Raw genomic sequence first — 57,671 nt, 5'->3', positions numbered from 1 at the left:
GGCGGCAGCCGACGCCGTCGCGCCCGTGACCGAGGCGGCGGCTGACTCCGCGCCCGGTGGACCTGTCCCGCTCACCGACCAGCAGCGCCAACTGTGGCTGCTGCACCGGCTGGCCCCCGACTCGCCCGCCTACAACCTGGCCGCCTGCGTGCGCCTCGACGGGCCGGTGGACACCGCCGCACTCGAAGCCACCCTCCGTGACCTCGCCGCACGTCACGAGATCCTCACCGCCCGGTGCGACTTGCACCAGGGCCGACCGGTATGGTGGCCCGCACCCCACATCCCTGTACCGCTGTCCCTGCTGGACGCTCCCAAGACGAGCGGCGAAGCGCAGGACGCCGTTGAGGCACTGGCCCGGACGGAGGCGGCCCGCCCGTTCGACCTGTCCACCGGGCCGCTGATGCGGGTGCACGTGGTGCGTCTTGGCGATGGCGGTGACGTACTGCTTCTGTGCGCCCACCACATCGCGGTGGACGGCTGGTCCGCAGGCGTGTTGCTACGCGACCTCACCGCGCTGTATGCGCACCACACCGGCATCGCGGCCGCCCCGCCCCCCATGTCTGCCGGCTTCTCCCGGTACGCCACCGTTGCCACCGCACCCTCGGGTGAGGCGGCGCGTGCGGAGCAACTCGCGTACTGGGGCACCCGGCTTGAGGACTACTCGGGAGTGCTGCATCTGCCCATCGAGCAGGAGCAGAGCCAGGATGGCTCGCTGCCCGCTTCGCTCCCGCAGGAGCTGACCGCCCGACTCCGGCAGACGGCTGCACACCTGCGCGTTACCCCCTTCGCCCTGCTGCTCACCGCGTTCGGGGCGCTGCTGGGACGCTGCACCGGGGCGGACGACGTGGTCGTCGGGGTGCCGGTGGCCAACCGGGACCGGCCAGAACTCGACGCGGTGGTCGGCTCGTTGGCCAACCTCCTTCCTGTGCGTCTGGATCTGTCCGGCTCCTGCACCTTCGCCGAACTGGCCGTCCGCACCGCCTGCGCGTTCGCTCGCGATCTCGACCACCCCCTCGTCCCGCTGGACCAGTTGGTGTCCCGTCTCGGGCTCGACCGCTCCTCGGCCCGGACACCGCTGGTCCAGGCGACGCTGACTCTGCAGGACGCGCCGCCCGCCGAACTCGCGCTGGGCGATGCCCGGGGCCGACTGGAACCATTGAACACGGGAGCGATCAAGTACGAGGTGGCGCTCTCCCTCGACGAGTACGCCGACCGGCTGGACGGACATCTCGAGTTCGCTGGCAGCCGGTTCAGCCCGACATCCGCCGGCCGCTTCGTGACCCACCTGCTGGCCCTGCTGACGGCCGGACTCGACGACCCGCACCGCTCCCTGGACACGGTGGACCTGACGGACGACATGCAGCCGGATCCCCGGCCGGTGCGGCCGCGTGGCGCCGCACGCCGCGACTACGCACTGCCGGTGCACGAGGTGTTCCGGCGGCGTGCCGGGCGCGATCGCGACGCGGTGGCGGTGCGCCACAAAGGCATTGCGGTGGACTACGGGAACCTCGACGACTGGAGTGACCGCATCGCGGGCCGGGCCGCCGAACTGGGCGCGCAGCCGGGACGGTTCGTAGCCCTCCTGTTGCCCACAGGACCGATACAGCCCGCCGCAGCGCTGGGGGTGGCGAAGACCGGAGCGGCCTTCTGCGCGCTCGCTCCCGGCGATCCCGGCCCTCGGCTGTCCGAACTGCTCACGGATGCCGATCCCGTCTGTGTCCTCGCCACGCAGGACGCTCTGACCGCCCATCCGGACCTGTGGGACCCGACCGACCGCAGCTTCGGCGGTGTACCGGTTCAGGCCCTGGCGGAGACCGTCCCTGACACGTCATCCTTGGCTCCTGTTCCGCGGGCTGCAGTCACGGGTGACGACCCGCTGTGCCTGGTGTACACCTCGGGCTCCACAGGTGTTCCCAAGGGCATCGTGCTGCCGCACGCCACCTTCACTCAACTGGCCGACTGGGAACGGGAGTACTACGAAATCGGCCCGGGCGGCCGGGTGGCGCAGTGGGCCCCCTTCACCTATGACGCTGCCTACTCCGACATGTTCGCCGCACTGTGTGCCGGAGCGACGCTGTGCATCGTGCCCGAGGACCGGCGCCGCGACCCGCTCGCGGTCGCTGAATGGCTGCGGGCGGAGCGCATCACCAGGCTCGGGACGGTACCGGCCTTCTTTCAGTTGATCACCGAGGCGCTGGAGAGCACCGGCGCGTATCTGCCGGATCTCGAACATGTGCAACTGGCCGGCGAGGCCGTACCCCCAAGGCTCGTGGAGACGTGGGCGCACCGCCCCGACCGGCCCCGACTGCACAACCTGTACGGTCCGACCGAATGTGTGATCGCCACCTACCGGGAGTTGGCTCCCGAGGAGGTGTTCCCGGCCTCCGTACCCATCGGAGTGGCCATCCCGGGCCGGCAGGCACTGGTTCTGGACCACCGTGGCAGGCCGTGCCCGGTCGGCGTCCCCGGGGAAATCCATCTGCGCAGCGACTTCCTGGCCGGCGCCTACCACCGGCGGCCCGAGGAGAGCGCCCGCGCCTACATTCCCGACCCGTGGGAGTCCGGCGGCACGCTGTACCGCACCGGTGACCTCGGCCGTTGGTCGGCGTCGGGCGAACTCGCCTTTGTCGGGCGGATCGGCAGCCAGGTCAAGGTGCGGGGCAGCCGCGTCGAGCTGGAAGGCATCGAGGCCGTCCTCGAAAGCCACCCCCTGGTACGTGAGGCGGCCGCGACCGTGCACCAGGTCGGCGGCACGCAGCGACTGGTCGGGTACGCCGTCGCCGACCCGGGAGTGCGCGCGGACCAACTGCGCGCCCACCTCGCCGCTCGACTGCCGGCGCCGGCGGTCCCGGATACCGTGATGCTTTTGGAGGCGCTGCCCCGAACCCGCAGCAACAAGCGGGACCGCGGCAGGCTGCCCCTGCCCGAAGCACCAGCGGCCGCGGAGGGCGCGCCCCTCGCCGGTGTCGAGCAACTCGTCGCCGACGCCTGGCGGGAGGTGCTGGGCGGCGGCCCGGTGGGACGGCACACCAACTTCTTCGAGGCGGGCGGCGATTCGCTGCGGGCGGCACGCCTGCAACTGGAGCTCAACCGCCGACTGGGCCGACGGATCCCGCTTGTGGACCTGTTCGCCCGGCCGACCATCGCGCAGTTCACCGAGGGCCTGACAAAGGCCGGGGTCGCTTCGCCGGGGACGGACGCCGACGAGCCGCGCGGCGCACGCCGGCGGGCCGCGGTGCGCGCCCGCGCACGGGCCCGTGGCCCGGCCGACGACAAGGGCGCACCGACACGAGCACCGAGAGGGAGTTCCTGACGTGGACATCGACGGCGTGCTGGCGGAGCTGCGGCAGACCCTTGGTTCGCAGGGCCTGGAACGGGTCGAGGAGTGCCTGCGCATCCTCGTAGGGCAGAGCATCCCCGAGTATCTGCACGACGACCAGGAGCCTACCCGGCTGTTCTTTCCGGAAATCAGCGCACTGCCCTGGCACGACACCGGCAACCTGGCCTGGGCAGCCGAGATGGAGGCGGCATACCCAAGCATCCGAGCCGAGTTCCTCGCCCTCCGCGAAGCACATGCGGCCTTCGCCCCCTTCGAGGACTTCTACACCAAGGAACTCGGCTGGCAAGGCTGGGACACCTACCAGCTGTACCGAAACGGGACCTGGCGGGACGAGGCGCGGAGGCGGTGCCCCGCAACCCGCCGGGCCCTGGACGCCACCCCGCACGGTCCCCGGGACGCCATGTTCACCGTGCTCAATCCCGGAGTCCACATCACCCCGCACACCGGCGGGGTCAACCTCCTGCTCACCGCGCACCTGCCGCTCGTCGTCCCGCCCGGCTGCGGCATCAAGGTCGGCGAGGAGGAACGCGGCTGGGAGGAGGGCAAGGTCATCCTCTTCGACGACAGCTTCATCCACGAGGCCTGGAACCGCGGCACCCGGCAGCGGGCCGTCCTGCTCTGGGACATCTGGCACCCGGACCTGACCCCGGTCGAGATCCGGGCGCTGGAAATCCTCATGCCCCGCTTCCAGCGCTACCTGATGGCCGTCTGACACCCCCCACGACATCCACGGAGCCGACATTGAACGCATACGCCCAGGCCCCGGAGAGCCCGGAGGACACCGACGGCCGGGTCGCAATCATCGGGATGGCCGGGCGCTTTCCCGGCGCCGATTCGCCGGACGCGCTGTGGGAGCTGCTGGCCTCGGGCCGCGAGGTGCTGAGCCGCTTCACACCGCAGGAACTGCGCGCCGACGGAGTGCCGGACGCGGATGCGGCACAGCCCGGCTATGTTCCGGTCAAGGGCATCCTTGACGACATTGCAGGTTTCGACTCCCCGCTGTTCGGCTACAGCGGCCTCGAGGCCTCCGTCATCGATCCCCAGCAGCGGATCTTCCTGGAGTGCGCCTGGACCGCCCTGGAGGACGCCGGCTGTGATCCGGACCAGTACCCGGGAACGGCGGCGGTGTTCGCGGGCTCCATGCTCAGTACCTACCTGATCCACAACCTGCTGCCGCGTACCGACGTGAAGGCCTCGCTCGGCATACCCATGATCTTCCAGGGGAACGCCCCCGACGGCCTCGCGCCGAGGGTCGCCTACAAGTTCAATCTGCGCGGTCCGGCGGTCAACGTGCACACCGCCTGCTCCACCTCGCTGGTCGCCGTCCACCAGGCCGTGCAGAGCCTGCTCTCGCAGGAGTGCGACCTGGCGCTCGCCGGTGGTGTCTCGGTGACCGTGCCCCATCGCTCCGGCTACCTGCCTGCCGCGAGTGGCATCGAGTCGCCCGACGGGCACTGCCGCCCGTTCTCGGCCGCCGCCAACGGCACGGTCTTCAGCAACGGGGCCGGCGTGGTCGTCCTCAAGCGGCTGGCCGACGCGCTCGCCGACGGCGACCGGGTACACGCCGTGATCCTCGGCTCCGCCGTCAACAACGACGGCGCCCAGCGGGCCGGCTACACGGCACCGGGAGTCGCCGGGCAGACCGCGGTCATCCGCGAGGCGCTGTCAATGGCCGGGGTGAGCCCGCGGACCATCGGGTACGTAGAGGCACACGGCACCGGCACGCCGATCGGCGACCCGATCGAGGTAGCCGCGCTCACCGCGGCCTACCGGGCGGCCGCGCCCGACGAGAGCGACCGGGCCTGGTGTGCGCTCGGTTCGGCCAAGGCCAACCTCGGTCACCTGGACGCGGCGGCCGGAGTGACGGGTCTGATCAAGACCGTTCTGACGCTCGTGCACCAGCAGATCCCGGCATCCCCGCACACCGGGCCGCACCACCCCGATCTGGCACTGGCCGACAGTCCCTTCTTCATCCCCGGTGAGCCGACTGCCTGGCCGTCGGCCCACGGGCCCAGGCGGGCCGCCGTCAGCTCGTTCGGCATCGGCGGCACCAACGCCCATGTGATCCTCGAAGAGGCCCCGGCGCCCACCCCGCGCCCGCCCTCCGTGGCTGTGGACCTCCCGTTGGCACTGCCGCTGTCGGCCCGCACGGAAACCGCGCTGGACGCCCTGACGGACCGCCTCGCCGACCACCTGGCAGCCGACCCGCAGCAGCGCATCGACGACATTGCCCGCACCCTGCGCTCGGGACGTCGGCAGCTGCGCCGCCGACGGGTTGTCGTCGCATCCGACACCGCCACGGCGGCCAGGGCACTACGCGGAGCGGACCGGCGGGCCTGCGTGGTGGGGACCAGCACGCGCGACGACGCCCCGGTCGGGTTCCTGCTCCCTGGGCAGGGCGCGCAGTTCCCCGCCATGGCCGTCGGACTGCACCGTGCACATCGCGTCTTCCGGGCCGCCCTCGACGAGTGCGCTCGCCTGCTCAAGCCACAACTGGGCATCGATCTGGTCGAGTTGCTGCGCACAGGGAGCGAGGGTGAACTGCGCCGCACCTCCGTCACCCAGCCCGCCGTCATGTCCGTCAGCTGGGCTCTGAGCCGGCTGTGGGACCACTGGGGAGTCCGGCCCGAAGCGCTGCTCGGGCACAGCCTGGGGGAGTACACCGCGGCGCTGCTCTCCGGCGTTCTGGAGCTCCCCGACGCCCTGGCCCTGGTCTCGGCGCGCGGCAGACTGCTCGAACGGACCGAGCCCGGCGGCATGATCGGTGTATCGCTGCCCGAGGCCGACGCGCTGGAGGTCGCTGCGCGGTTCGGGCTCGACCTCGCGGCCGTCAACGGGCCGCGGGCGGTCGTGCTGTCCGGCCCCGCGCGGGCCGTGGACCGGGCGATGGACGCACTGGCCGAACAGAGCGCGTACCCGGTACGCCTGGGCGTCGACCGCGCATTCCACAGCGCCCTGTGCGCGTCGGCCGCGGAGCGGCTCGCCGAGGAGTTCGCCACCCTCACCCTCAAAGCGCCCCGCATCCCCTTCGTCTCGAACGTGACGGGTGACTGGATCTCCGCGGAGCAGGCCGTCGACCCGGATTACTGGACGCGGCAGATGTGCTCCCCGGTCCGCTTCCACGACGGGCTCCGCACCCTCGCCTCGCTGGACGACGGCCTCGTTACGGTCGAGACCGGGCCCGGGAGCGTGCTCACCGATCTGGTCCGGGCTGCCCGGAACACCGATGCCGCACCGCACCACGTGGCCCGCCCGCCGTTGCCGCAGCGCGGACGGAGGTCGGACGCGGACGAGCCCAGCGGGGCGGTCCTGTCACTGGCAGACCTGTGGACCCGCGGCGTCGCCGTCGACTGGGAGCCGCTCGGCGACGACGCACGGGTCACCACCCTGCCCGGATACCCCTTCGAGCGTAAGCCCCACTGGATCGAACCCTGCCCGCCCGGTGGGCCGCTCGCCAAGGAGCCTCCTGCCGTTGGGGAAACGGAGCCCGTTGACGCCATACATGCCAGGACCGTGTGGCACCCGCTGCCTGCACCCGACGAGGCCCCCCTCGGCGGCCGACGGTGGACCTGGCTCGTCCTGCTCGACCGCGAAGGCCGGGCCCAGCCCCTGGTGGATCTGCTCACCAGCCGCGGACAGATCGTCACCGTCGTACAGCCTGGCACGGTGTATCGCAGGGTCCGCCGGGGCGTCTACGAGATCGACCCGGACGACCAGGCCCAGTACAACAAGCTTCTGGCGGACCTGCGATCGCTGGTACGGACGCCCACCGCGGCCCTCTACGCCTGGGGCCTGGACACCGTCGGCCCGGACGAGACCGACGGCTACTTCGGGCTTGTCCGGCTCGCCCGCGCCCTGTCAGCCGAACGTGTGGTCAACGAGGTCCGGATCGGCATCCTCACCTCGGGCGCGCTGCAAGCCGACCCCGCGGACCGGCCCGACCCCCGGGCAGCCCTGCTCAGCGGCCCGGCGCAGGTGCTGCCCGAGGAATACGGCAACCTGCTCTGCACCCAACTCGACCTGCCGCGTGGTCACTTCCCCGACGCATCTGACGCGGCGCTCCTCGTCGCCGGCGCACTCGCCGCTCCGGGTGGGCTGGTCGCCCTGCGCGCCGGCCGACTGCTCGGCCGCGCGGTCGAACGCGTGGACCGCCCGGTTCCCGGCTCTGCGCCCGGCCGCCTGCGCCACGGCGGCACCTACCTGATCACCGGCGGTCTCGGCGGCATCGGCCTGGCGCTCGCCCGCCACCTGGCACGCGTCTGCGCTGCCCGTCTTGTCCTGCTCAGCCGCAGAGCGCCCGAGGAGCACGGTGCGGAGGCGGCCGATGCCCTGCGGGAACTGCGGGCGTCCGGCGCCGAGGTCCTCACCGTGCAGGCGGACGTCACCGACCGGGCGGCGCTGGCTCGCGCGCTGGACCTGGCCCGTGAACGGTTCGGACCCATCGACGGTGTCGTGCACGCCGCCGGTGTCCCCGGTGGCGGCTCCGTCGACCTGCGCACGGACGAGCAGATGCGGGCCGTCATCGCACCGAAGACCACCGGCGTGCGCAACCTCCTGGCCGAACTGCAGCCCGCCGAGGCAGGGCTTCTCGTCCTCTGCTCCTCGCTGGCCACTCTCGTACCCACCTACGGCCAGGCCGACTACGCGGCCGCCAACTCCTATCTCGTCGCGGTCGCCGAGTCCCAGAACACCACGGGACCGCGCCATGCCGTCGCCGTGGACTGGGACATGTGGGGTCAGGCCGGCATGGCGAGCCGGGCCCAGGTGCCGGCGGACCTCCGGGACTTCCAGCAGACCATGCTCGCCGGCGCCCTCACTACCGAGCAGGGGACCCGGGCCTTCTCGGCCCTTCTCCAGGGGCCTGGCGGCAGGGCCGTCGTGGCTCGTGCCGGGACCACCGTCGCCGCCGACGGCACCGTTGCCTTCGCTCCCGCGCAGGCACCGCACCTCACGGCCCGGCAGCCGAGGCCCGAACTGTCCACCGCCTACACAGCCCCGCGGACCCGCACCGAGCAGTGGCTCGCGGAGGTCTACGCCGAACTGCTCGGCGTGGAACAGGTGGGCGTCCACGACGACTTCCTCGAACTGGGCGGCCATTCGCTGCTCGCCGCGCGGATCGTGGCCAGACTCCGGGCAGAGTTCGAGGTCGAGGTGCCGGCTCGGGTGTTCTTCGAGGGCGGCCGTGTCTCGGACCTCGCCGCGGAAGTCGAAGAGCTGATCCTCACCGAAGTGGAGGGACAGTGACAGCCTCTCCCCACAAGCCGCGGGACACCGGCGGCCAGGAGCGGAACGACCGGCTGGCCCGGCTCAGCCCGAAACAGCGCGCCCTCTTCGAAGCACGCCTGAGCGGCCGCGGTGGCGCCCAGCACGAGCAGCCGACCGACGGACCGGTGCCCCGCAGCGACAGGGACGCGCCCGCACCGCTGTCGGCGGCCCAGGAGCGGCTGTGGTTCCTGGAGCAGCTCAATCCTGGCCAGGCCATGTTCAACGAGTACGTAGCCCTGCGGCTGAACGGGGCGCTCGACGTGCCGGCGCTGGACGCCGCCCTGACTGCTCTCACGGTGCGCCATGAAGCCCTGCGTACCGTGGTCGTGCACAGCGGTGGCTCTCCGCAGCAGCGGGTCCTCGAACCCGTCGGCTCCGTGCTGCGGATCGTGGAGCTGGACGCCGGCAGGGGCGACGCACCGGACGCCGAACAGGAAATCGCCCGGCAGGAGGCGGGCCGGCCCTTCGACCTGGAACAGGGCCCGCTCTTCCGAGCCCTGCTGATCCGCTCGGGACCGCAGCGCGCGCTGCTCGTGGTGGTGAACCACCACATGGTGGGCGACGCCTGGTCGAGAAGTGTCCTCGTGGATGATCTGTGCGCCGCCTACCGTGCCCGCCTGGACCACGACCTCGAGCCCCGGCCGCTTCCCCTCCAGTACGCGGACTGGGGGGTGTGGCAGCGCTCCCGGACCACCAAGGAGGCGATGGCTGAGCCTCTGGCCTATTGGCGACGGCGGCTGGACGGTGCCCCGGGCCTGCTGGACCTGGCCACGGACCGCCCGCGCCCGCCCCTGCCCTCGTATCGCGGCGGGCAGGTGCGCTTCGTCCTGGACACGGAACTCACCGAAGCGGTCGATGCCACGGCCCGCGCGCTGCGCGCCACGCCCTTCATGGTGACCCTGGCCGCCTGGCAGGCCGTCATGATGCGCCACTCCGGGCAGGAGGACGTCGTCGTCGGGGTGCCGACAGCGGGCCGCGACAGGCCCGAACTGGAAAACCTCGTCGGCATGTTCGTCAACAGCGTGGTGGTGCGTACGGACCTGTCCGGCAACCCTTCCTTCGCCGGTCTCGTCGGACGGGTACGCGAATCCGCCCTCGGGGCACTCGCCCACGCCCAGGTGCCCTTCGAACAGGTCGTGCGTGAGCTGCAACCAGAGCGCGACCTCAGCCATGGCCCGCTCTACCAGGTGCAGTTCGGTTACCGGAACGTACCGGCGCGCCAGTTCTCCCTGCCCGGCCTGACCGTGGAACAGGTCGAGCTCCACAACGGCACCTGCCGAACCGATCTCAGTCTGGAATGCGGACGGGACGGCGCGAACACCGCCGGAATCTGCGAGTACAGCAGTGACCTGTTCGACGAGGCCTCCGTCCGCGGTCTCGTCGACGCCCTGCTGCGCGTGCTGCGCCACGGGACGGCCGACCATGATCTCCGGCTGAGCGAACTGCTTGCACTCACCGACGAGGAACGCGCGCAACTCGACGCCATGGGCCAGGGTCCGCAGCTGCCCACCGACGCGACCGACGTCGTCGACGCATTCGCCGCGACGGTACGCGCCCGTCCGGACGCCGAAGCCCTCGTCACCGTGGACGGCACCGCCCGCCTCACGCTCACCTACCGTCAGCTGGACCAGCTCGTGGACCGGCTCCTTGGGCGGCTGCGTGCCGCCGGGGTGCACCCCGGAGACCGGGTAGGGCTGTACCTGCGGCGAGGACCCGAACTGCCCGCCGCCATGCTCGCCGTACTCCGCGCCGGGGCGGCCTACCTGCCGCTGGACCCCGATTATCCCCTCGCACGCACCCAGTACGTGCTCGACGACGCCGCCCCGACCACCGTCCTGGTGCACGCCGCCACCCGCGGCGTACTCGCCGACGACGTACCGCAGCTGGACGTGGACGTGGCCGAGGCGCCCACCGGGGCAGCCGAGAGCCGGCCCTCGGCGGCGCCCGATCCGGAAAGCGCTGCATACGTCATCCACACCTCGGGCTCCACCGGCACCCCCAAGGGCGTGGTGGTCAGGCGCCGCAACCTGAGCGCCTTCCTGGCAGCGATGGACCAGGCAGTCGGTGACAGCGACGAGCGCCCGACGTGGCTCGCGGTGACCAGCGCGTCCTTCGACATCTCCGTACTTGAGCTGATGTGGACCCTCAGCAGGGGACACCGTGTGGTGCTGAGCCCGGACCCCGGACCCCGGACCCCGCCCATACCTGCCAAGGCACCTGAGTTCAGTCTCTTCTACTTCGCGAGCGACACGGAGGAGACCGCACCCGGGCCCGACCGGTACCGGCTGTTGATGGACGGGGCACGGTTCGCCGACACTCACGAGTTCAGCGCCGTGTGGCTGCCCGAGCGGCACTTCCACGCCTTCGGCGGCTCCTACCCGGCCCCCTCGGTACTCGCCGCGGCGGTCGCCCAGGTCACCGAACGGGTCGGGATCCGGGCCGGCAGTGTCGTGATGCCCCTGCACCACCCGGTGCGTGTGGCCGAGGAATGGGCCGTGGTCGACAACCTGTCCGGCGGACGAGTCGGACTGTCGTTCGCCTCCGGCTGGCACATCGACGACTTCGTCCTGGCCAAGAACGCGTACGACCAACGGCAGGCCCTCACGCTCGAAGGCATGGACCAAGTGCGCCGGCTGTGGCGCGGCGAACGCGTCGCCTTCCCGGCGCCCCGCGGCGGCACCCTGGACACCGCGGTACTGCCCACCCCCGTGCAGGCGGAACTGCCGTACTGGCTCACTTCCTCAGGAAACCCGGAGACCTGCCGCCGGGCCGGCGAGTCGGGCGCGCGCCTGCTGACGCATCTGCTCGGACAGGACGTGGACACGCTCGCCGAGCGGATCAGTGAGTACAAAGGGGTCTGGCGGCAGGCCGGTCACCCGGGCGAACCCCACGTCACGGTGATGCTGCACACCTACATCGGGGCCGATGCCGCCGACGTGCACGCGGTCGCCTGGCAGCCATTTCGCGCCTATCTGCGCTCCTCGATCGGGCTGATCGAGAATCTGGCCCGCAGCCTGGGCATGGACCTCTCCGCCGCCGACTTCACCCCGCAGGACGAGGAGGCCCTTCTCGACCACGCCTGCGCCCGCTATCTCAACGACGGCGCGCTCATCGGAACCCCCGAGCAGTGCCTGCCCCTGGTCCAGCGGCTCGGTGCCATCGGCGTGGACGAAATCGCCTGCCTGCTCGACTTCGGCGTCCCCACCCAAGCCGCCCTCGAGGCGCTGCCCCGGCTGAACGAACTGCGTCGCCGGGCCGCCCGCCATCCGGCCACCGCCCCCGCCGCGGTCACCCCCCACCACGCCTTCGACACCTCGCTCACCAGCCTGATCCAGGAATTCGGCGTCACCCACCTCCAGTGCACCCCCTCACGGGCCAGGGCCCTGCTCGACGAACCGACGCCCGAGGCACTGCGCCCGCTGCGCCGGATCCTGCTCGGCGGTGAGCCCCTGGACGTCGAACTCGTGCGGCGGCTGGCCCGGCACACCGACGCGGAACTGCGGAACATGTACGGGCCCACTGAGACAACCGTCTGGTCCACCAGCGACATCGTCGACCCCGGCAGCCCGGCCGTCACCATCGGACGTCCCATAGCCGGAACGACGGTCAGCGTGCTCGACCCGCACGGACGACGGACACCGATCGGCGTATCCGGGGAGCTGTACATCGGCGGTGCCGGAGTGAGCGCCGGATACCTGGACAGGCCGGACCTCACTGATGAGCGTTTCGTACCCGATGCCCGGGACCCGGACGCCAGAATGTACCGGACCGGTGACATCGTCCGCATCCGTAGGGACGGACGACTCGAGTACCTGTCGCGCAACGACCAGCAGGTGAAGATCCGCGGCTTCCGCGTCGAGACGGGAGAAGTGGAGGCGGCACTGGCCGGCGTACCCGGCGTCCGCCAGGCGGCGGTCACCGTGTGGGAGCCCGAGCCAGGCGACCGGCGGCTGGTGGCCCACCTCGTACCCCGGCCCGGTGCTGCGCTCGACGTGGCCGCCGTGCGCAGTCAGGTTTCCGCCCGGCTGCCCGGCTACATGGTCCCTTCGGCCCTGACCGTGGTCGAGGCGCTGCCGCTGACGGCCAACGGAAAGCTCGACCGGGCGGTACTGCCCGCACCGACCGCCCTGGCACCGAAGCGACGCCGGGCTCCCGGGACCGCTCGCGAGCACATCCTGCAGGGGCTGTTCGCCGAGATCCTCGGCCTGCAGGACGTCGGGATCGACGACGACTTCTTCTTGCTGGGCGGCCACTCGCTGCTGGCTGTCCGGCTCGTCAACCGCATCCGCGCTGTCGTCGACGCGCAGGTCGAAGTACGCGCTCTGTTCGAGGCCCCCACCGTGGCCGGACTGGCCGCGCGCCTGGGCGAGCCGACCGGCCGGCCGCGTCCGAGGCTGCGGCCGGTGGTCCCCCGCCCCGAACGGCTGCCGCTGTCGCCGGGGCAGTGGCGCCTGTGGTTCCTGGACCGGCTCGAAGGCACCAGCGCCCTCTGGAACGACCCGATGGTCACCCGGCTCCAGGGCGAACTCGACGTGGCAGCACTGCGTTTCGCCCTGAACGATCTCGTGGAGCGGCACGAGAGCCTGCGCACGGTGTTCGCGGAGCACGATGGCGAACCGGTCCAGCGCGTGCTCGCCCCGGAGGAAGCCGGCGCGGACGTAGGCCTCACTCGCTGCGCACCCGACGAGGTGGCACAGGTCGTGGCGGCAGAGAGCACCCGCCCCTTCCGGCTCGACCAGGACATCCCCATCCGCCTGCACCTGATCGAGTACGGGCCCGGCGAGTACACGCTGGTGATGGTGCTGCACCACATTGCCATGGACGGTACCTCCATGCGCCCGCTCCACCGCGACCTGGCCAGGGCCTACGCCGCCCGCCGCGAAGGACGCGCACCTGGCTGGGGACCGCTGCCGGTGCAGTACGCGGACTACACGCTGTGGCAGCGTGAACTGCTGGGCGATGAGGGGGACGACGACAGCGAGGCCGCACGTCAACTCGCCTACTGGCGAAGGACATTGGCCGGAATCCCCGACGAGCTCAACCTGCCCGCCGACCGGCCCCGCCCGGACCGGGCCTCGCACCGCGGGGAGGCACTCGAACTGTCCATCAGCGCCGCCACGCACCAGGGCATGCGCGAACTGGCCCGGCGGCACAACGCGACCACATTCATGATCTTCCAGGCCGCGCTCGCCACCACCCTCACACGGCTCGGCGCAGGCCCGGACATCCCGCTGGGCACGATCACCGCGGGGCGCGGCGACGAGGCGCTGGGCGACCTGGTCGGATTCTTTGCCAACACGCTGGTCCTGCGCACCGACACGTCGGGCGACCCGACGTTCTCCGACCTCCTCGCCAGGGTTCGGGAAACCGACCTGGCCGCGTACGACCATGCCGACCTGCCCTTCGACCGCCTGGTGGAAGCGCTCCAGCCGGAACGGACGCTCTCCCGCAATCCGCTGTTCCAAGTCGTCCTGTCCTGGGCCGGGGACACCGGCGGCGACCTCGGCCTGCCCGGACTGCGCTGCACTCCCACCCCCGCCGGCTCCCAGGTCGCCAAGGTGGACCTCGGCTTCCAGATCGACGACCGGACAGCCGACGACGAGGATCCGGGCGGCCTGAGCCTGCTGGTGCGCTATGCCCTCGACCTGTTCGAGCAGGACACGGCACGGGCACTGGGGGAACGTGTGATCCGCCTGCTCGAGCAGGCCGTGGCCGACGCGGACCGGCGGATCAGCGAGTTCGACCTGCTGCTGCCCGAGGAGCGCCGACAGGTGCTCGGGGGGTGGAACAAGACGCCCGCCACTTCGCGCCACGAGGGCACCCTGCTGTCCGCCTTCGCGCAGCAGGTCGCCGCGCGCCCCGACGCCATCGCCGTCGCGTCGGCCGGCACGACACTGACGTACCGACAACTGGACGTTCGGGCGGAGCGGCTGGTCCGCGCGCTCGCCGACACCGGAGTCGGTCCCGGCTCGGTGGTACCCGTCCTCATGGAACGCTCGGCGGACGTCGTGACCGCCTTCCTGGGCGTCCTCAAGGCAGGTGCCGCCTACCTGCCGCTGCACACCGCACATCCCACGGCCCATCTGCGGACCACCCTGACCGACGGCACGTCCGAGGCCCTGCTCGTCGACCGCGCGCTGGCCGGCCACGAACTGGTCGCCGAACAGGAGCGGGCAGGGCGGCACATCCTGCGGGTGGACAGCGAGGCCGACGGTGTTCCGGAGCGTTCCGAAGCTCCGGTCTCCCGACCCGCCGTGGGACCCGCGGACCTCGCGTACGTCATGCACACCTCCGGATCAACGGGAGCGCCCAAGGGCATTGAGATCACCCACCAGGGGGTGGTGGAGCTCGCCCTCGACCCGTGCTGGGAGGTGACCTGTACGGACCGGATCCTCTTCCAGGCGCCGCACGCGTTCGACGGCTCCACGTACGAGATCTGGGCGCCCTTGCTGACGGGCGGCCGGGTCGTGGTCGCCCCGCCCGGCGTGCTGAACGCCGCCCGCCTGCAGGAGCTGATCGAACAACAGGGGATCACTCGGCTCAGCGTCACCGCCGGACTCTTCCGGGTGATCGCGGAGGACGCGCCCGAGGCGTTCCGGGGTCTGGCGGAGGTGACCACCGGCGGGGACGTGATCTCTCCCGCGGCCGTCTCCCGTGTACTGGACGCGTGCCCGGACATCGTCGTGCGTACCACCTACGGCCCCACCGAGATGACCCTGTGCGTCACTCAGCAACCTTGGCGTGCGGGGAAGCGGCCGGGAGCCACGGTGCCCCTGGGCCGTCCGCTGGACAACACCCGGCTGTACGTCCTCGACGAGTGGGACCAGCCAGTCCCCCCGGGCGTGACGGGTGAACTCTGCCTCGCTGGCGCCGGCCAGGCGCGTGGCTACCGCGGCCGGCCCGATCTGACGGCCGAGCGCTTCGTACCCGACCCCTTCGTGGAACCGGGGGAGCGCATGTACCGGACCGGCGACCTCGTGCGCTGGACCCGCAAGGGCGATCTGATCTTCCTCGGCAGGGCGGACCACCAGGTCAAGATCCGCGGGTTCAGGGTCGAGACGGGTGAAGTGGAGGCGGCCCTCGCCGATACCCCAGGCGTGCGCGAGGCCACCGTCGTGGTCGACGAGGACCGGCAGGGAGCAAAGCGCCTGATCGGCTACTTCGTCCCCCACGGCGACAGCACGCCGGACATCGCCGCGATCGCCCGCTCCCTGGCATCCCGGCTGCCCGAGTACATGGTGCCCTCTGCGCTGGTCGTGCTCGAGGCCCTTCCGCTGACGGCCAACGGCAAACTCGACCGGGCCGCGCTGCCCGCCCCGCCCCTCAGGACGCAGCTCCCCGAGGCCCCCCAGCCCGGACCGCTCCCGGGGAATGCCGAACCCGCGCCCGGTCGGCTGGTCGGTCGCATCCGTTCCGCAATCGAGTCGACACCGGGGTGGCCCGGCAGGCGCCGGAAATAGAGGAGGACAAGGTGAAGATTCGCGGTTTCCGCATCGATACCGCCGCGGTCGAGGCCGCGCTGACACGGGCTCCCGGCGTACGGCAGGCCTTCGTGGACGCTCGCGTGGCCGGCCGGGGAGACACCCGGCTGGTCGGCTACCTGGTGCCGTTCCCCGGCGCGAGGGTCGACCCCGCTGCGGTCAGGACACACGTCCGCGACCGGTTGCCCGAGTACATGGTGCCGTCCGCGCTGGTGGTGCTCGAGGCCTTTCCGCTCGTGCCCAACGGCAAGCTGTGCCGTCACAGGATGCCCACGCCCGACTTTGTCCCGGCTGCCGTCACCCCGGCCCGCACACCGGGCGAGCAGACCTTGTGCACCCTGTTCGCCGAAGTCCTCGGCCGCCCCGAAGTGGGCATCGACGACGACTTCTTCGACTTGGGCGGCAACGAGAAGCAGGCGGCCGAGCTCGCACGGCGGGTCACGGCCGACCTTGACACCGACATGCGCCCGGCCCAGCTGTCCCGCGCCCCCACCGTGGCCGCACTGGGCCAACTCCTGGGCGTCGGCCGGCCTGTGCGGCCACCGCTGGGCCCCAGCCGGTGGCGGAGCAAGGTGAAGATCAACGGCCGTGCGTTCGCGCCGTGCGAGGTCGCGGCCAGCGTGATGTCCACGCCCGGCGTGCGGCAGGCAGCGGTGGCCATCCGAGAGGACCGGCCCGGCGAGCGCACACTGGTCGGCTACCTCGTCCCCGACGACGACACTGCGCCCGACCTCGCCGCGGTCCGCGCGTACCTGAACGGTCAACTGCCCGACTACATGGTGCCGTCGGAGTTCGTCTTCCTGGACAGCATCCCGCTGACCGACAAGGGCACTCTTGACCGCGCAGCACTCCCGGCGCCTGACTACGGACTGTCCACCGCCGGCATCTCCCAGGCTGCCCGCACACCCGGCGAGGAGCTCCTGTGCGGGTTGTTCGCCGAGGTGCTGGACGTGGCCGAGGTAGGGGTCGACGAGGATTTCTTCGAGCTGGGCGGCAACTCACTGCTGGCGATCCGGCTGACAAACCGCATGCGAGCCTCCTTCGGGGTCACCATAGAAGTCAAGGTCGTCTTCGAGGACCGCACGGTGGCAGCGCTGGCCCGTCGCATGAGCAGCGAAAAGCGCACGCAGGACACACCGGCACAGCCCGGGGGACGGCCTTGAACGCACCCGACACGGCGGAGATGAACCTGCTGGACCTGCACGGCTCGCTGGACTCTCCCATCAGCGAATCCATGAACTTCCTGAACGAAGTGGCCCATCGCTACCCCGACGCCATCTCCTTCGCGGCGGGCCGCCCCTACGAGGGTTTCTTCGACCTCGATGCAGTCCACCGCTACCTCGACACCTTCCGCAAGTACCTGCTCGCCGGGCCCGGTGCCGACGAGGCCCAGGTTCGGCGCACCCTTCTGCAGTACGGGCGGACCAAAGGGATCATCCACGAACTGATCGCCCGTAACCTGCAGGTGGACGAGGGCATCACCGTGGACCCCGAAGCCGTCGTGGTGACCGTCGGCTGCCAGGAAGCGCTGTACCTGACACTGCGCGCCCTGCGCCGCACGGACCGGGACGCCCTGCTGGTCGTACCGCCCACCTACGTGGGCGCGTACGGGGCGGCGCAGTTGACCGACATGCAGCTGCTGCCGGTCGGGTCGACCGCGGACGGCGTCGACTTCGACGACCTGGAAGCCACAGTGGCCCGCGCCCGAGCACAGGGACTGAGGCCACGCGCCTGCTATCTGACGCCCGACTTCGCCAACCCCACAGGCGTCAGTCTCACTGTGGAATCCCGCCTGGCCCTGCTGCGGCTGGCCGAGCGCCACGACTTCCTGCTCCTGGAGGACAACCCGTACGGGATCTTCCACGGGAACGCGGAGCAACTGCCGACCCTCAAGGCGCTGGACCGCTCTCGCCGCGTCGTCTTGCTGGGGTCCTACGCCAAGTCCGGAATCCCGGGAGCCCGGGTCGGATTCGCCGTTGCGGACCAGAGGGTGGACGGGCCGTCCGGCCGTACGACGTTGCTCGCAAACGAACTCGCGAAGATCAAGAGCGTCCTCACGGTCAACACCTCCCCGCTGGCCCAGGCGATGATCGGCGGCAAACTGCTGGAACACGGGTGCAGTATGCGCGCCGCCAACACCCGGGAGATCGAGGTGTACCGGAACAACCTGCGCGACATGCTGGACGGGCTCGCGGCCCGCTTCCCGCGCGAGCCTGCCTCTCCGGTGTCCTGGAACACACCCGAAGGAGGCTTCTTCCTGCGTCTGACCCTGCCCTTCACGGCGGATGACCGGCTGCTGGAACACTGCGCCCGCACCTACCGGGTGCTCTTCACACCGATGCACCACTTCTACGGGGACGGGCGGCCGCGCCGGCAGATTCGGCTGTCCTTCAGCCATCTGCGACCCGAGGAAATCGAGGAGGGCCTGGACCGGCTGGCGGCCTTCGTTGCCGCGCAGAGAGGGCGGACAGCACATTGATACCCACCGCACACGGTCCGGCGATCCCGGAATCCCCCCTGCGGCCACGCGTCGTCGGGGTCGGCACCGCCGTCCCCGCGACGTCGTACACTCAGTCCGAACTGCTCGACGCCTTCAGGATCGATGACCCGCGCATCCGGTCGGTCTTCCTCAACAGCGCCATCGACCGCAGGTACCTGACCCTGCCGCCCGAGGACCACGACGGCCTGCGCGTCCCGGAGCTGCAGGGCCAGCTGCTCGCCAAACACCGGCGGCAGGCCGTGGACATGGCCGTACGAGCCGTGTCCGACTGCCTCAAGGAGGCAGGTGCCGTACCGGGTGACATCCGCCATCTGTGCTGCGTGACGTCCACCGGCTTCCTCACACCGGGCCTGAGCGCGCTGGTGCTGGCGGAACTGGGAATGGACCTGCACTGCTCGCGGCTCGACATCGTCGGCATGGGGTGCAACGCCGGCCTCAACGCGCTCAACTCGCTCTCCGGCTGGGCGCAGGCCAATCCCAGTCAGCTCGCGGTGATGGTCTGCGCCGAGGCGTGCTCCGCCGCCTATATCTTCGACGGTACGATGCGCACCTCGGTGGTGAACAGCCTCTTCGGTGACGGCGCGGCGGCGATTGCTGCCGTCTCGGGTGAGGCCCCCAGGACGCGGCCCGGGCCGCGCATCCTGAAGTTCGCCAGTGTCATCATCCCCGAGGCCATGGACGCGATGCGCTTCGACTGGGACGACGCACAGAACAGGTTCTCCTTCTTCCTCGACCCTGAAGTGCCCTACGTGGTGGGCGCGCATGCGGAGCGTGTCGTCACCCGGCTGCTGGAGGGTACGGGGCTGCGCCGCAGCGGGATAGCGCACTGGCTTATCCACTCCGGCGGCAAGAAGGTGATCGACGCGGTCATGGTCAATCTCGGCCTGACCCGCCATGACGTCCGCCACACCACCGCTGTGCTGCGCGACTACGGCAACCTGTCCAGCGGTTCCTTTCTCTTCTCCTATCAGCGCTTGCTCGACGAGGGCGTGGTCCGCCCGGGCGATCACGGCGTCCTGATGACGATGGGCCCGGGCTCGACCATCGAGACCGCCCTGGTGCGCTGGTAGCGGCGTACTCGTGACGAACAACGGAGAGATCATGACGACAACGGGTCTCGAGACGGCCATGGACGTCGATACGCAACCGCTGCTGCGGGTGGACGGTGCACTGCCGCCCTCGGCCGAGGCGGCCGCCGCACTGCACGCACTGTGCGACCGGGCCGAGGACACCACCACGCCGGCCGCCGTCATCCTGCATGTCACCGGCGCCCCCGGCCAGCCGTGGCCGCCCCGCATCGACGTACAGGCGGTCAACAAGTGGGAGCGGGCCGTGCGCCGTCTGGAGCGCCTGAACACGGCCACCGTGGCGGTCGCCGAGGGGGACTGCGGCGGACTGGCCTTGGATGTTCTGCTCGCCACGGACTTCCGCCTGGCGACGGCTGACCTACGGCTCCTGATGAGCGATCACAGCGGGAACAGCTGGCCCGGGATGGCGCTGTACCGGCTCGTGCAACAGATCGGTGTCGCAAAAGCGCGCCGGTCCGTCCTGTTCGGGGCGGCGATCCTCGGTCGTGAAGCCGCGGAACTGCGCCTCGTTGACGAAATCGTTCACGATGTGCCGGGCGGGACACAGCGTGCCCACGAGGTGGTCGGCTCCCGCGAGGGAAGCGAGCTCGCCATCCGACGGCGGCTGCTCCACGAGGCGTCAACTGTGGCCTTCGAAGACGCGCTGGGCCGTCACCTCGCCGCCTGCGACCGGTTGCTGCGTCGCACACACACGGAGGAGACGCTGTGAACACAGCAGCCGTCGAACATCTGACACGGGCCGCGGGGCAGCCGGTCGCGGACGATCTGCACCGGGCGAGCCGGACCCTCGCCGAGGCCGCGGCGCGGGCGGACGAACTGCTGGCCAAGCTCCCCGACCCGGAGCGGCGCACCCCGCCCGAGCACGCACTCGCGGGCGACGGCAAAAATGCGGTACGCGCCCTGCGCAGCCGGTTCATGGCAGTTCACGCCGACGCCGTCTACGACCGGCTCACCCAGGGACGCACAGTGGAGCACCGACTGCCAGAACTGGCCGACGCCGCGGCAGCGGAGTTCCCTGGCCTGGTCCCCACCCCGGATCAGAGTCGCATCGAACGGGCCAGAGCGCAGGCCGCCAAGGAGGGCCGGGAGATCGATCAGGGCATCTTCTTCGGCGCCCTGCTGCGCTCCCCGCTCGCCGGCCCGCATCTGGTCGATGCCATGCTACGGCCGACCCGTCGGGCCCTGGACCTGCTGCCGGCATTCGAACGAGCGGGTGAGCTCCACCTGGGGTCCGTCCTTCTTGAACGGCGCGATGACATCGCCCATCTGACGATGTGCCGGGACGACTGCCTCAACGCCGAGGACGATGCCCAGGTCGAGGACATGGAGACAGCGGTGGACCTCGCTCTCCTGGACCCCGGCGTGCGCGTGGGGGTGCTGCGGGGCGGCCCCATGAGCCACCCCCGCTATCTCAACCGGCGGGTCTTCAGCGCCGGGATCAATCTGAAGAGTCTTCAGGCCGGCCGGATCTCCCTGGTCGACTTTCTGCTGCGACGGGAACTCGGCTACATCAACAAGCTGGTCAGGGGAGTGCGGGTGGAGCACGACCGAACCTGGCTGACCCGCACCGTGGAAAAACCCTGGGTTGCCGCGGTCGACACCTTCGCCATCGGCGGGGGAGCGCAGCTCCTGCTCGCCTTCGACCGGGTGGTGGCGGGGGAGGACGCCTATGTCAGCCTGCCGGCGGCCCAGGAGGGCATCGTTCCCGGCGTGGCCAACTTCCGGCTGGGACGCTTCGCGGGTGCACGCACCTCACGGCAGCTCATTCTGTGGGGACGCAGAATCTGGGCCAACGAGCCAGACGCGCGGCTGTTCATCGACGAAGTGGCCGATCCACGCGAGCTGGACGCGCTGGTCGACGCGAGCGCGCACCGGCTCACCGGCCAGGCGGTCGTCACCAACCGGCGGATGCTGAATCATGCCGAGGAGCCGCCCGATGCCTTTCGCGCCTACATGGCGGAGTTCGCCGTGCAACAGGCGGTTCGGCTCTACAGCGAGGACGTGCTGGGCAAGGTCGGGCGCTTCAAGGCGGTCAGGAACTGATGGGATCAGTCCAGCAGTCGGCGGCGCATGGCCCTGACGGCCAGCCGCCACGCGACGGCGCAGAAACCCACCAGGAACGCGGCGTGCCCCGTATCGCCGGTGTGCAGCGCACCGAAGGAACAGTGCCGTACGAGTTCGGTGCAGTGGTACATGGGGTTGGCCAGGGCGGCGATGCGGGCCCAGCCGGGCAGTCCAGCCAGTGGAAAGAACACGCCCGCCGCCATGACGAGGGGCGTGAGGACGCCCGAGGCGATGAGCCGCAGCCAGTCGGCCGCCGGGACGAGACAGGACACCCACATCCCGCACAGTGCAAAGCCGAGCCCCGCCAGCAACGCGACCGGCGGCACGAGCAGCAGTTCCGGTCGCAGGGGCAGGCCCACCGCGAGGGCCACGAGCAGCGGAGCGGACCCGTACACACCGGATTTGGCGGCGATCCACGAGGCTTCGGCGCTGACCAGTTCCCACACGTCCACCGGCCGGCTCAGCACCGCGTCATATATCTTCTGGTGCCGGCGCCGGTTGTACGTCTCGAACATGCCGGTGAACACCGAGGAGAAGAGGACCGCGGTGGCGATCATGCCGGTGCTCAGGAACTGGGGGTAGGGCTGGCCGCTCGCGGAGCCGATCAGCCGGCGGAACCCGAGCCCGAAACCGGCTATGTAGATCAGCGGCTCTACCAGCGAGCCGAAGGTGACGGCCGGCCAGTAACGGCGGAAGAGCAGCAGCTCGCGCAGCCACACCGCCCGCATGACCGGCCAGAGCACGGTGTCCGTCTCGACGTCGTGCGCCCCGGTGTCGTTCTCGGGCAGTGCGGAAGATCCGGGAATGGCCCTGGTCACGGTGGGTCCTTTCAGCAGCGGTGGGAAGCTGTATCAGCCGAACAACTCGCCGGTCAGGGCCACGAAGACGTCTTCCAGAGTGGTGGGACGCACAACGTCGGGCGAGCCCAGCTCCTCGCGCACCCTCCACGGCATCGTCTCCGCCCGCAGCACGGAGACGGACAGTCCGGTACGGCGGCTGGGCAGCCCGGCCCGCTCCGCGGCCTCGATGACTTGGGCGTGCCGACGCGCATCGCCCCGGTACTCGGCGGCCTGGGCGCCGGCATGGCGGTGCAGCAGTGCCGAGGGCGTGCCGCGGGTGATCAGGCTGCCGGCGAACATGACGGCCACTTCGTCAGCGAGCCGTTCGGCCTCTTCGATGTAGTGGGTGGACATCACCACGGTCGTGCCGGCCGCGCGCAGCTCGCCGATGACGTCCCAGAGCGTCTGCCGGATCTGCGGGTCGAGACCGATGGTGGGTTCGTCCAGCAGAAGCAGCCGCGGGGAGCTCACGATGCCTCGCGCCAGCAACAGCCGTCTGCGCATACCGCCGGAGAGCCGGTCCACACGAGTGCTCGCTCGGTCTTTGAGGCACACTGCCGCCAACGCCCCCTCCACGGCCTGCCGGTATCGCAGGCGGGGCAACCCCGTCAGCCTGACGAACACCTCCAGATTCTCGCGCACGGTCAACTCTGCGTCGAGATCGTCGTGTTGGGGGACGACCGCGGTCAGTGCCCGTACCCGGCGGGAAGCCTCCGGCAGCCGGTGCCGGAAGATCTCTACGGTGCCGTGATCAGCTCGCGTCTGGCCGGTGAGCAGCCGCATCGTGGTGGACTTGCCCGCTCCGTTCGGACCGAGCAGCCCCAGGAACATGCCGGAGGGAACCGTGAGATCCAGCCCGTCGACCGCGGTGAGGGAGCCGTAACGCTTCACAACTCCCTCGGTGCGGACAGCGATTTCGGTCATATGTGTGGCTCCCTCGGTCGACACGGAGTGTGCTGGGGTGCGGCGAGTCCAGCTGTCGGCGGCGTCCAGCCGAGCGTGCGCCTCGGCTGCGATCTCCGCGAGGACGTCGGCGGGCCGGTCGTGCGGGAAGAAGTGCGAGCCGGCCAGAATGCGGTGCCTGAAGTGGGCGGACGTCATCGGGGCGCCGCGTCGGTCGGACGAGTCAGAGGCCGAACGGTGGGCGAGCCGGGTGGCCGACTACCGCAGGCGATTACCGCGAGGGGCATCGGGCGGCCCGCCTGCCTGAGCCGGAGAGCCGTCACCCGCTTCCGCGCTGGACCGCCCTCGGGTTGTGCCGCCCGGTCCCACGGCGTCCAGGGCGACGGGCCGGAAGGGCTCTCGCCGTTCTTCTCGGCCTCGGGCAAGGAATTATCCCCCTCTCCATTTCGTGGCACTGTCCGAAGGTAAACCGCGTTCGGGGTCGAAGTCCAGGGCGCGAGAAGGAGTTCTGAGAAACCTGGCCGATACTGCGCGAGTTGCTGCGAAGAGGAGTTGAACTGTGCCACGGTTGAACGGCGATCAATATGTGTGCCCTATGTGTGAAAACGACGACCGCGCCGACTCTTCCGCAGAGAAGACCGGGGGCTGTGCGTGCTGGTACACGATGATGAAGGCGAAGGAAATCCGTATATGTCGACGCTCGCGCTCGATTCGGTTCACCCGGTGAGATTCCGTGCCTATGGCCCGCGTCAGATTGACGAAATAGCAGCCCAATACGGGCTGCCGGAAGAGTTCCGAGAGTCGCTGCGCCGATTGTCTCTGGTGCTGCCGTTCCGGGTCAATGAATACGTACTGTCGCAGCTCGTTGACTGGCAGAATGTCCCTGAAGACCCCATCTTCCAGATGGTCTTTCCGCAGCGCGGGATGCTCACAGCCGACGATGAGCGATTCCTGGCCGGGCTCCTTGAGGAAGGCGCCTCGACGGCCCGGATCGCCGACGCCGTCCGTGACATACGCGCTCGGCTCAACCCGCACCCCTCGGGGCAGAGAGAGCTCAACGTCCCCCGGTTCGATGGCGCGCCTTTGGCCGGACTCCAGCACAAGTACCGCGAGACCGTCCTGTACTTCCCCGCGAACGGGCAGAGCTGCCACGCATACTGCACCTACTGCTTCCGCTGGGCCCAGTTCGTCGGTGACACCGACCTACGGTTCGCCGCGCGCGGCCCCGATCAGCTGATCACCTATCTGCGGCGCCATCCGGACGTCAGCGACGTACTGGTCACCGGCGGGGACCCGATGGTGATGTCTACGACCCGGCTGCGCCACCACGTGATGCCGGTGCTCGGCGTGGACTCCGTCCGCACGGTGCGGGTGGGCACCAAGTCACTCGCTTACTGGCCGCAGCGCTTCACCACCGACAAGGACGCCGACGACGTGCTCCGTCTCTTCGAGGAGATCGTCGCCTCCGGACGCACCCTCGCCGTGATGGCGCACTTCAGCCACCCCCGCGAACTCGAAACCGACCTCGTACGCAGGGCCCTGGCCCGCGTCCGGGCCACCGGAGCCCTCGTGTACGGCCAGGCGCCGCTGATCGCGCGGGTCAACGACGACCCCCGCACCTGGACCGGGCTGTGGCGCGCTGAACTGTCGGCAGGTGTCGTCCCCTACTACCTCTTCGTGGAGCGCGACACCGGCCCTCACGACTACTTCAAGGTCCCGCTCACCCGAGCGGTCGACATCTTCAGTACGGCCTATCGCGAACTGCCCGGCCTTGCCCGCACGGTGCGCGGGCCGGTCATGTCCGCCACCGCAGGGAAAGTCGTGGTGGACGGGATAGAGCACACCGACCACGGGAAGTATTTCCAGCTTCGGCTGCTTCAGGCCCGCCACCCCTCCCTCGTCGGCCGCCCCTTCCGCGCCCACCACTCGGACTCCGCTGCCTGGCTCGATGAGCTCAAACTCGATGCCGACACCCCTGCCGACATCGCGACTGCGGTGCGGCCAGCGGCGACAGACCGCCGCTGGCCGCCGTGATCCAGACGGCATGTCCCGCCGAACGCATGAGAAAGAAGCGCTCGGCCACCACATAGGCGTCGACCATCCGTGCACGTCGGGAAGAGATCCAACCGTATCGACCACGCGCACGATCCAGTCGGAGGAGCTCGCGGTGACGCCTCATCACCCCTTCCATCAGGCAAGTCAGGAGAAACGATGCGCAATCGCCTGAGGCGGCTCGTCGTCGTGGCCGCGGCTCTGTTCACCGCCACGGCGTCGTTACCGCCGGCGGTGGCCGACACCTCGGCCCGCCAGGAACGCGCTGCGCAGGACGGTCTGTCCGCCGTCATCCGCTACACCGAATACGGCATTCCGCACATCGTCGCGAAGGACTACGCGAACCTGGGCTTCGGTACCGGCTGGGCGCAAGCCGCCGACCACGTATGCACGATCGCCAACGGCGTTGTGACCCTGCGTGGCGAACGTTCCCAGTGGTTCGGCCCCGACGGGACCCCCGACTCCTCGCTGTCCGCAGCGTCCAGCAACCTCGCCAGCGACCTGTACTTCCGTGGCGTGGGGAAGGCAGGCACTGTGGAGAGACTGCTCGCCGAGCCGGCGCCACGCGGCCCGAGCCGCCAGGTCAAGGATCTGATGCGGGGCTGGGCAGCCGGCTACAACGCCTGGTTGCGGCAGAACCGGATCACCGACCCGGCTTGCAAGGACGCCCCCTGGGTGCGGCCGGTCACCACCCTCGACGTAGCCGCCCGCACCTACGCCCTCACGGTCCTCGCCGGCCAGGGACGGGTCGTGAACGACATCACCTCCGCGCAGCCGCCACCCGAAACCGCTACCACGAGCACTACGCCCGACGCACAGACCGCCGCCCGCGCGGCGAGGGAGCTCTTCACCTCCCCCGACATGGGCTCCAACGCGGTCGCGTTCCGCGGCGACACCACGGCAAACGGCCGCGGTCTGCTGCTGGGCAACCCGCACTACCCGTGGCAGGGCGGGCGCCGCTTCTGGCAGTCGCAGCAGACGATCCCCGGCGAACTCAACGTCGCCGGTGTCTCGCTGCTAGGGTCACCCACCATCTCCATCGGCTACAACGCCCACGTGGCGTGGAGCCACACCGTCGCGACCGGCACACCGCTCAACCTCTACCGGCTGACACTGGACCCCACCGACCCGACCACCTTTCTGGTGGATGGCAGACCGGAACGGATGACGAGGCGGACCGTTACCGTCGCCGTCAAGGATGGCGCGCCGGTGACCCGCACCCAGTGGTGGACGCGCTACGGACCAGTCATCGGCTCCCTCGGCAGCCAGCTGCCACTGCCCTGGACGACCACGACGGCATACGCACTGAGCGACCCCAACGCGGAGAACTTCCGCTTCGCCGACACCTCACTCGGTTTCGGCAAAGCCCGCAACACGGCGGGCATCCTGAAGTCCCTGGAACAACATCAGGGCCTGCCCTGGGTGAACACCATCGCCGCCGACTCCTCGGGACACTCCCTTTTCACTCAGTCGCAGGTGCTCCCCCGAATCACCGACGAGTTGGCCGCCCGCTGTTCGACGCCACTCGGCAAGACCACCTATCCGGCCTCAGGGCTTGCGATCCTGGACGGTTCGCGCGGCGACTGCGCACTCGGCAGCGACCCCGACGCCATCCAGCCGGGCGTCTTCGGGCCGGCGAGGATGCCCACACTGAAGGACGCGCCGTACGTGGAGAACTCCAACGACAGCGCCTGGCTCGCCAACACGGCGCAGCCTCTGCGCGGGTACCAGCGAATCTTCGGCGACATCGACACCCCGCGCCTCATGCGCACCCGCGGCGCGATCGAGGACGTCTCGGGGATGGCTCGGAACGGCGGACTGACCATACGGGACCTGCAACAGCAGCAGTTTGCCAACCGTGTGCCGGCTGGGGACCTCGCCTCGGCCGACGTGGCCCACGCCTGCGCGGCGCTTCCAGGCGGCACCGCCACCACGAGCAACGGCACTGCTGTTGACGTCAGCCAGGCCTGCGCCGTCCTCCATGCGTGGGACCACACCATGAACACCGACAGCCGAGGCGCCCTGCTCTTCGACCGCTTCTGGCAAAGGCTGAGTGCACTTCCCGCCGCCACTCTGTGGAAGGTGCCGTTCTCAGCAGCGGACCCGGTGCGTACGCCCAACACACTTAACACGGAAAATCCCGCTTTCGCCATCGCGCTTGCTGACACCGTGGCGGAACTACGGGCGACGGGGATCGCTCTGGACGCAAAGCTCGGCGACAACCAGTTCGTGGTACGCAACGGCGAGCGCCTCCCGGTACCCGGCGGCACCGAGACCCTCGGCGTGTGGAACAAGATCGAGCGGACGTGGAGCCCGGCGAGCGGCGGCTACTGGGAGGTCACGTACGGGTCCTCGTACATTCAGGCCGTCGGCTGGAACGGCACTGGCTGCCCAGAGGCACGTACGCTCCTCACGTACTCCCAGTCCTCGAACCCGAACTCCTCGCACTACGCCGACCAGACCCGGCTCTTCTCGAGCGAGAAGTGGGTGACCTCGCGGTTTTGCGAGAAGGAGATATCGTCTTCACCCGCTTTGAAGGTGGCACGGGTTAGGTCGTCGCAATGAGATTGCAGGTCTGAGCGATCTTCCTGAGACAGCAGGGGCGGCCGTTCTTCACGCTTCGAGGTGTCGAGCAACGTCGCGTGAAAGAACGGCCGCTGGTCGGGAGTTTCGCCCCCGAAGTCGTACGAACTGAAGCCATCATCGCCACCCGCCCTTGACCAGCCGCCTGGTGCTGCTCCGAACACGAGTGGCAGCGCCAGCGCACCCACTACACCGCCGGCCGCATCGGCCCGGACAGGCCGACCGACTGGCGCGTCCTGCCGCTGCGCAGCCCCGGCGGCGACCCCACCCGTACCGACCCCGGCGGCCCGGCCCCGCCGCCTCCCGCCGCACTGCGACCCCAAGGACGCCCTGGAGCGGGGCATGGTGCGCCTGCACATCCCGATCGTCACCCACCCCGGCGCGGTCCTCGTCCTCGACGGAACCGAACACCGGTGGCAGCCCGGCACCTTCTGGTACGGCGACTTCTCCCGCGAGCACGTGGTGCGCAACACCGGGCCCGTCCGGCGCGTCCACGCGGTCATCGACACGCTGCTCACCCGCGAGCTCGCCGGACTCTTCCCCGAACCGTGGCAGGAGGAGCTCGCCGACGCCGACGTGCTGTTCAACCGGCAGCCCACCACCGCACAGCGGCCGCCCGTCGCGCTGCCGACTTCCCTGACCCTGCCGTCCGGGTTCATGGACTTCGGCCACGACACCCCGCTGGAGGCCCCAGCACGGCCGTCCGGCTCGCCGAGCGCGGTGACGGGTCCGTCCTTCAGGCCGGGGAGCACCGCTACGCCGCCGGTGCCCGTCGCCGACGGCGAGTACCGCTACGCCGGCTGGAGCGAGCAGCGCACCCTTCAGCTCCGCAGCGACCACGTCGTGCTGCACACCCGGCGCGCGGCCTGGCTGCCCGCGGCAGCGCCAAGGCCGAGACGTGGAAGATCAGCAAGCGGTACACCGAGGGGAGACATAGCCGCTCAGTTCGCCGTGGGGCCATGCTCGCGGCGCGGGCAGTGCTACGGTTCCGGTAGGCGAAGTGCGGCGTCGGAACGCTTCGCCCGTCACTGCGGTGGCTCTGAGGCGCAAGGACCGGACGCATCCGGTCGAGGTTGAGCGCCCTGTGGCACCGCGTTGCACGTCAGCCGGATGAAACCGGCTCGTGGCCGTCTCGCGGATCGCCGACATGCCTGTGCCCACCCTCGCCGGGACCGATCTTGCGAGAGGAAGCACATCATGACCACTCTGGTCATCGGAGCCCGAGGTGGCGTCGGTCGCCATGTCGTCGACCAGCTGCTCGCTGTCGGCGAACCAGTACGTGCCTCGGTGCGCGACCCGCGGACTGGAACCGACCTGCCGGCCGCGGCCGAGGTCGTGACCGCCGACCTCACCCGGCTCCATACGTTGCGCCCCGCACTCGACGGCGTGCGCCGGGTGTTTCTCTACGCCCCGCCAGCCAGCGCCGAAGGCTTTGCCGCGGTGGCCGCCGAGGCGGGCCTTGAACGCGTCGTGCTGCTCTCCTCCGGCAGTGTTCTGCTGCCGGGCATGAAGCACAACGCCATCGCCCAGGAGCACCGTGCCGTCGAGGACGCGCTGTCAGCCGCTGGCCTGCCCTGGACGCCGGTGCGGCCCCTGGTCCTGGCCAGTAACAGCCTGCGCTGGGCGGAGTCGATCAGGTCGAGCGGCACGGTACGGCTGGTCCACCCCGACGCCGTCACGGCACCGGTCCACGAACGCGACGTGGCCGCCGTCGCGGTCACGGCACTGGGTGTCGGCGCCGAGGACGCGGTGGCGACCGCCCCACCGAGCGCGGCCGTACTGACAGGACCCGAACTGATCTCGCAGCGCCGCCAGGTGGAACAGATCGGGCAGGCGATCGGCAGGACACTGCGTATCACGGAACTTTCCCCGGCCCAGGCCCGCGAGCACTACGGCCGCCTTTCCGACCCAGCAACCATCGAGGCGATCTTGCAGTTCCTTTCCCTGGCCGTGACCGGTGGGTCCCCCTGTACACCGACCGCGCAGCGCGTGCTGGGCCGGCCCGGCCACAGCTTCGCGCAGTGGGCCCGCGACCACGCAAAGGACTTCGCCTGAAGTCACAGGGCGAGATCCTGGCGGTCGGGATCGAGGGAACCGGCGCCTGCGGCGCCGAGGTGGCCCGGTTCCTGACCGCGCACGGTGTCATCGTGATCGAGGTCGACCGGCCGGACCGTAAGGCACAGTTGGGTGAGTTGTCGGCGTCATTCATCTGGAGCACCAGAGAGCTCCACCGGACGCTGTCACGGCCGTGGAGATCGGGACGCTCGCTGCGGTGGACCATCTGCAGGCCGTACGTATTGGCCAGCTCGACTGTCTCAGCAGCGGACACGGCGAACATGTGGCGGCCATCGGGCACAGGGCCGTGGCGCAGTTTGACGAAGAACCGGCCACCAGGCAGCAGCAACGCTGCGATCCTGGCCATCGCGTGTCGGCTCACGATCTGCGTGGAATTGCTGTCCATGCGCTCTCAGCTCCATAGTCGCCTCGACAGCCACGACGCTGTGTCCACGGGCCGCCAACGGGGCGGCATCGCGTCCGGTCCCTGCGCCCACATCCAGGATGCGGGCGGGCCCGGCAGGAACCCACTGCAGCACGTCGCGGTGGACTGCGTCGAAGGTGACTTCCTCCTACTGGACGGCCGGCGCGTCCGCCGTCTCGGCATACCCGGCGGTTCCCTGGCCGGGCTGATGCCATGTCCGGTGGGGGCCAATTGATCGGCGCGACTCCAGAAGCTGTAGTCCATGACCACATCGCGCCCCGCCAGCATCATTTCGACCAGTTCCTGCCGGTGCTCGCGGCGGACCTCTTCCTTGAGCTGGTCAAACGCCTCCGCCTCCAAGACGAGGCCAGCGTGGCGTTGTCCGAGTCGTTGCCAGATCACCTCGTCAATCGAGAGCCGAACTCTCGGTGGCACAAGGATGCCGTCATCGGTGCGGCACGGGTATGCCCGCGGCGCGGAGCTTGGCCTCGGTGAGCGCGGTCAGCCGGGCCGCGACCGGTGCCTGGTCCTCACGATGGTTGTTGATCAGCTTGTACTGGGCCGAAGCCCTGGCCCATGCCCGCAGGCTGGCGTGATCCCCCAGCAGCGCGGGGTTGGCGAGGTAGCGGTCGGCCATCGCGGTCGCGAGTTCCTCGATCCTCGGGTCGTCCGGTTCCCAGGTCTCCGCCTCCCAGCCGCGCCTGGCCAGGTCGACGTATTCGAGGTCGTCGAGGCCGTGTTCGAGCTGGGTCAGGAAGCCGTCGAAGCCCTCCGGCACCAGCGCCCGGGCGAGGACCAGGGCCTCACGTTGCGCGGCCACGTAGTCGGGGCCGAAGCCGAGGCCGCGCATCCGGTCCAGGACCACGCAGGCACGGTCGGGCAGCAGGGCCCGGTCGCCGTCGGCGAGCCGGCGCAGTGTGTCGCGGCGGGCGACCAGCTCATCGATGCGTTCGGTGAGCTGTTGCTCGACGTCGGTGAGCGCGGCCCCGAACCGCGTGGCGTCGGCGTCGAGCATCGGTCCGATCTCGGCCAGCGGTACACCTGCGGCGGCCAGCGTTCGTGCCTGCACCAGTTGCAGCAGCTCGCCGGATCCGTATCGCCGGTAGCCGGAGCTGTCACGTTCCGGCTCCGCGACCAGGCCGAGCTTGTGGTAGTGCCGCACCGTCTTCACTGTGACGCCGACGAACGCCGCCGCCTGCCCTATCGTGACTCCATTGCTCATCGGCCCAGGTTGCCGCAGAACACCTCGGCGAGGAAGCGCTGTTGGGCGCTCTGGAAGAGCGGTGCTATCGACATCTCGGCGTCGTCCACCCAGGTCAGCCCGGCGGTCAGGGTCGTGCTGCCGTCGGAGTTGCCGTACATCAGCGCCGCCGAGCCCATGGTGGCGCCGTTGTGGTGGAAGACGGTGCCGCTCTCCGTTTCCTGAGTGAACACCCCCAGGCCGTAGCCGGCGGTCGCCTCCGGTGTGCGCATCTCGGTCAGCAGCTCGGCCGGCAGGAGCTTGCCGCCCATCAGCGCGGAAAAGTACGTGTGCAGGTCCCGGGTGGTCGAGATCATGTCACCACCGGCTCCGACCCAGGACGGGTTCTGACGGGTGACATCGACCGTCCGCTCCTGCCCGGCGTCCTCGTAGCGGTAGTAGCCGTGGTTGTGTGGCGCGGGGATCTCCGGCGAGGCGCCCGGCGCCACGGTGCCGGTCATCCCCAGCGGCCCCAGGACCAGCCGCCGCAACTCCTCGGCGAACGAACGGCCCGTCACCTTCTCGACCACCAGCCGGGCCAGCACGTAGTTGGTGTTGGCGTAGCTCCAGCCCGTCCCTGGCGCGAACCGCGCCGGCTTGGACAACGACAGCCGCACCAGCTCCTCGGGCAGGTAGGTCTTGAACCGGTTGTCCACCCACTCCTTGCCCCGCCAGGGGACCCCCAGCACGATCGTCCCGTCCTCATAGAGCTCGCCGGTGTGGTTGAAGATCCCGCTGGTGTGCTGCAGCAGCATCCGCACCGTGATCCGCCGGTCAACCGCGAACTCGGGCAGGTAGTCATCGACCGGGGCGTCCAGGCCTATCCTGCCCTCGGCCACCAGCAGGAGTACCGAGGTCGCGACGAAGCTCTTGGTGCTGCTGCCGATGCGGAAGTGCCCGTCCGTCAGCGCCTTGCCGCTCTGACCCAGCTCGCGCACGCCGGCGCTGCCGGCCCACTCGCCCCGCTCGTCGCTCACCCGCAGCTGGATCCCGAGGAAACCGGACCCGGCCAACTCCTCGATCGCCTTCTGCAGTTCCGGACGGTCGTGGCCCTTGCCGGAAATGTAGGTGAACATGTTTGCTCCTTCAGATCGGTTGTGCCCGGTTCGGCGTCGTGCCGATGCGATGAGCCTCCACCCTGACCTGAGGTCAGCCTCAACGGTGATCCAGCCCACACCCGCTCCTGGTCGGCACGCCTGAGCGGGAACTCCCAGCACTCCGGATCCTGGCCGCGCTGTTTCACGGGTGGTCACCTGGGAAATGGCGCGCCGCCCGGTGTGCATGTTCGCCGTCGCGTGCACTGCGGTCGAGTGGGTCCGTAGTCGTGTGCGCGTTGCGGAGGGGGCCGGGTGGCGGAGGGACCGGTGGCCGAGCGTGGGGTGCTGACCGCTCCGGCCGAGGTGTGGGAGACCGCGGTGCGGCAGGCCGAGGTGATCGGACCGCTCGCCGAGAACAGACAGGGTGGGGCTGGCGGACGCGGACGAGGCCGGCCGCGATGCTGGGGATATCCCGCTGTCAGCTGTACGTGCTGCTCGGGCGGTGGCGCGCGGGCGAGACTGTGGTGACGGACCTGCAGCCGGGCCGGTCCAGCGGCGGACGAGGCGGGGGCCGGCTGTCCGACGATCTCCAGGCGATCGTTGCAGAGGTGCTGCGCAGGCGGTACCTGGCCCGGCAGCGCCGGACCGTGGCGGCCGTCTACCGGGAGATCGAGCGCCAGTGCCGCCTTCGTGGCCTGCCGGTACCCTCGCGGGCAACGGTGGTGCGGCGGAACGCCCGGCTGGACCCGGCGTCCTCGGTCGCAGCACGGGAGGGTGACGAGGCGGCCCGTCGGTCACAGCCGCCGGGGGCATGCCGCCCGCGGTCACCGGTCTGCTGGAGCAGGTCCAGGCCGACCACACGCCGGTGGACGTGGGCCGGGCTGGGCGTACCCAAACGGCTGATCCACTTCGAGCCGTGGTGGACGAGCAGCACCGGCTGCCGATCGGACGGCCGCATTCGACGGCGGCGATCGATGTGGCGAGCCGGTGTGCGGTGGGCCTGGTAGCGACGCTGCAGGCGCCGTCGGCGGCCCCGGTCGGGCTGTGCCTGGCGCACGCGGCCTGCGACGAGCGGCTGCGGCTGGAGCGGCTGAGGGTGGAGCCGGTCCGGCCGGTGATCGGCAAGCCGCGCGAGCTGTCTGGGGACAACGCCGCCGAGCTCAAGAGCGAGGCCCTCAGGCGCGGCTGTGACCAGCACGGCATACGGTTGTGGTACCGGCCGCCGGGATTGCCGCACTTCGGCGGGATCGCGGATCCGGATCCGGTGGCGGTGGCCAACGTGCGTCGGCTGTCCCGGGTTTGGTCGACTCTGACGGCCGAGCAGTGCGCGCGGTCCGTGTCCTGTTGGGTACGAACATCTTGGAGCTGTCGGTCAGGCAGACGGCCGACGAGCATCCCTCACTCCACCCCGAGCCCGCCTCCGACGTCGCCCGCGAGGCCGACCCGGGCTCGCGATGCGGTGGGCCACGGCGGGTAGTTGTCGACGGCCATGGAGTTGTAGAGGCGTGCGCTCTTGGTGGTCAGGCGGAGGAGGGCGCGGCTGGGGCCTGCGGGCAGGGCAGAGATCAGGCGGGCCCCCTGGGCCAGTTCCCACACGCCGAGGTGGGACATGGGGATCAGGGTCTTCGCCGCGCTCAGCGCGGCCATGTGGCTGCCGCGCACATGCTCCGCCATCACGCGCTCGTAGGCAGTGAAGGCGCGTTCATGGTCGCCGCCCGCGCGCGCCAGCTCTCCGGCGAGGACGTACGCGCCGACGACGGCCAGGGTGGTGCTGCCGCCGACGGCCGGCCCGGGGCAGTAGCCCGCGTCGCCGACGAGCGTCACCCTTCCTCGCGACCAGGTGTCCATGCGGAGCTGGGTGATCGAGTCGAAGTAGAACGCCGGGGTGCGGTCGAGTTCGTCCAGCCAGCGGTCCACATGGGCGTGCATGTCGGCGAACGCACCGCGCAGCAGCTCCTTCTGCCGGGGCACGTCGTGGTGGTGACAGTCGAGTTCGCCTTCGCTGCGGAACAGGAACAACGCCCGCGCGTCGCCGAGGTGCCGTGCGCCGTACATGCCGGCGGTGCGGCCGGCGCCGACGTGGATGAGGAGCTCGCCGTCGAGGTCGGAGATGTTCGGCAGGGTCAGCACCCCGAAGTAAGCCCCGGTGAAGGCGCTGAAGCGGGACTCGTCGCCGAAAGCGTGGCGGCGCACGTTGGAGTGCAGCCCGTCCGCGCCGAGGACCAGGTCGAAGCGGCGTGGCGCGGCCTCTTCGAACCGCACCTCGCCATCGGGCGAGATCGCGGTGATCGAGTCGCCGAAGATGTACTCGACGTCGTCGCGCATGATCTCGATGTGCCGGTCGGAGGTGGCGCTGAAGATCGTGGAGAGGTTCGCCCGGACGGGACGCCGTGCGCCCTCCCGGTAGACGGTCGACCGGTTCGTGCCGGTGGCCTGCTCCTCGATACGCGGGAGCACGCCCATCTTCTCCGAGATGTTCGTCGCGGGCCGGAACAGCTGGTCCGTTTCGACCACGCCGCCCACCGCCTGGTCGCGGGTGAGAGCGCGGCCCGAGTCGCGGCCGACACCGGCTACGCCGACCAGTCCCACCTGCATCGGGACGTCATGGCGTTCACCGGGGCAACCCCCGCGGCCGTGGCCGACGAGCCGTTTCTCGCCGTTGACGACATCGCCTGGCCCAGCCGCGGAACAACCGCCACGCCACACGTCCCCAGGGAGCTCCGGCCCAGTCGCCGGCCGGAGGTGAGACGGCTACCGCTGTGAACGTCACCTGCCACAGGACTCCTGCAGTGACGGGGACAACGTTCAGTGGACTCACCAGCTCGACCTCGTGCATGCCGGAGGGGAAGCGTGCGGAGGGCACCGGAGACCGGCTTCCCTTTGCGGTAAAAGGCGTATTGAACCGGTTCACTGTCGGACTGCGAGTTGGCGGCGCAGGGGGAGTGGTTCGCCGTGAGCCGTCTCCAGCGCGGTTCGCAGTCGTGTCACCTCTTCCCGGTGTTTGCGGCGCTCGTGGCGAGTTGCTGGGTGAGGCGGCCCCCGCGAGGTAGAGCGGCACATGGGGTGGGGAGCATCTGCTCAGCTGTCGCTCGTCCAGTAGGGGTTCACCATGGGTTCCATTCGCCGGGCCGTGCCACCGGTGCGCTCTCCTGCCTGTTGGTTGCGGGCTGTTCGCATAGTGCGTCTTCCGGTTCGAGTACCTCTGGCAAGGCCGCCCCGGCGACCGGAGCGTCGGGGACCGCCGTGCCGGCAGGGTCGGCAGGGCATCAGGTCGCGGTGGGTGCGGGGCCGCAGACGACGTACACGGTGCTGCTCCACCGGCCGCCTCGGGGGCGCTGAATACGATCACCTGTTATCCGGCGTTGCGACGGCATGCGGAAGCATGCGCCCTCGTCAGAGCTTCAGCGGCATGCCACTGAAGCGGCCCATGAACGTCATGTTGTGACATTCGCGCCGTTCTGTGAAGCGTCGTCCTCGGAGTGCCGTTTCAGGACGCCTCGCCCGCCCGGACGGTCCATCTCGCGCCACTCCGGCCGCAGTCCGGTCAGGTTCGTGGTGAGGAAGTATGCGGCCCCGGAGGCGAGCAGTACCGGCACAAGTCCGACAGAGGCGACCGCCGCCCCGGCGAGCAGGCCACCGAGAGGGATGCCGGCCCAGGCCAGCGAGTCGCCGAGCGCGTTGACGCGAGCCAGCATCCGGCGCGGCACCCGTTCGAAGAGGATGGCCCCCAGCACCGGGTTGAGGAAGCCCGAACCGAATCCACTGATGGCGAAGACGGCCAGTACCGCCCCCAACGGGGCGTGGGAGGCGAGGATCAGGAATCTCGGTGCCCCGGCCAGCAGGAACCCCGTGAAGAACACCGCCCTGCGCGGCAGCCGGTGCGCGGCCATGGCAGCGATCAGGCTGCCGCCGACCGCAGCGGCTCCCATCACGGTGCCCGTCAGGCCGATTGCGGTGGGTCCGTTGCCGGACTCTTTGGCCCAAACGGGCATGAGCACCGTGGCGAACGCTGCGTCCAGCAAATTGGTGATCCCCACCATGACGATGACGGTGAGCAGCAATGGCTCGCTGCGCAGGAAGATGAAGCCCTCACCGAACCGTCGCCAGTAGCTTGATCCCGTCTCCCCAGCTTGCGATGAGGCCTCTTCTACTGCGTGCCCGATGCCGCGAGGCAGCGCCAGTGCGATGATCACCGAGCCGAGAGCAAAGCAGCCGGCGTTGACGACGAGCCCTGTCAGGGGACCCAGCAGCGCCACCAGAGAACCGCCGGCCGCCGGGCCAACGGTGCTGGCTAGCCGCTCGGTCACGCCGGACAGCCCGGTTGCCCGTTCCAGCGGCACCCTGCCACGCTCAGCGGCTTCCGGGACCATGACCACCTTGGCAAGGTCGCCGGGGCCGCGCACGGCGCCGATCATTGCGACCAAGGCCAGCAGGAGGGGGAAGGACAGGAGGTGCAGGGCGTGGAGCAGGGGAACCGCAGCGGCGGCGGTTGCGCTGCCAAGATCCGTGGTCCAGGACACGACGCGCGGTCCGATCCGGTCAACCAGTGGCCCGGTTAACGCCTTGACCACCACGTAGGGAGCCATCTCGCAGAAGGCCACCAGGCCTGTCTGGGTGGCGCTGCCCGTCGTGACGAGAACGAACCAGGGCAGTGCCACGGCCGAGATCCGCGTACCGGTCAGCGACACGGCCATGGCCGCCAGCACCCCGCCCAGCGGCCGTAGGGACCGCTTGCCAGGTATGCCGTCAGCGTCCGGGACATTCTCCGTCACGACGTCTCCGTTCCTGCCGCTTCCTGAGAACCGGAAGGGATGGCTGAATGGGAGAGCGCATCCAGCTCGGGCAGGAGATGCGTAACCACGGCGACCCGCTCGGCCCCCTCGGGGGCACGCGCCGCCTCCTCCGGCGTATCGCTCCGGTACCGGGCGATGACGGCCCTCAACTCCTGACGCAGGGCGACGGCCTCTTCGGGTGTGAGCCGCAGAGCCCAATCGCTCATGTCGAAGGTGTCCCGCCACGCACGGGGCATGGTCTGCAGTTCGTTCAGCATCCGCTGAGTGCGCAGCGTGTAGGTGGCGGCGACAGACTGCAGGTAGGCCAGTGCAGCCTCGGGCTCGCGATCAGCCAAGTCCCGGTCGTTGAACTCCGTCATTCGATGCACCGAACGCCACCAGCGCTCTCGCGCGTTGCCCCGTTCCGCGTCCTCCTCCACGAAGCCGGCAGCGCCGAGCTGGCGCAGGTGGTAGCTGGCCGTCCCGGAGTTGACGCCCAGCCGTTCCGCGAGGCGGGTGGCCGTGGACGGGCCGTACTTCCGTAGCAGCCCGACCAACTGCACACGCACCGGGTGCGCCAGGGCGCGCAGCCCCTTGGCGTCCAGGACAACCGCGTCCGCTTCGGCATGCGGCCCATCCGGTCCCGCGCTGATGTCAGCCATGTCGCGCACTCTAGACCGCAAAGGGTTCTTCGCAAAGGGTTCTTCGCGAAGAACCCTTTGCGGTTTCGGCACGCTGCTGCAGATATCCAGATGGCATTCAGGGGTGACGTCGAGCGCAGGAGGGGCTTTGGCACGCGCTATCGCCGACACGTCGGGCTCCTCGAGCAGCGCTATCCGTAGTGCGTCCTGCCTGCCACCTCGCCGGTGCGGCCGTCATGCACGGCCAGGTCGGCCGAGAAGACGCCGCAGGCCTTGAACCGGGTGACCTACCAGGTCTTGTCGGCACCGTGGTCGTCGCGCCAGTCCGGGGTCGGCCAGGGTGTGATGGCGGCCCGGCCGCTGGCGACCGAGAGCTTCGAGCTCCAGCTGACGCAGGTGACCGGCTTGTGGGTTCCGGCGTCGCGTGCTGCTTTCACCCGGGCGTCGCAGGCGGCCTTGTCTTGGCCGGTAGTCGTACTCGGGGTGATGGCCACAGGGGTCGGCGCAGTGGCCGATGAGCTTGTGGAGGTGCGCAGGTTGGTCGAAGTGCTTGAGGCCTGCGCGGTGGAACTAGCGTTCCTTACGGGACGTTCTGGGCGATAGGCGCCTCGGTGCGTTCAGCGGGCGAGGGCTACGGTATTGGACGGGCCAGGGTACACCGCGAGGTACCCGCGAGGGCCGGCCTGCTCAGCCGGGCCGACGCTCAACCGGTAACCGGTCTTGACGGCGACTCAGGTGGTGATGTGGTGTGCCGGACCGCCGGTGGCACGCTCGCCGGCGATGCCGTGCAGGCTGGGACGGCCGACAGCACCGTGTCGAAGGCGACGTCGCGATATGTGCGGTCGCCGGCGTCCTCACATCGCCCCCTGCCACAGGCAGGATGTCGAACTTCCCGTCGTGCAGCAGCTGACGGCGTCCTGCTGGGCCCCGCTGGGAGCTGGCAAGCAGGAACGCGGCCAAGCCGGGGACCGTCTTGGACTGCGGCGAAGCCCTTCCCGAACCATGAAGGAACCCATCAAGTGGCTCACTCCTCCCGCATCCGTCGCCGGTCGACTACGTTTGCGCTCCTCGCTGCTGCGATCATGCTTGGTCTTGCGAGTTGGTATGTGTTCTCAGGCCGAGGCGCAGGGTTACTGCCGCAGAGCAGCTGGGGGCCGTGGCGGGAGAAGCCGCAGGTGAACCACTGGGGAGTGCAGATGCGGGTCAACTCGTTGAGCAACGCCGCTGAGGCGCATGTACACATGGGCAAAGCGGAGGACTTCACCATGAAGGCGTACGGTACGCGAGCCACTGCCACGACGGTGATGGACGGAACCCGGTTCACCCTGACACCCGACGGCAAGATCACCGGCCAGTGGCCACAGGAGCATGACACGAGGTGACGCATCACCCGCCCGCTCGTAGCGCAGCAACCCAGCCATCACTCGTACGGCGCGCTCGCAGCGACGGCGCAGCGAGGCAGTCCGGCAGGCGGAAAGCCGGCCACGACTAGTGCTCTGACCGGATAGGTTCGCCGGGCTGCGGCTGGGGGTGGTCTGGCGCCTGTGGGGCTGCGATCTTGTGATCATGAGGACGCATGTTCTGGAGGCTGGCGAGGTTGATCGGCCGACGCTGGTCTTGGTGCACGGTGCCGGGCAAGGCGGTCGGATGTGGCGACGTCAGACGGGAGCGTTGTCCGATGGCTTTCACGTCGTTGCACCTGATCTGCCGGGGTTCGGTGGCTCGCCGGGCCCGTTCAGCTTGACGGCGGCGGTCGAATCCGTCACCGAGATCGCCCGCCAGCTACGGTCGGTTCACCTGTGCGGCCACTCTCTTGGGGCGATCGTGGCCGCGCGTGTCGCAGCTGAGAATCCGGACCTCGTTGCCCGGTTGATTCTTTCCGGGGGGCCTGAGATCGCACCGGGCACGACGTCACAGCGTCGGCTTCGGATCGAACGGCATCGCCCCGGCTGGCTGGTCCGCGCGGTCTCCGACCTGCCCGATCGCAACGGGTGGATCGACGTGCTGGATGCTCTGCAGACGAGCGACCTCTCCTGCGTACTTCCGCAGATCGCCGTTCCCACGCTTGTGCTGTGCGGGAAGCGGGATCGCGTCAGTCTGCCGGATGCCCGACGGGCCGCGGCGTCCATCCCGAAGGCCCACCTGTCCGTCGTTCCGCATGCCGGGCATCTCTTGCCCTTGACGGCGCCGCATGCCTTCAATGCCATCGCCCGGGGATTTCTCGCCCCGGAATGCCGGCAGACGCAGTGAGGGCGCCGTGATCCGGTACCACTTCGTCACGCGGCTTTGAGTGATCGCCCGCCCCAGCGGATGCCCTTCTCGCTTCGGATGCGGGCGCGTTCCTTGCGCTGGGCAGCCAGGATGTCGGGGTGGCGTGCGTTGGCGTTGCGCCAGCGCAGGTAGGCGTGCAGGGCCCAGGTCTGGACGGTGTGTTTGGGGTGGGGGAGTTGGCGATGGTGAACTGCCTCAGCGTGCAGGCAGCGTAATGCCTCGCGGCCTATGCGGATGAAGCGGCCGTGCACTTTGCGCAGGTAGGCGACCAGTTTGCGCAGTGACCAGTGGGTGAAGGGTTGGCCGAGTTTGGCAGGTCGGGTGGTGGCCGTCTGGATGACGAAGTCTTCGTCGTCAGAGCTGAGCAGGCGGGGACGGCCTCCCGCCCACCGAGGGTCCAGACAGGCCAGGCCGATCTCGTTGAACCGGTGGATGACATCCCGCTCGGTGTCCTCGGCGGCCTGCACCAGCTGCGCGATCACCGGTACCCGGTTCCCGCCGGCCGATGCCAGCAGCATCGCGCACGCCGATAACACCCAGAGTTGGTGCTGCCGCGGCGCACAATCTGCTGCAGCTTCTGTCCCTCTTGGTCGGTCAGTCTGCGCACACGGACAGGCTCAGCCACCGCGCGTCGAGCGGTCGGGATCGGACCTCACCTCACATCCAACCGCCACGACCATCAACCCGGCGAACCTTCGCGGTCACAGCACTAGAGACCGGAAATCCCAAGGAGGGCTGGATCCATATCGACGAGCGGCACATCTCGGGAACCGCCCAAGGCGGCCACGGCGATCTCCTGCCTCCGTCTACCACCCGCGAGCAGGTGGAGAAGGCCGCGAAGACAATGGTCCAGCGAGGCCAGCGAGTGTCGGACCCCGCACGCCGGATGCAGACCTTCGAAATGAGGATGACCGTGAACGGCATGTCGGCCCGCTACCGGCTCCTCGTCGGCTCCCACGACGGAAACCGCATCATCACTTTCTTCCCGGTAGGAAAGAGCTACACCCCGTGATCACTGTGCAGTTCACCGTACGACCCGGCCAAGGCGACGCCAGCGGCTTCGATATGGGCGACATGGCCTTCACCGGAGATTCCGGCACGGCAGACTCAGCCGGCCACATCCCCGACGACCAAGGCATGATGATCTATCGCTCGGTCGTCCAGCTGCTGGACAACCTGCGCGGCTTTCTTACGGGCAACGCTCGCGTGCTCACCTGCACCGGTGCCGACACCTCGTTCGGTCTTGTCGTACGACGAACCAAGAACGGTCTCTCCATCACAGGCAGAACGGCGTCGTCGCTCGGACGACCGTTCCGGAACTCGCCTCCGCCGTGCTGCACGCGGCCGAAGACCTGGGGCGTTCCCTTCCTCCGGAAGACCCGGTCGCATCCGACTGGGAAGCAGCCCTTGCTGCGTTCCGTCCCCTCCTACCAGGCGAGGAAGGCTGAGGGAGTGGGTCTTCGCCCCCGGCTCAGCGCCGCGCGGCGCTGGCAACGAGGGAGGCCACTTCCAAGACGGCGCATAAACGGCTCTGGCCCCCTTCTGACGCGATGTCGGAACGGGAGCCAGATGTTGGTAGCCGGGGGCGGGATTTGGATAGGCAGGGAGTGGCGGGGTGGGGAGCGTTAGGCGGGGCAATGAGCTGCTGCTGGAGTCCCGCACCGGGGGAGTGGTTGGGGGAAAGTGGCTGCGGTCGTGTGTGTCGACTCCACCACCGTGCGGGCCCACCAGCATGCGGCCGGGGCTCGAAAAGGGGGCCCTGGCCGGGTGAGGCGACCGGCCGGTCCCGCGGCGGGCTGACCACGAAGATCCATCTCGCCTGCGACGGACAGGGTCGACCGCCGGCCTTCACCATCACCGCCGGAAACGTCAACGACTGCACCCAGTTCGAGCAGGTCATGGCCCGTATCAGCGTCCGCCGGTGCGGGCCCGGACGGCCCAGGACCCGACCCGAGCGGGTCGGCGCCGACAAAGGCTACTCATCGACGACGATCCGCTCCTACCTGCGCAGACGCGGCATCAAGGCAGTGATCCCGGAGCGGATCGACCAGATCAACGGCCGCCTCCGCCGAGGCGAGAGCCTGTGCCGGCTGGACCGGGCTGCCTACCGGCGTCGCAACGTCGTCGAGCGTTGCTTCAACAGGCTCAAGCATCACAAGGCCCTGGCCACCCGCTACGACAAGCGCGCCCGCCAGGCACTGGTCACCCTTGCCTGCCTACGACTCTGGCTGCCCTGACTTTGCGGACACGGCCATGGTCATCCAGTGCTCGGGTTCGATGTCGAAGCCGATCGAGTCGTCCTCCTTGCGGAGCCACTGGTCAGGTGACTGCTGCTGAGGGCTGGAGTTCGTGGAGAGTGCCGTCGCGGAGCAGCATCCGGTTCAGCATCCGAGGCGGTGTGCAAGGTGGAGCAGATCTGCTAGGTGCAGTACCCGTGCGTCGAAGCCTGGGAGGGGGACATGGAGTGGCTGGGTCCAGCGGGCGGGGATTGCGTCCAGCCCGTAGTACGCCCCCGCGAGGCCTCCGGTGACCGCGGCGACGGTGTCCGTGTCGCCGCCGAGGTCGATTGCCGCGCGTATCGCGTCTTCGAAGCTGGTGGTGGTGCGCAGGGCCCAGACGGCGGAGCCCAGGCAGGGCCAGACGGCACCGTTGAACTCGGTTGCCTGATCGGGGTGCCAGTCGGGCGAGAGGACGGTGGCGTAGCGGCTGCGGTGGTCGGGGTGGACATGGGCCAGGATGTCCGGGAGCGCGGTGAGGGGGTCGGTGTCCTCGAACGTGACGCGGATGAGTTCGTGAAAGATCGCGGTTCCTTCCCAGGCCGCGCGGTCACCGTGGGTGAGAGCAGCGATGCGGCGCGCGGCGTCCATGGTGGCTTCTTGGCCGGCGGCCGCGAAGTGGACTGCGGAGGTCGATGCCCGCATCAAGGAGCCGTTTCCGGCCGCTCGTTGGTTGACCTGGAAATGGATCGCGGCGGCGAGGTCCCAGGGCATGCCGTTGGTCAGGACGTCTTCGGTCTGCAGGCCGATGTCCTTGGGGTCTGATGCTGCCCACCGCTGGAAGCGGGCGAAGATGTCCGGAAGATCCAGTCCGCCCTGCTCCAGCAGCGACTCCGCGACCAGGACGGCCATCTGCGTGTCGTCGGTGGCCTCGCCGGGGTCCCAGCCACCGCCTCCGCACATCTCGCCACCGGCACCAGGCGCGGGAAACCGCGCGGAGAACGCTGCCTGGGGACCGAATTCGAAGGGGCCGCCCAGGGCGTCACCCACCGCTGAGCCGACGACCGCGCCAGCGGCCCGCTGAATCCGCTTCATTCGCGCAGGTTATATGTGCCGCGCTGACGGCCGCACCGGCCCTGTTCCTTCTTCGGCTCCCTGAACCATCGGCGGCGAACGCCTCTCGTCCACAGAAGTGCCACCTGAGACACCCTGGGGCTGAGACACCTCGGCGGGCCGGTGGCTGACGTCTGCGAGGGCGGCCAGGTCACGGGCGCTCAGATCCGTCTCGTACGCCCTCGTCCGCTGGCCCGCGGGGGTCTCGACCAGGTGCGTCTCCACGCCCGTCTTGCGGGCCAGTTCCAGCACGCGAACGCCGTAGGCGATGCCGGTCGCGCCGCTGATGCCCACCACCACACGACGCGGCTGGCCTGTCTGGCTGTTCAGTGGTCCGCCCCGCTCTGCCAGGCGGCCGCGTGTTCGGCTGTGAAGGCGGCGAACGACCGTGCCGGTCGGCCGGTCAGCTTCTCCACGTCCGTCGTGACGGCCGACGCGCCGTCGGCCGCGTACAGCCCGTACAACTCGACCATGCCCTGCGCCCGCCAGGGATCCCACCCGTCGGCGAGCAGCCCGGCGAGAGCCGCTTGCGGGTCCGCCGCCTCGTACGTCACGGGGTGGCCGGCCGCCTGGCCGAGCACCCCGGCGATCTCGGCGTGCGTCAGCGCGGCCGGGCCGGTCAGCGTGTAGAAGGCGCCTTCGTGGCCGTCGCCGGTCAGCACCGCGACCGCGGCCTGGGCGACGTCCTGCGTGTCGACGTAGGACACCGCGCCTGTTCCGCCCGGCAGCGCCAGCCGGCCGCTGCGCACCGCCTCGGCCATGCCCAGGAAGTTCTGGAAGAAACCGTTCGGCGCCAGCACCGTCCAAGGGAGCCCGGACGCGCCCAGGTGCGCGAACCCGGCGGTGTGCGCCGTGAGGAACCGCACGCCCTCGCCATGCTGCCCGACCCCGGCGGCGGCGTGCAGCACGATCCGCGGGTGCCGCCCGGTGCGTACGGCGGCGTCGATCACGTTCCGTTCGTGCGCGTCCATCTCCGGGTGGACCGCGACCAGCAGATAGACGACGTCGGCGTCGGCCAGCGCCACGTCCAGCGAGGCCGGGTCGGTGAAATCGGCGGCTATCACCTGCACACCGGCGTCCCACCCGGCCGGTACCGCCGAGCCTGCCCGCACCAGCGCCCGGACGTGAGCGCCCTGCGCCCGCAGGCGGGTGACGACATCCGATCCGACGGTCCCGGCCGCTCCGGTGACGACGATCATTCATTTCCCCCTGTATCGACTGCCGCAGTGGTGCCTCGAACACCGCGGGGGGACCGATCCAGCCGCCCGCGCCAACCAGACGATCTCAGCCGCGAGTTGAGGGAACAAGGCGGAATCGGTACACAATCCATCAGCCACACTCATTGATCAGGGGGCAGTGGAGTGGACCTGACGGAGATCGAGGCCTTCCTCACGCTGTCGGAGGAACTGCACTTCGGCCGTACCGCCGAGCGGTTGCTGCTGTCCCAGTCCCGGGTCAGCCAGCTGATCCGGTCGCTGGAACGCCGGATCGGCGCACCGCTGTTCACCCGCACCAGCCGCCGAGTCGCCCTGACCCCGCTGGGTGAGCACACCCGGCACACCCTCGGCGCGGCCTACACAAGTCTCAGAAACAGCTATGACGAGGCATGCGCGATCGCCCAGGGCGTGACTGGCACGCTCTGCGTCGGCTTCCTCGGCTGCCTCAACGGGCCGCCGCTCACCGAGCTGATGCTCGACTTCGGCCGTCGGCACCCGGCCTGCGAGATCACGGTTGCGGAAGTGCCCTGGACCGACCCCTACGGACCGCTGCGCAAAGGCGAGATGGACGTCGTGTTCACCCTGCTGCCACTGGACGAACCGGACCTGAAGGTGGGGACGGTCCTGGTGTCTCATGCCCGCGTGCTGGCCGTGGCCCGCGACCACCTGCTGGCGCGGCGGGACTCGGTAGATATCGAGGACCTGGCGGACTGGGTGCTGCTCGACGGCCCCGCCGAACTGCCCGAGGCCCTGCGGCACGGCTTCTGCCCGCCCTTCACCCCGCTGGGCCAGCCCCTGCGCCGCGGTCCGGGCGGCCGCACCTATCAGGAGGCACTGCACCGGGTCGCCACCGGGGAACGCGTGTGGACCACCCACGAGGGGCTCTTCCAGACTTACGCGCACCCCGGAGTGGTCCACCGTCCGTTGACCGGCCTACCCCCGGCCAGCGGCGCGCTGGTGTGGCGTGCGGACGCGGAAACCGCCAAGATACGCGCCTTCACGGCGCTGGGCACGCAGATGGTCTCCGGCCGGACCGGGTGACCGGCGCTCGCGCCGGTGTGGGCATCGCTGGCAGCCTGTACGGGGCGCTCGGCACCGCCCAGGCCGCACAGCACGCCCTGAACGAGATCTTCGCCGTGCCCCGCCACGCCCGTCCCGACCCGCTGCGCTCCCGCCTGAAGGGCCTGAAGTTCCTCGGCCTGCTGCCGGTCGGCGTGGCGGGTGACCACCGCGCTGTCAGCCGCCGAGTCAGCCGCCAGCGTGTTCGACGCACGGCTGGCCCTCGGAGCCCGCTTTGCCGCCGCCCTGGCGGCCAGTCCACGAGCCGTGCGGCGGTGGGCCAGTGCCGGACTATGCCACTGCCATGGTCCTGGACTGGCACGGTTGCTCCGGCCACCGTCACAGCTCCGCCAGCGCCGACACCCGGACGGTCCGGCACCGTCGGCGCCGTCAGCAGCCTGAGCAGCCGGGTCTTGCGCGCAGCCAGCCGCAGGCGGCGGCACAGCCGCGCGGCCGGACGTCCGCCGAGTTCGATCGCCATCGACCGCAGCCAGCCCGTCAGCCCGGTGCTGGAGCGGCGGTGCCGCTCGGACAGGCCCGGCACCTGCTCGACGAACGTCTTGCGGGGACAGCTCTTCCGATCACAGAAGTACCGGCGGACCCGCAGCCGGACTATGACCCGGCGAGAGCCCAACGGCCTTTCATCCAGGGTGCGTTGGTGCGTGCTGTGTATGCGCCTCGCTTGTTTCCGGCAGTCCGGGCACCGGCCCGGACGAGTGGTGGACACCGCCTCCACCACAAGGACGTCGGAGGAGTCGCTGATGCGCTCCACTCGCACATCGATCCCGGGAAACAGCACAGCCTCGACCGTCTTGCTCGCCATGCCAGGAAACACTCTGCCGAAACGATCCTGCGGGAATCGCCCTAGGGCGTGTGTCGAAAGTAGATCTTGGTCGTGAGATGATCTTGATTTGTGGCGCGTGGAGAGCTGACGGATGAACAATGGGCGGCTTTGGAGCCGCTGTTGCCGAGGGGCAAGAAGCCCGGCCGGCCGCCGATATGGACCCGGCGGCAACTGATCGACGGCATACGATTCCGGGTCCGCACCGGCGTCCCCTGGCGGGACGTGCCCGCAGACTACGGGCCGTGGGGTCGGGTGTACGACCTTTTCCGCCGCTGGCAGCGAGACGGAACGTGGCACCAGGTCTTCACCGCCCTGCAGAGCCGGGCGGATGCGAAGGACCTGATCACCTGGGACATCAACGTCGACTCGACGATCGTGCGGGTCCACCAGCACGCCGCCGGGGCGCGCAAAGGGGGGACCTTCAGAAGGAGCCGCCCGGCGGCGTCGCCGTTGAGCCGGACGACCACGGGCTCGGACGCTCGCGCGGCGGGCTGACCACCAAGTTGCACCTGGGTGTCGAGCAGGGGCAGAAACCCATGTCCATCGTGATCACCGCCGGGCAGCGCGGGGACTCCCCGCAGTTCGAGGCCGTCCTGGGCCGCATCAGGGTGCCCCGCCTGGGGTCGGGCAGGCCGCGCACCCTGCCGAGGCGGGTGCGCGCGGACAAGGCGTACGCCTCCCGGAAGAACCGCGCCTACCTCCGGCGGCGCGGCATCCGCTGCACCATCCCGGACAAGGCCGAGCAGGCCCGCAACCGCAAGAAGCGTGGCTCGCTCGGCGGCCGTCCGCCGAAGTTCGACTCCGCGGACTACAGGGCGAGACACGCGGTCGAGTGCGGCATCAATCGCCTCAAAAGACACCGCGCCGTGGCCACGAGGTACGACAAGCTCGCGGTCCGCTACGAGGCGACCGTCCTCGTCGCGGCCATCAATGAGTGGCTGTGACCAGCGTCGTCGAGAGTGATCCAGTAGCGGCGCTTGACCCCGGTTTCGGTGCTGCGCACATCTTCGAGGACGCCACCATTGCTCTCGATGGTGCGCGCCGAGCCGACGTTGCCGTCGTCACAGGTGAGGAGGACCCGGTCCAGACCGAGCGCCGGCGCCTTGAGTAGAACCGCTCCCAGCGCCCACGAGGCCAGTCCGCGTCTCCTGGCAGAAGGCCGAACGCTGTAGCCGATATGTCCGCCGCCTTCCAATAGAAAGGCGTTCAGATAGTGCCGAAGATCGATGGCCCCGAGGTAGGTCTCGCCATCGACGATCCACCAGTGGGTGGCGTGGACGCGTCCTTCCCCGACAGGCAGCGACCGGTCCGATTGCTGTCGCAGCCGCTGGACCCAGGAGGCGAACCCTTCCGGGCTGTCAAGGTCATCGTCACCAATCAGACGCAGGCCAGCCCCGTCCTGGTGAGCACCAGGCTGCCACTCGTCACGTGCCGCGAGCCACGAGGAATGCAGCCGTCCCGTGGGAGCGATCAGTTCAGCCATGCAAGGGACGATAACACCCGCACCCCCTGTGTGATCAGGCATTTTGTGCCGGATTGGGAGCGTGGCCCGTCGGATGGGGTGCACGTAAGCCAGATCGAGCCGAGATCGCCTCACTCCGCCGCGATTGCTCAACCACTACCTTGATCCACTTTCGACACACGCCCTAGACGCTCCGCCTCACGATCATGAACGGGCGCAACCTGCGCTCAGGCGACCCGGCCGGCATCGAGCAGGAGATGTGGGCCCTGCTCACGCTCTACCAGGCCCTGCACACCGTGATGGTCGACGCCGCCGAGTCCCTCCCGGGACCGACCCGTACTGCTGTTGTTTCAGTATCGTGCTCCAAACCGCCCGCGACCAGGTGATCCAGGCCACCGGCATCGTCACCGCGGACACCGATCGGGACACTCTCCTCGGGACGACCGGCCGCCGCATCCTGACCGGCCTGCTCCCGCCCAGGCGACAACGGGTCAGCACCCGCAAGGTCAAGGCACCGATGTCCCGATACAGCCAGAGCCATGCCGACGGCCGACCCGATTCCAGCTGCTCCGTCACCCGCCTCGACGTCACCGTCCTCGCACCCGTGGATCTGTCACCCGCGCTACCCACCGCCTCCCGGGACGACCGGCACGCCAGCCCTGCCGCGCGGCGCCGACACCGCATCCTGGCACTCCTCCAGGAAGACCCCACAGGTCTGTGGCAACCCCGTGAAATCGCCGCCCACTTCGGCGACGTCACCCTGGAGACCACGTGCAGACAATTGAATCGGTGGGCCGCCAGCGGCCTCATCCACAAGCTCGGCCCCGGCCTCTGCGCCGCAACACCATGGTCTCCATCTCGACTCGTGTGACCTGCGAAAACGCTAATTTCCCGGCCTTGGGGCAACGCCAATACGTGACCAGATCACGGTCCTTGAGCGGCAGCTCGGTACGGACCGGGTGACGTTTGCCTCGCTCGGTACGGACCGGGTGACGTTTGCCTCGAACGACCGACCCTTTGGCACGGGGCTCGAGTACGTGGGCAAACTTCCTGCGCTCCCAGGCCGAGACTGCTCGTCTGCGACTCTTCGAAACGGTCAACCTGGCCGGGGCCCGGCTGTACGCCTTCGCGGTGATCGAGCACGCCAGCCGGCGGATCCGGGTCCGGGGCACGACCGCGCACCCAACCGCAACCTGGCTGGCACAGGCCGCGAAGAACCTGGTCATGGACCTCGAGGACGCCGGCTTCCACGCCCGGTTCCTGATCCGGGGCCGGGACGGCAAGTTCCACACCCTGTTCGACAACGTCCGGAAGGACGCAGACGTCGAGGTCGTACTCACCGGGGTTCGGGTACCCCGCATGAACGCGATCACGGAACGCTCGGTGCAGACCTGCCGGCGCGAGCTGCTGGGCCGCACCCTGATCTGGAACCAGGGACACCTGCTCCACGCCCTGCGCGAGTTCGACGACTTCTACTACTCCCACCGGCCTCACCAGGGCATCGCCAACGCCCGACGGCTGCGCTCCTCACCCGCGCCCATCACGGATCCGGACGAGACAGTTCGCCTCGATGTACGTAGACGAGACCGCCTTGGCGGCATCCTCCACAAGTACCAACATGTCGCGTGACCTTCCCGGACGAAAATTTCCGCCAGGGCAGGTCTGATCCGGCGTCGGGATGATGCCTGCATAGATGAACGGCGGGGCAGCGGCGCGTAGGTGGCACGCGCCTGGGCGACAGCCAGACGTCATGACTCGGGCTGGATTGGCCCGTCGCGGTCCATGAAACAGGTGAGCTGCACTCCCGGGTACCGTGCGTCGGGCAGCACGCACGACCGTACGCGCTTCCTTGGAAGGCGGCGGAAGGCGGCTCCGGACTGCAATCCACGCCGGGAGACGGGGCTTGCCCGCGCCGCTGGATTGCCTTCCTCGCGCGCGCTCGTACTGCATGGGAGAGCCGTGGGAGCGCGCGTGGGCGACGGTCAGCCCTTCCAGGTGGGTTGAAGCGCCCGGAGGCGCGCTAGCTGTCCTGTCCAAGGAGGCTGCTGACACGGTTCACGCAGCGCACGGTGGGCAACTCGCGCCCCCTTAGAGCGCCAATCACTCCTGTGCGCTACGTCGTACGCCTTGCCCTGGGGAAAAATGAGGCTCAGCTTGAATCTAGGCACTGGATTCCAAGTGTTGTGTGTTTGCGCCGCAAGCATCCCTCGAAGATGACGTGACGCGCGGCGTCAGGAACGCACAACGTCTTCGCTTTGAAGTGAACCGGAAGGAATTTTCGTTATGGGTAATCATATGAGAAAGTCGCTTGGGGCGGGGTTGGCTATTGGGGCCTGCGCGCTGATGGCTGCGGGCACGCCAGCTGCGGCCAGTAGCCAGGGTGATGCGCGGCTGGCGGTGTGCAGCGGTTCGGAGAACATTAGCTATTCTCCAGGCTTGAAGATGACTTCGCAGAGCGTCCACTACAGTGGAGTCGACAGCTACACGTGCGGGGGAACCCTCGGGCTGACGTTGAATTTCGATGGAACGGCCGACCTTTCGTGTCTCAATCTGTTGAGCCCCCCGGTCAGCGGCACAGCACCCATGCAATGGAGTGATGGAGAAACCAGTACCTGGAATTGGTCCACGACCGTGGAGAATGTCGATGGTGTGCAAGTCATTTCGACGACGGGGACCATCACTGCGGGCAAGTTCCAAGGGCACAATGCCATCCAGACCATTACTGAGCCGCCTCCGTCGCTTTCGTCCTGCTCGTCGAGCTCGGGGCTGACTTCTCAAAGCGGTACCACTACTTTCCAGGTGCTGTGACCGCGCAGGTTCGCCGGATTCGTGGGAGTCGCCGGGCCCTCGCGTCAGTACCAAGGCGCGTCCGGGCCCGGGCGCAGCAGATCCGAGTGCGCCCCATGATGCTCCCGCGTGCTCAGGTCGTACATCTAGCCAAACGGATTGCGTCCAGGGATGCTCAAAAAGCGGTTGAACATTTCCGCTCGGCCGCCAAGAAAGATGGAAGCACGTAATCCAATTTCAATCATCTCGGCAGCCATGAACGAATGGCGAAAAATGGGAATTCACCAGAGTAAACTTCAAGCGCGTTAAGTAATCGCGCGATCCTATTCCAGCAAATGGAACCGTCCCATGAGATCAATATCTTCAATTCCATGGAGCAATGCTTCAAGTAAATTAAACCGTAGAATTTTCTCATGTCCGGCGCTCGGCGGAGCAGTCTTCCTGCTTGGCGTCGCACTGAGTTTCAGTCCTACGGCACAGGCCGCCCCGAATGAGGTTTCCGATTCACAGTACATTTGTTCTGGAACCTCCACAACGACCTACGATCCAGGCCTGACCCCGACCCCGCAAGCTGTCACCTTTGCGGGCAGCGCTGACCTTTCATGCCTACCCGACCTACAGACGGCGCACTACGAAGCAAGCGGAAGCGGCACACTCTCGTGTGCCCCCAATATAAACCCGTCCTCCGGCACGCTCACCATCGAATGGGGCGATGGGCAAACGAGTGTAATCCCGTTTACAACTGCGGTCGTTACCCGTCCTCTAATTGGAGTAGTGCTGGTATCTACGGGCACGGTGCAAAGAGGACGGTTTGAGGGGCGAATGATGACCAACGAAGCTGTTGATTCCCCTTGGCGACCCAGTAGGCTGCGTTGTTGGGCGGAGTATCACAAAAGTTACAGGCTCGGCGACACTGACATTTACATAAGCTCCGCCATTTAGGCCGCGGCAAGACCAGCTCTTGCCGCGTCCTTAAGTCAGATTGTTCGCGATGGCCTTGGTCGGACCCCCTTGGTCGAGAAGACCTGTTCCGTTGCCGATGAGGTTGTTTCCGGCGATGATGTAATTGTTGCATCCGCCGAGAACGCCAATGCCGTATGTTTGCCCAGGGAGTCCTCCGTATGGACCCACTCTGCAGTTCCTTACCGCGAAGTTCGCGGTCGACCCGTTGAAGATCATTCCGTATCCGGCCTGGTTTCCGGTTGCGATGCAAGAGTCGACATGCACATTGGTTGCGGGCCCGTTAACGTATAGCCCGTTTCCTTTATTATTGAAGAATCGGTGCCCGATGAATTCACAACCGTCCACGGGGCCGCCAACGTAACAACCGTCATACTGCTGGGTAGTCGATGACCAGCAGTTGACGAACGTCAGCCCCCGGACCGTTGCGCCAGCACTAGGGAGAATCAGCATGTTTCGCGAATAGGCGGTGTCGAAGGCACAATTACTGAAGAAGCACCATGTAATTGATCCGCCACTCGGCGTGTCGATGAGGAAGTTATTCTGGGCGTGGATGAAGTCGCAGTTGTCTGCCCAGACGGCCCCGGTCTGAGTGATCCTCAGGCCTGCGGAAGTTGCCGTGTCCATCACGATATTGTTGATGTAGGTGTCATTACCGCCGTTCACCCAGATTCCGGTACCATCATGGGCGAAGTTCACATAGTATCCGCGGTTGATGAAATGAATGGCGCCATTTCCGTCGACCTGGATTCCGATGTACTGTGATGCCATATCAACATCCTCGACATGGACGTTGCTCGCATTGTAGAAATGGATCGCCGCACCGCCAGTGCGTACTACTTTGGAGATAATCGCGAGGCGTTGAACACCACCGCTGCTGGAGACAAGCAGGTTCAATCCGTGCGGGTCGGAAGCGTAGCTCTGGTCGAAATAGAATACATCGCCGTTAGCGAAGGAAGCATCGACGAGAATCACCGAGGCGGACTGGCCGTCACCCTGGAACGTGATCCCACGGGTGTTGACCCGAATCTGGGTGGTGACCAAATACACACCCGTGGGTAGGTATACGATACCGCCGCCCGCCGCTACGGCAACCGCGAGAGCAGATTTGATTGCGGCTGTGTCGTCCGTCGTCCCGTCGCCCACTGCGCCGTAGTTCTTGACATTGAACACTCCATTTACCGCAGGCAAGGCCGATGCCGCTGCCGCTCGCGAGGGATGAGTAATAGATACGGCCGATAAAGCGGCGCCGCCCGCAAGTGAAGTGCCCGTCAGTGCGATCGCACGGCGGCGATTAATTGGCATGTTTCTTTGATCCTTGGTCTCGTTACTCTGTGACATTTCAGCCTCCACGTCTCGCTATTTGATTCGCGCCTTGGACTTTGTGCATTGATCTTCGCGGCGACGAGCCTGCAGAATTTCACCACAAGGTCGCCGCGGACCCGTATCCTGGCCTTGTGCACCAGGTGATAACGGATAGTCCCCGACAATGAGATGTGCCGATCCGAACTTAAAGGAAAGAGGTAGCGGATGTGTTGCCCATCCGCTGCTGGGTCAGGCGAACACGTGTGCAACTTCGCGATCAGCTCGCCCGGCAGGGCCGCACGTCAACAAGGACCCAGTCGATTCCAGCTCGCGGGTAGCCGGCCGTGTGCCACCTGCTCGAGTCTCGACAGCAGCTGATGCTGATGGCTGCGCCTGCCCCGGCCCACGCCTCCCCTGTGCTGGCCAGCCCACCTCGGATACGCCGATATCTGTTGACCCACTGGTCACTCCTTAGAATAGATCTTCCATCCGGACGGGGGGATCCACGCATAAGAGGCCTGCACCCATTCCTGTGTGACGATCGCATCGCCTAAATCGGTGATGCGATGGAGGTGTCTACTGATGTCGCGCGTCAGACTTTGTGGCAGGACTCGTTTCTTGGGGGCCCTGCTGTGTGAAGGAGTCTGATCGTTCATGGTGAGGCCGCCGGCATTGCCGACCGACGAGAAAGCACGGATCGTGCTGTCGATCCTGACTGAACCTCTTTCATCCTGTGCTGGCGGGTGAAATGGGCTGATCAGCGGGCGTGGTGACGAGGCAGGGCCCCTCGTCGTTGGCGTGGTGATTCCACTCAGCACACCGGCGACCGAAGGGGCCCTGTTCCTTAGGGATCATCGTTTCCCTCGTGGGGCGGGGTGATCTGACAGACGACGAGTGGGCGCGGATCGCGCCGTATCTGCCGAACTCCGGTCGCCGGGGCAGGCGATGGAACGACCACAGGACGGTGATCAACGGGATCCTGTTCCGGGTCCGCACCGGCATCCCGTGGCGGGACCTGCCGGAGCGGTTCGGGCGTGTGTCGGGCCCGCCAGCACGCCGCGGGAGCACCGCGCAAGGCGCCTCGGGTCCCCAAACGGAGATCGATCCCTCGGCAGCACCGCCCCGACGAGGGACTGGGCCGCTCCCGAGGCGGCCTAACCTGCAAGATCCACCTAGCCGGGGAGGGCGGCCGCCGACCGCTGGCCCTGTTGATCACCCCCGGCCAGTGGGGCGATAGCCCACAGTTGATTCCGGTCCTGGAGCGCATCCGGGTCAAGCGGCCCGGCGGCGGCCATCCCCGCACACGCCCCGACCACTTGGGCGGCGATAAGGCATATAGCTCCCGCCGCAACCGCCGCTACGTGCGCCGGCGCCAGATCAAGCACACCATCCCGAGCCGAGGGACCAGCGCGGTCACCGCCAGCGCCGCGGCAGCAAAGGAGGCCGGCCCGTCAGCTTCGACAAGGAGAAGTACAAGCGCCGGAACGAGGTCGAGCGCATGATCAACAAGGTCAAGCATTCCAGAGCGGTGGCGACGCGCTACGACAAGCGCGTCTACGTTTTCGCCGGCACAGTGACCGCCGCGTCGATCCGCCTTTGGATCAGGCAGTGACATGCCGCTTGCGGCGCCCTACCGCAGGCGCAGGACCGAAGCACTCCACCCGAGGGCCTCGGGCGTGTGCCAGCGTGGCCTCTCTCCTACGCGAGCCATGCCTGGCCTGCGGTGAACGCTTGCTGATGGGCTGGGTTGCGTTCCAGGACGCGCTTCCACAGCTCATGTGCCTGCGCTTGATGACCGGAGCTGACGAGGAACTCGATCAGGTCCTGGGCGAAGCCCCATGCGGTGAGTAGTGCGTCAGGAACTGTCTGCGGAAGCTGTTCGGGATCGGCTGAGCCAGCAAACCACGGGAGCGCGGTGCTGCGAAGGTGGGTGGCGCACCGCTCCAACCTCGCCCAGTGCTCCTCGGGACGGGTAAGCACCACGACGTACTCGCCGGACATGTCCAGGAAGCTGGAGCCGCAGACGATCGCCTCGACGGATTCGGGACGGCGGACGGTCAGCTCTGGGTTGGCCCGACGCCATGCAGCCAGGCCGTCATCGAAAACGGTCAGGCTCGCCACGATGAACTGGATCGAATGTCCCGACCGGTTCCACTTGCTCTTCTCCAACTGTGATCACCTCACGGCGCCCCGCCCCACGCCGCTCCAGTGAGTGCCGGGAACTGACCCAGTTGAACCCGTCGAGCATCAGTGCCAGACACCTGGCCCCGGTCTGAACAACGTCAACTGGTCTTTCCATCTGTGTCAGACGAGCAATGAGGTCATCAGGCTGCGGCGACTCCACGTCGCTCATGATGCCCCACGATGATCCGCCGGACAGGCCCTAGCCTAGTCGGCGGGTGGTTTATGATCGCGAGTCGGCCGCATCCTCACCCGTAGCGCCGTGCGCACCCTCTCGGCGCAGTCGTCCGAGCCGCGTCATCCGCAATGTGCTTGGTCTTCGCGCTTGGCGCCGACGGTGGCCAGTTGCTGGTCGTGTCCCTTGTCGTGCAACACCGTTGTGTTATGCCGTCGGGCGTCTTGTCAAGTTCATGAACGAGAGGACGGGACCCTTGGTAGATCCCTGTGGTGACGAGCCCAGAGATCGTCGCACCGGAGGTCCCGTTGCCGCGGCATTCTGCCATTCCGCCACCCGTGGCGTCAGCTCAAGACGCGGTCGATCGTCGGGACGCGGGCCAGTAGTCTCCGGCCATGGGAGATGCGGTCAAACCGGAAACGCTGCGTCCCGCTATAGCCAGCCCTGTAGCCGAGTTGAAGTCGTACGAGGTTCCGGCTGAGTGCGTGCGTCTGGGGCTCGCGCTGGGTGAAGAAGACGAAGCCTTCAGGAGCAAGTTCCGCTACGTTCTCACGCGCCTGCGACCGCTGGCCGTGTCGGAATTGACCACCGCGGCCCGCAAGCTGGTGGACGAGTACGACGTTCCGGCGCTGGAGCAGATTCTCGCGTCGCTGGGCATGACCGGAGTCCGCCCCCGCCGCCATCTGATGTCTGCCTCCGACTACCGCACCGAGATGACCAACCGCCACACCGTCTGGCACCGGATCACCGGCACCACCCTCCTGGCCACGACCGCCTGACGGCGCCACCGCCACCACCCGAGCGCGCCCCAACTCGCCTGCACCATCGACAACGTGACAAGCCCGGAACGCCCTCAAGACCAATCCCCGACGGCTCTTCGGGTTTCATCGCTAATGTCCCTCTCAAGGATCACCCACGTGGCGCCCGGCCCAAAATCTCTTATCAATTTTAAGTAACCAAGCCTCTCCAATGCCTCGGCCACTCTGACCACTTCTGTGATTTTTAGGCCCGCAGTATCAGCGATCTCCTGAAGCTCAAAATCCTGATATCCGGCCCATGAGTGCTTCCTGATGGCCAAAAGAACAGAACGCCCTCCTTCGTCTAAGTCATCCGGCAAACCATGACTCCCTTCGCTGAATTGGTTGGTACCAGCGCTGCTGCTACGCGTATGGTTCGCAGCTTCGTCGAGACCGGAACGACAACAACTGACGCCGACCCCCCTATACACGCCGTACTCGCTCAGCCTGCCCGGCAGAGCGTCCAAACGGCAGGCGGTGAACTGTCATACGAGTCCTAATTCTCGTTCCTACGGGATGACGCCCAGTCAGCATGCGAAGCCCCATGTGCCCGGGCACCGGAAAATAGGTCCATGGAAATTCATTCTGATCTAGATGCTCAGTCTTGCCGCCTTGGCCTCGTGAGGCCATGTGGACATCCCACACATCCGACAGGAATCCTACGTGAAAGGTTCATGGTTCTAGAATCGAAACGTCCCCTGCGGATGGGGAGTCAGCCGCCTCACGGCGGACGCCCTTCCCCCTGCTCAACGGCAGCACCACCATGATCACGGGCGATGTCACCGCTCGCGTCTTGTGCGCAGCGATCACCATGAGCCAGCTGCGCGGCATCGGCTGCGACCGCCAAGAATCGCTGGGGCACATCCTGCACCGGCTTTGTCAGGTTGAGCGGGGTTCGGAGGGGTTGTCGCGCGTCAGACTTTCTGGCACAGGGGTTTGTTTGAGCCCCGTGAGCATGTAGGAGAGGCTGATGTCCCGTCCGCCGCAGTTCCCGGTGGAG

38 protein-coding genes and 4 pseudogenes (1 of these 42 running past the window's edge) are annotated in these 57,671 nt (G+C 68.5%); 26 read left to right on the top strand and 16 right to left on the bottom strand.

Annotated elements, in window-relative coordinates; genetic code table 11:
* The 9 genes in view from ACZ7HQ_RS36720 to dpgC are tightly spaced (at most 56 nt apart) and all read left to right on the top strand, a layout consistent with a single transcriptional unit that may run on beyond the window.
* A protein-coding gene (locus tag ACZ7HQ_RS36720) for an amino acid adenylation domain-containing protein (protein ID WP_470999507.1) crosses the window boundary here: on the top strand, positions 1 to 3,313 show its 3' portion. Its footprint begins 3,158 nt before the window's first position; only the last 3,313 of its 6,471 coding nucleotides appear in the window; its start codon lies off the left edge, out of view; it ends in the stop codon at positions 3,311 to 3,313.
* A gap of 1 nt (position 3,314) precedes the next feature.
* Positions 3,315 to 4,052, top strand: coding sequence for an aspartyl/asparaginyl beta-hydroxylase domain-containing protein (locus tag ACZ7HQ_RS36715; RefSeq protein WP_470999504.1), 738 nt, complete (start codon positions 3,315 to 3,317; stop codon positions 4,050 to 4,052).
* A gap of 29 nt (positions 4,053 to 4,081) precedes the next feature.
* Entirely contained in the window at positions 4,082 to 8,584 is a 4,503-nt protein-coding gene (locus ACZ7HQ_RS36710) for a type I polyketide synthase (protein ID WP_470999502.1), read from the top strand.
* Positions 8,581 to 16,065: an amino acid adenylation domain-containing protein gene (locus ACZ7HQ_RS36705; protein WP_470999500.1), complete on the top strand. Its 7,485-nt coding sequence runs from the start codon at positions 8,581 to 8,583 to the stop codon at positions 16,063 to 16,065. Before ACZ7HQ_RS36710 ends, ACZ7HQ_RS36705 begins: the two co-directional genes overlap by 4 nt.
* 11 nt (positions 16,066 to 16,076) lie before the next feature.
* The gene (locus ACZ7HQ_RS36700; RefSeq protein WP_470999498.1) at positions 16,077 to 17,249 is read left to right on the top strand and encodes a phosphopantetheine-binding protein; all 1,173 of its coding nucleotides are present in this window, start codon (positions 16,077 to 16,079) and stop codon (positions 17,247 to 17,249) included.
* Between the two features lie 20 nt (positions 17,250 to 17,269).
* Positions 17,270 to 18,565 (top strand): aminotransferase-like domain-containing protein, encoded by a 1,296-nt coding sequence (locus ACZ7HQ_RS36695; RefSeq protein WP_470999642.1) that lies wholly within the window; start codon positions 17,270 to 17,272, stop codon positions 18,563 to 18,565.
* Entirely contained in the window at positions 18,562 to 19,656 is a 1,095-nt protein-coding gene (gene dpgA, locus ACZ7HQ_RS36690) for a 3,5-dihydroxyphenylacetyl-CoA synthase DpgA (RefSeq protein WP_470999496.1), read from the top strand. The genes ACZ7HQ_RS36695 and dpgA overlap by 4 nt, the downstream gene beginning before the upstream one ends.
* A 31-nt stretch (positions 19,657 to 19,687) precedes the next feature.
* The gene (gene dpgB, locus ACZ7HQ_RS36685) at positions 19,688 to 20,383 is read left to right on the top strand and encodes an enoyl-CoA-hydratase DpgB (RefSeq protein WP_470999493.1); all 696 of its coding nucleotides are present in this window, start codon (positions 19,688 to 19,690) and stop codon (positions 20,381 to 20,383) included.
* A 56-nt stretch (positions 20,384 to 20,439) separates the two neighbouring features.
* Positions 20,440 to 21,717 carry a (3,5-dihydroxyphenyl)acetyl-CoA 1,2-dioxygenase DpgC gene (dpgC, locus tag ACZ7HQ_RS36680; protein ID WP_470999640.1) on the top strand — a complete coding sequence of 426 codons (1,278 nt, stop codon included), beginning with the start codon at positions 20,440 to 20,442 and terminating at the stop codon, positions 21,715 to 21,717.
* A gap of 5 nt (positions 21,718 to 21,722) precedes the next feature.
* Here the strand turns inward: dpgC and ACZ7HQ_RS36675 are convergent, their stop codons facing one another.
* A complete protein-coding gene (locus tag ACZ7HQ_RS36675) occupies positions 21,723 to 22,556 on the bottom strand; it encodes an ABC transporter permease (RefSeq protein WP_470999491.1) in 834 nt (277 codons plus the stop codon).
* A 33-nt stretch (positions 22,557 to 22,589) separates the two neighbouring features.
* Positions 22,590 to 23,678, bottom strand: a complete 1,089-nt coding sequence (locus ACZ7HQ_RS36670) for an ABC transporter ATP-binding protein (protein WP_470999489.1) — start codon at positions 23,676 to 23,678, stop codon at positions 22,590 to 22,592.
* A gap of 492 nt (positions 23,679 to 24,170) precedes the next feature.
* Between ACZ7HQ_RS36670 and ACZ7HQ_RS36665 the strand changes: the two genes are divergently transcribed.
* The 4 genes from ACZ7HQ_RS36665 to ACZ7HQ_RS36650 all read left to right on the top strand — a co-directional run bounded on the left by ACZ7HQ_RS36665 (position 24,171) and on the right by ACZ7HQ_RS36650 (position 30,170).
* A complete protein-coding gene (locus ACZ7HQ_RS36665) occupies positions 24,171 to 25,514 on the top strand; it encodes a KamA family radical SAM protein (protein WP_470999488.1) in 1,344 nt (447 codons plus the stop codon).
* Positions 25,515 to 25,691: 177 nt separating this feature from the next.
* Positions 25,692 to 28,097, top strand: a complete 2,406-nt coding sequence (locus ACZ7HQ_RS36660) for a penicillin acylase family protein (RefSeq protein WP_470999486.1) — start codon at positions 25,692 to 25,694, stop codon at positions 28,095 to 28,097.
* A 126-nt stretch (positions 28,098 to 28,223) separates the two neighbouring features.
* Positions 28,224 to 29,192, top strand: coding sequence for an aspartyl/asparaginyl beta-hydroxylase domain-containing protein (locus ACZ7HQ_RS36655; protein ID WP_470999638.1), 969 nt, complete (start codon positions 28,224 to 28,226; stop codon positions 29,190 to 29,192).
* Between the two features lie 120 nt (positions 29,193 to 29,312).
* Positions 29,313 to 30,170: an SDR family oxidoreductase gene (locus ACZ7HQ_RS36650; protein ID WP_470999484.1), complete on the top strand. Its 858-nt coding sequence runs from the start codon at positions 29,313 to 29,315 to the stop codon at positions 30,168 to 30,170.
* 869 nt (positions 30,171 to 31,039) lie between these two features.
* On the opposite strand, the gene ACZ7HQ_RS36645 is transcribed toward ACZ7HQ_RS36650, so the two are convergent.
* Positions 31,040 to 31,816: a MerR family transcriptional regulator gene (locus ACZ7HQ_RS36645; protein WP_470999481.1), complete on the bottom strand. Its 777-nt coding sequence runs from the start codon at positions 31,814 to 31,816 to the stop codon at positions 31,040 to 31,042.
* Positions 31,813 to 32,910 carry a serine hydrolase domain-containing protein gene (locus ACZ7HQ_RS36640; protein WP_470999478.1) on the bottom strand — a complete coding sequence of 366 codons (1,098 nt, stop codon included), beginning with the start codon at positions 32,908 to 32,910 and terminating at the stop codon, positions 31,813 to 31,815. The genes ACZ7HQ_RS36645 and ACZ7HQ_RS36640 overlap by 4 nt, the downstream gene beginning before the upstream one ends.
* 419 nt (positions 32,911 to 33,329) lie before the next feature.
* Here ACZ7HQ_RS36640 and ACZ7HQ_RS36635 point away from each other — a divergent pair, with 419 nt between their 5' ends.
* Positions 33,330 to 33,878: a DNA-binding domain-containing protein gene (locus ACZ7HQ_RS36635; RefSeq protein WP_470999476.1), complete on the top strand. Its 549-nt coding sequence runs from the start codon at positions 33,330 to 33,332 to the stop codon at positions 33,876 to 33,878.
* 391 nt (positions 33,879 to 34,269) lie between these two features.
* On the opposite strand, the gene ACZ7HQ_RS36630 is transcribed toward ACZ7HQ_RS36635, so the two are convergent.
* A complete protein-coding gene (locus tag ACZ7HQ_RS36630; RefSeq protein WP_470999474.1) occupies positions 34,270 to 35,466 on the bottom strand; it encodes a Rossmann-fold NAD(P)-binding domain-containing protein in 1,197 nt (398 codons plus the stop codon).
* Here ACZ7HQ_RS36630 and ACZ7HQ_RS36625 point away from each other — a divergent pair.
* Positions 35,365 to 35,634, top strand: a pseudogene (locus tag ACZ7HQ_RS36625) (helix-turn-helix domain-containing protein); the annotation flags it as partial. The gene ACZ7HQ_RS36630 and the pseudogene ACZ7HQ_RS36625 sit on opposite strands and share 102 nt — an antisense overlap.
* Before the next feature lie 671 nt (positions 35,635 to 36,305).
* On the opposite strand, the gene ACZ7HQ_RS36620 reads toward ACZ7HQ_RS36625, so the two are convergent.
* The 3 genes from ACZ7HQ_RS36620 to ACZ7HQ_RS36610 form a co-directional block, all read right to left on the bottom strand.
* The gene (locus ACZ7HQ_RS36620) at positions 36,306 to 37,643 is read right to left on the bottom strand and encodes an MFS transporter (protein ID WP_470999472.1); all 1,338 of its coding nucleotides are present in this window, start codon (positions 37,641 to 37,643) and stop codon (positions 36,306 to 36,308) included.
* Positions 37,640 to 38,305, bottom strand: a complete 666-nt coding sequence (locus tag ACZ7HQ_RS36615; RefSeq protein ID WP_470999470.1) for an ArsR/SmtB family transcription factor — start codon at positions 38,303 to 38,305, stop codon at positions 37,640 to 37,642. The genes ACZ7HQ_RS36620 and ACZ7HQ_RS36615 overlap by 4 nt, the downstream gene beginning before the upstream one ends.
* A 266-nt stretch (positions 38,306 to 38,571) precedes the next feature.
* On the bottom strand, positions 38,572 to 38,721 hold the full coding sequence (locus tag ACZ7HQ_RS36610; protein WP_470999468.1) for a hypothetical protein: 150 nt from the start codon (positions 38,719 to 38,721) through the stop codon (positions 38,572 to 38,574).
* Between the two features lie 738 nt (positions 38,722 to 39,459).
* On the opposite strand from ACZ7HQ_RS36610, the gene ACZ7HQ_RS36605 reads away from it, so the two are divergent.
* Complete coding sequence (locus ACZ7HQ_RS36605) at positions 39,460 to 39,666, top strand: hypothetical protein (RefSeq protein ID WP_470999467.1); 207 nt, start codon at positions 39,460 to 39,462, stop codon at positions 39,664 to 39,666.
* 184 nt (positions 39,667 to 39,850) lie between these two features.
* The gene (locus ACZ7HQ_RS36600) at positions 39,851 to 40,534 is read left to right on the top strand and encodes an alpha/beta fold hydrolase (protein ID WP_470999464.1); all 684 of its coding nucleotides are present in this window, start codon (positions 39,851 to 39,853) and stop codon (positions 40,532 to 40,534) included.
* Positions 40,535 to 40,560: 26 nt separating this feature from the next.
* Here ACZ7HQ_RS36600 and ACZ7HQ_RS36595 read toward each other — a convergent pair.
* A pseudogene (locus ACZ7HQ_RS36595) lies at positions 40,561 to 41,180 on the bottom strand (helix-turn-helix domain-containing protein).
* 1,067 nt (positions 41,181 to 42,247) lie between these two features.
* On the opposite strand from ACZ7HQ_RS36595, the pseudogene ACZ7HQ_RS36590 reads away from it, so the two are divergent.
* Positions 42,248 to 42,792 (top strand): annotated as a pseudogene (locus tag ACZ7HQ_RS36590) (IS5 family transposase); the annotation flags it as partial.
* Positions 42,793 to 42,936: 144 nt separating this feature from the next.
* On the opposite strand, the gene ACZ7HQ_RS36585 reads toward ACZ7HQ_RS36590, so the two are convergent.
* From ACZ7HQ_RS36585 to ACZ7HQ_RS36575, 3 genes are read right to left on the bottom strand one after another with little or no spacing between them, the layout of a single operon-like run.
* Entirely contained in the window at positions 42,937 to 43,866 is a 930-nt protein-coding gene (locus tag ACZ7HQ_RS36585; RefSeq protein WP_470999461.1) for an ADP-ribosylglycohydrolase family protein, read from the bottom strand.
* Positions 43,867 to 43,875: 9 nt separating this feature from the next.
* Positions 43,876 to 44,184: a flavoprotein gene (locus tag ACZ7HQ_RS36580; protein WP_470999458.1), complete on the bottom strand. Its 309-nt coding sequence runs from the start codon at positions 44,182 to 44,184 to the stop codon at positions 43,876 to 43,878.
* Between the two features lie 26 nt (positions 44,185 to 44,210).
* Positions 44,211 to 45,083 carry an SDR family oxidoreductase gene (locus ACZ7HQ_RS36575; protein ID WP_470999456.1) on the bottom strand — a complete coding sequence of 291 codons (873 nt, stop codon included), beginning with the start codon at positions 45,081 to 45,083 and terminating at the stop codon, positions 44,211 to 44,213.
* A 162-nt stretch (positions 45,084 to 45,245) separates the two neighbouring features.
* Here ACZ7HQ_RS36575 and ACZ7HQ_RS36570 point away from each other — a divergent pair, with 162 nt between their 5' ends.
* Positions 45,246 to 46,142 carry a LysR family transcriptional regulator gene (locus ACZ7HQ_RS36570; RefSeq protein ID WP_470999454.1) on the top strand — a complete coding sequence of 299 codons (897 nt, stop codon included), beginning with the start codon at positions 45,246 to 45,248 and terminating at the stop codon, positions 46,140 to 46,142.
* Here the strand turns inward: ACZ7HQ_RS36570 and ACZ7HQ_RS36565 are convergent.
* A complete protein-coding gene (locus ACZ7HQ_RS36565; protein WP_470999452.1) occupies positions 46,099 to 46,983 on the bottom strand; it encodes a transposase family protein in 885 nt (294 codons plus the stop codon). The genes ACZ7HQ_RS36570 and ACZ7HQ_RS36565 overlap by 44 nt on opposite strands.
* A 90-nt stretch (positions 46,984 to 47,073) precedes the next feature.
* Between ACZ7HQ_RS36565 and ACZ7HQ_RS36560 the strand changes: the two genes are divergently transcribed.
* Positions 47,074 to 47,948 (top strand): IS5 family transposase gene (locus tag ACZ7HQ_RS36560; protein WP_470999450.1). Its coding sequence is split into 2 segments (ribosomal slippage): positions 47,074 to 47,425 and positions 47,425 to 47,948, totalling 876 coding nucleotides; the frame shifts between segments, so codons are not numbered across the junction.
* Here ACZ7HQ_RS36560 and ACZ7HQ_RS36555 read toward each other — a convergent pair.
* Positions 47,903 to 48,487: a GNAT family N-acetyltransferase gene (locus tag ACZ7HQ_RS36555; protein ID WP_351623449.1), complete on the bottom strand. Its 585-nt coding sequence runs from the start codon at positions 48,485 to 48,487 to the stop codon at positions 47,903 to 47,905. The genes ACZ7HQ_RS36560 and ACZ7HQ_RS36555 overlap by 46 nt on opposite strands.
* A 185-nt stretch (positions 48,488 to 48,672) precedes the next feature.
* Here ACZ7HQ_RS36555 and ACZ7HQ_RS36550 point away from each other — a divergent pair, with 185 nt between their 5' ends.
* From ACZ7HQ_RS36550 to ACZ7HQ_RS36535, 4 genes are all read left to right on the top strand, one after another.
* The gene (locus ACZ7HQ_RS36550) at positions 48,673 to 48,852 is read left to right on the top strand and encodes a hypothetical protein (protein WP_470999445.1); all 180 of its coding nucleotides are present in this window, start codon (positions 48,673 to 48,675) and stop codon (positions 48,850 to 48,852) included.
* Complete coding sequence (locus tag ACZ7HQ_RS36545; protein ID WP_470999442.1) at positions 48,825 to 49,337, top strand: hypothetical protein; 513 nt, start codon at positions 48,825 to 48,827, stop codon at positions 49,335 to 49,337. Before ACZ7HQ_RS36550 ends, ACZ7HQ_RS36545 begins: the two co-directional genes overlap by 28 nt.
* Positions 49,338 to 49,483: 146 nt before the next feature.
* Positions 49,484 to 50,095, top strand: coding sequence for an integrase core domain-containing protein (locus ACZ7HQ_RS36540; RefSeq protein WP_470999440.1), 612 nt, complete (start codon positions 49,484 to 49,486; stop codon positions 50,093 to 50,095).
* Positions 50,096 to 50,761: 666 nt separating this feature from the next.
* A complete protein-coding gene (locus ACZ7HQ_RS36535; RefSeq protein WP_470999438.1) occupies positions 50,762 to 51,274 on the top strand; it encodes a hypothetical protein in 513 nt (170 codons plus the stop codon).
* 951 nt (positions 51,275 to 52,225) lie between these two features.
* Here the strand turns inward: ACZ7HQ_RS36535 and ACZ7HQ_RS36530 are convergent.
* Positions 52,226 to 53,554, bottom strand: coding sequence for a right-handed parallel beta-helix repeat-containing protein (locus tag ACZ7HQ_RS36530; RefSeq protein ID WP_470999436.1), 1,329 nt, complete (start codon positions 53,552 to 53,554; stop codon positions 52,226 to 52,228).
* Between the two features lie 829 nt (positions 53,555 to 54,383).
* Between ACZ7HQ_RS36530 and ACZ7HQ_RS36525 the strand changes: the two are divergent.
* A pseudogene (locus ACZ7HQ_RS36525) lies at positions 54,384 to 55,130 on the top strand (IS5 family transposase).
* Between the two features lie 86 nt (positions 55,131 to 55,216).
* Here the strand turns inward: ACZ7HQ_RS36525 and ACZ7HQ_RS36520 are convergent.
* On the bottom strand, positions 55,217 to 55,687 hold the full coding sequence (locus ACZ7HQ_RS36520) for a hypothetical protein (RefSeq protein ID WP_470999434.1): 471 nt from the start codon (positions 55,685 to 55,687) through the stop codon (positions 55,217 to 55,219).
* A gap of 582 nt (positions 55,688 to 56,269) precedes the next feature.
* On the opposite strand from ACZ7HQ_RS36520, the gene ACZ7HQ_RS36515 reads away from it, so the two are divergent.
* Positions 56,270 to 56,653 (top strand): hypothetical protein, encoded by a 384-nt coding sequence (locus ACZ7HQ_RS36515; protein WP_470999432.1) that lies wholly within the window; start codon positions 56,270 to 56,272, stop codon positions 56,651 to 56,653.
* Positions 56,654 to 57,671: the final 1,018 nt, after the last annotated feature.

It is taken from the genome of Streptomyces sp. NPDC037290 (assembly GCF_055603245.1).
Note: the sequence above shows the minus strand (reverse complement) of the source record. Positions and strands in the feature narration are given on the sequence as shown.

Excerpts from the sequence above, each read along its gene's own strand:
- ACZ7HQ_RS36600 (WP_470999464.1), top strand. The coding sequence starts at position 39,851 with ATGAGGACGCATGTTCTGGAGGCTGGCGAGGTTGATCGGCCGACGCTG.
- ACZ7HQ_RS36550 (WP_470999445.1), top strand. The coding sequence starts at position 48,673 with ATGAACGGGCGCAACCTGCGCTCAGGCGACCCGGCCGGCATCGAGCAG.
- ACZ7HQ_RS36660 (WP_470999486.1), top strand. The coding sequence starts at position 25,692 with ATGCGCAATCGCCTGAGGCGGCTCGTCGTCGTGGCCGCGGCTCTGTTC.
- ACZ7HQ_RS36565 (WP_470999452.1), bottom strand. The coding sequence starts at position 46,983 with ATGGCGAGCAAGACGGTCGAGGCTGTGCTGTTTCCCGGGATCGATGTG.
- ACZ7HQ_RS36630 (WP_470999474.1), bottom strand. The coding sequence starts at position 35,466 with ATGCAGGTGGGACTGGTCGGCGTAGCCGGTGTCGGCCGCGACTCGGGC.
- ACZ7HQ_RS36535 (WP_470999438.1), top strand. The coding sequence starts at position 50,762 with ATGAGAAAGTCGCTTGGGGCGGGGTTGGCTATTGGGGCCTGCGCGCTG.
- ACZ7HQ_RS36665 (WP_470999488.1), top strand. The coding sequence starts at position 24,171 with ATGTCGACGCTCGCGCTCGATTCGGTTCACCCGGTGAGATTCCGTGCC.
- ACZ7HQ_RS36585 (WP_470999461.1), bottom strand. The coding sequence starts at position 43,866 with ATGAAGCGGATTCAGCGGGCCGCTGGCGCGGTCGTCGGCTCAGCGGTG.
- ACZ7HQ_RS36640 (WP_470999478.1), bottom strand. The coding sequence starts at position 32,910 with ATGTTCACCTACATTTCCGGCAAGGGCCACGACCGTCCGGAACTGCAG.
- ACZ7HQ_RS36575 (WP_470999456.1), bottom strand. The coding sequence starts at position 45,083 with ATGATCGTCGTCACCGGAGCGGCCGGGACCGTCGGATCGGATGTCGTC.
- ACZ7HQ_RS36695 (WP_470999642.1), top strand. The coding sequence starts at position 17,270 with ATGAACCTGCTGGACCTGCACGGCTCGCTGGACTCTCCCATCAGCGAA.
- ACZ7HQ_RS36645 (WP_470999481.1), bottom strand. The coding sequence starts at position 31,816 with ATGAGCAATGGAGTCACGATAGGGCAGGCGGCGGCGTTCGTCGGCGTC.
- ACZ7HQ_RS36650 (WP_470999484.1), top strand. The coding sequence starts at position 29,313 with ATGACCACTCTGGTCATCGGAGCCCGAGGTGGCGTCGGTCGCCATGTC.
- dpgB (WP_470999493.1), top strand. The coding sequence starts at position 19,688 with ATGACGACAACGGGTCTCGAGACGGCCATGGACGTCGATACGCAACCG.
- ACZ7HQ_RS36670 (WP_470999489.1), bottom strand. The coding sequence starts at position 23,678 with ATGACGTCCGCCCACTTCAGGCACCGCATTCTGGCCGGCTCGCACTTC.
- ACZ7HQ_RS36515 (WP_470999432.1), top strand. The coding sequence starts at position 56,270 with ATGGGAGATGCGGTCAAACCGGAAACGCTGCGTCCCGCTATAGCCAGC.
- ACZ7HQ_RS36635 (WP_470999476.1), top strand. The coding sequence starts at position 33,330 with ATGCTGGGGATATCCCGCTGTCAGCTGTACGTGCTGCTCGGGCGGTGG.
- ACZ7HQ_RS36530 (WP_470999436.1), bottom strand. The coding sequence starts at position 53,554 with ATGTCACAGAGTAACGAGACCAAGGATCAAAGAAACATGCCAATTAAT.
- ACZ7HQ_RS36615 (WP_470999470.1), bottom strand. The coding sequence starts at position 38,305 with ATGGCTGACATCAGCGCGGGACCGGATGGGCCGCATGCCGAAGCGGAC.
- ACZ7HQ_RS36555 (WP_351623449.1), bottom strand. The coding sequence starts at position 48,487 with ATGGCTGAACTGATCGCTCCCACGGGACGGCTGCATTCCTCGTGGCTC.